Annotated in this window: 43 protein-coding genes; 10 read left to right on the forward strand and 33 right to left on the reverse strand. The window is 72.0% G+C overall.

What is annotated here, in order from left to right; all coding sequences use genetic code 11:
- Positions 1 to 8: 8 nt before the first annotated feature.
- Positions 9 to 866 (reverse strand): alpha/beta fold hydrolase, encoded by an 858-nt coding sequence (locus tag VFL99_RS16120; RefSeq protein WP_325107374.1) that lies wholly within the window; start codon positions 864 to 866, stop codon positions 9 to 11.
- Positions 867 to 911: 45 nt separating this feature from the next.
- Between VFL99_RS16120 and VFL99_RS16125 the strand changes: the two genes are divergently transcribed.
- Entirely contained in the window at positions 912 to 3,689 is a 2,778-nt protein-coding gene (locus VFL99_RS16125) for an ATP-binding protein (RefSeq protein WP_325107375.1), read from the forward strand.
- A gap of 51 nt (positions 3,690 to 3,740) precedes the next feature.
- Here the strand turns inward: VFL99_RS16125 and leuA are convergent, their stop codons facing one another.
- Positions 3,741 to 5,516, reverse strand: coding sequence for a 2-isopropylmalate synthase (gene leuA / locus VFL99_RS16130; protein ID WP_325107376.1), 1,776 nt, complete (start codon positions 5,514 to 5,516; stop codon positions 3,741 to 3,743).
- A gap of 199 nt (positions 5,517 to 5,715) precedes the next feature.
- Here leuA and VFL99_RS16135 point away from each other — a divergent pair, with 199 nt between their 5' ends.
- The 4 genes from VFL99_RS16135 (at position 5,716) to VFL99_RS16150 (ending at position 8,803) form a co-directional block, all read left to right on the forward strand.
- The gene (locus tag VFL99_RS16135; RefSeq protein ID WP_325107377.1) at positions 5,716 to 6,594 is read left to right on the forward strand and encodes a DMT family transporter; all 879 of its coding nucleotides are present in this window, start codon (positions 5,716 to 5,718) and stop codon (positions 6,592 to 6,594) included.
- Between the two features lie 18 nt (positions 6,595 to 6,612).
- Entirely contained in the window at positions 6,613 to 7,119 is a 507-nt protein-coding gene (locus VFL99_RS16140) for a flavodoxin family protein (protein ID WP_325107378.1), read from the forward strand.
- 176 nt (positions 7,120 to 7,295) lie between these two features.
- Positions 7,296 to 7,955 (forward strand): septum formation family protein, encoded by a 660-nt coding sequence (locus tag VFL99_RS16145; RefSeq protein WP_325107379.1) that lies wholly within the window; start codon positions 7,296 to 7,298, stop codon positions 7,953 to 7,955.
- Positions 7,931 to 8,803, forward strand: coding sequence for a septum formation family protein (locus VFL99_RS16150; RefSeq protein ID WP_325107380.1), 873 nt, complete (start codon positions 7,931 to 7,933; stop codon positions 8,801 to 8,803). The genes VFL99_RS16145 and VFL99_RS16150 overlap by 25 nt, the downstream gene beginning before the upstream one ends.
- Here VFL99_RS16150 and hisF read toward each other — a convergent pair whose 3' ends face one another.
- The 6 genes from hisF to hisD are packed head-to-tail and all read right to left on the reverse strand — an operon-like array spanning position 8,804 to position 13,976.
- Positions 8,804 to 9,583, reverse strand: coding sequence for an imidazole glycerol phosphate synthase subunit HisF (gene hisF / locus VFL99_RS16155; RefSeq protein WP_325107381.1), 780 nt, complete (start codon positions 9,581 to 9,583; stop codon positions 8,804 to 8,806). It lies immediately after the preceding gene.
- Positions 9,580 to 10,332 (reverse strand): bifunctional 1-(5-phosphoribosyl)-5-((5-phosphoribosylamino)methylideneamino)imidazole-4-carboxamide isomerase/phosphoribosylanthranilate isomerase PriA, encoded by a 753-nt coding sequence (gene priA, locus VFL99_RS16160; protein ID WP_325107382.1) that lies wholly within the window; start codon positions 10,330 to 10,332, stop codon positions 9,580 to 9,582. The genes hisF and priA overlap by 4 nt, the downstream gene beginning before the upstream one ends.
- 8 nt (positions 10,333 to 10,340) lie before the next feature.
- A complete protein-coding gene (gene hisH, locus VFL99_RS16165) occupies positions 10,341 to 10,985 on the reverse strand; it encodes an imidazole glycerol phosphate synthase subunit HisH (protein WP_325107383.1) in 645 nt (214 codons plus the stop codon).
- Entirely contained in the window at positions 10,982 to 11,590 is a 609-nt protein-coding gene (hisB, locus tag VFL99_RS16170) for an imidazoleglycerol-phosphate dehydratase HisB (RefSeq protein ID WP_325107384.1), read from the reverse strand. The genes hisH and hisB overlap by 4 nt, the downstream gene beginning before the upstream one ends.
- The gene (locus VFL99_RS16175; protein ID WP_325107385.1) at positions 11,587 to 12,675 is read right to left on the reverse strand and encodes a histidinol-phosphate transaminase; all 1,089 of its coding nucleotides are present in this window, start codon (positions 12,673 to 12,675) and stop codon (positions 11,587 to 11,589) included. The genes hisB and VFL99_RS16175 overlap by 4 nt, the downstream gene beginning before the upstream one ends.
- The gene (gene hisD, locus VFL99_RS16180) at positions 12,672 to 13,976 is read right to left on the reverse strand and encodes a histidinol dehydrogenase (protein WP_325107386.1); all 1,305 of its coding nucleotides are present in this window, start codon (positions 13,974 to 13,976) and stop codon (positions 12,672 to 12,674) included. The genes VFL99_RS16175 and hisD overlap by 4 nt, the downstream gene beginning before the upstream one ends.
- Before the next feature lie 82 nt (positions 13,977 to 14,058).
- Between hisD and VFL99_RS16185 the strand changes: the two genes are divergently transcribed.
- The gene (locus tag VFL99_RS16185; RefSeq protein WP_325107387.1) at positions 14,059 to 14,724 is read left to right on the forward strand and encodes an LON peptidase substrate-binding domain-containing protein; all 666 of its coding nucleotides are present in this window, start codon (positions 14,059 to 14,061) and stop codon (positions 14,722 to 14,724) included.
- A gap of 14 nt (positions 14,725 to 14,738) precedes the next feature.
- On the forward strand, positions 14,739 to 15,236 hold the full coding sequence (ybaK, locus tag VFL99_RS16190; RefSeq protein WP_325107388.1) for a Cys-tRNA(Pro) deacylase: 498 nt from the start codon (positions 14,739 to 14,741) through the stop codon (positions 15,234 to 15,236).
- Between the two features lie 22 nt (positions 15,237 to 15,258).
- Here ybaK and VFL99_RS16195 read toward each other — a convergent pair whose 3' ends face one another.
- From VFL99_RS16195 to mraZ, 23 genes are all read right to left on the reverse strand, one after another.
- On the reverse strand, positions 15,259 to 16,809 hold the full coding sequence (locus VFL99_RS16195; RefSeq protein WP_325107389.1) for a DUF3352 domain-containing protein: 1,551 nt from the start codon (positions 16,807 to 16,809) through the stop codon (positions 15,259 to 15,261).
- A gap of 36 nt (positions 16,810 to 16,845) precedes the next feature.
- Positions 16,846 to 17,358 (reverse strand): hypothetical protein, encoded by a 513-nt coding sequence (locus VFL99_RS16200; protein ID WP_325107390.1) that lies wholly within the window; start codon positions 17,356 to 17,358, stop codon positions 16,846 to 16,848.
- A complete protein-coding gene (gene dnaE, locus VFL99_RS16205; RefSeq protein WP_325107391.1) occupies positions 17,355 to 20,924 on the reverse strand; it encodes a DNA polymerase III subunit alpha in 3,570 nt (1,189 codons plus the stop codon). The genes VFL99_RS16200 and dnaE overlap by 4 nt, the downstream gene beginning before the upstream one ends.
- A 153-nt stretch (positions 20,925 to 21,077) precedes the next feature.
- Complete coding sequence (locus VFL99_RS16210) at positions 21,078 to 22,004, reverse strand: RluA family pseudouridine synthase (RefSeq protein ID WP_325107392.1); 927 nt, start codon at positions 22,002 to 22,004, stop codon at positions 21,078 to 21,080.
- On the reverse strand, positions 21,997 to 22,476 hold the full coding sequence (gene lspA / locus VFL99_RS16215; protein WP_325107393.1) for a signal peptidase II: 480 nt from the start codon (positions 22,474 to 22,476) through the stop codon (positions 21,997 to 21,999). Before lspA ends, VFL99_RS16210 begins: the two co-directional genes overlap by 8 nt.
- An 89-nt stretch (positions 22,477 to 22,565) precedes the next feature.
- Positions 22,566 to 23,735: a TraR/DksA C4-type zinc finger protein gene (locus VFL99_RS16220; protein ID WP_325107394.1), complete on the reverse strand. Its 1,170-nt coding sequence runs from the start codon at positions 23,733 to 23,735 to the stop codon at positions 22,566 to 22,568.
- 231 nt (positions 23,736 to 23,966) lie between these two features.
- Complete coding sequence (locus VFL99_RS16225) at positions 23,967 to 24,971, reverse strand: DivIVA domain-containing protein (protein WP_325107395.1); 1,005 nt, start codon at positions 24,969 to 24,971, stop codon at positions 23,967 to 23,969.
- Positions 24,972 to 25,066: 95 nt separating this feature from the next.
- Complete coding sequence (locus VFL99_RS16230; RefSeq protein ID WP_325107396.1) at positions 25,067 to 25,342, reverse strand: YggT family protein; 276 nt, start codon at positions 25,340 to 25,342, stop codon at positions 25,067 to 25,069.
- A gap of 102 nt (positions 25,343 to 25,444) precedes the next feature.
- On the reverse strand, positions 25,445 to 25,960 hold the full coding sequence (locus VFL99_RS16235; protein WP_325107397.1) for a cell division protein SepF: 516 nt from the start codon (positions 25,958 to 25,960) through the stop codon (positions 25,445 to 25,447).
- Between the two features lie 118 nt (positions 25,961 to 26,078).
- Positions 26,079 to 26,819: a YggS family pyridoxal phosphate-dependent enzyme gene (locus VFL99_RS16240; protein ID WP_325107398.1), complete on the reverse strand. Its 741-nt coding sequence runs from the start codon at positions 26,817 to 26,819 to the stop codon at positions 26,079 to 26,081.
- Positions 26,816 to 27,571, reverse strand: coding sequence for a peptidoglycan editing factor PgeF (gene pgeF / locus VFL99_RS16245; RefSeq protein WP_325107399.1), 756 nt, complete (start codon positions 27,569 to 27,571; stop codon positions 26,816 to 26,818). Before pgeF ends, VFL99_RS16240 begins: the two co-directional genes overlap by 4 nt.
- 39 nt (positions 27,572 to 27,610) lie before the next feature.
- Positions 27,611 to 28,969 carry a cell division protein FtsZ gene (ftsZ, locus tag VFL99_RS16250; protein WP_325107400.1) on the reverse strand — a complete coding sequence of 453 codons (1,359 nt, stop codon included), beginning with the start codon at positions 28,967 to 28,969 and terminating at the stop codon, positions 27,611 to 27,613.
- Between the two features lie 192 nt (positions 28,970 to 29,161).
- The gene (locus VFL99_RS16255; protein WP_325107401.1) at positions 29,162 to 29,932 is read right to left on the reverse strand and encodes a cell division protein FtsQ/DivIB; all 771 of its coding nucleotides are present in this window, start codon (positions 29,930 to 29,932) and stop codon (positions 29,162 to 29,164) included.
- A 2-nt stretch (positions 29,933 to 29,934) separates the two neighbouring features.
- Positions 29,935 to 31,467 (reverse strand): UDP-N-acetylmuramate--L-alanine ligase, encoded by a 1,533-nt coding sequence (murC, locus tag VFL99_RS16260; RefSeq protein ID WP_325107402.1) that lies wholly within the window; start codon positions 31,465 to 31,467, stop codon positions 29,935 to 29,937.
- Entirely contained in the window at positions 31,464 to 32,618 is a 1,155-nt protein-coding gene (murG, locus tag VFL99_RS16265) for an undecaprenyldiphospho-muramoylpentapeptide beta-N-acetylglucosaminyltransferase (RefSeq protein ID WP_325107403.1), read from the reverse strand. The genes murC and murG overlap by 4 nt, the downstream gene beginning before the upstream one ends.
- The gene (ftsW, locus tag VFL99_RS16270; protein ID WP_325107404.1) at positions 32,615 to 33,904 is read right to left on the reverse strand and encodes a putative lipid II flippase FtsW; all 1,290 of its coding nucleotides are present in this window, start codon (positions 33,902 to 33,904) and stop codon (positions 32,615 to 32,617) included. Before ftsW ends, murG begins: the two co-directional genes overlap by 4 nt.
- Positions 33,905 to 33,910: 6 nt before the next feature.
- The gene (gene murD, locus VFL99_RS16275) at positions 33,911 to 35,422 is read right to left on the reverse strand and encodes a UDP-N-acetylmuramoyl-L-alanine--D-glutamate ligase (protein WP_325107405.1); all 1,512 of its coding nucleotides are present in this window, start codon (positions 35,420 to 35,422) and stop codon (positions 33,911 to 33,913) included.
- Positions 35,419 to 36,498: a phospho-N-acetylmuramoyl-pentapeptide-transferase gene (mraY, locus tag VFL99_RS16280; protein WP_325107406.1), complete on the reverse strand. Its 1,080-nt coding sequence runs from the start codon at positions 36,496 to 36,498 to the stop codon at positions 35,419 to 35,421. The genes murD and mraY overlap by 4 nt, the downstream gene beginning before the upstream one ends.
- A complete protein-coding gene (locus VFL99_RS16285; protein ID WP_325107407.1) occupies positions 36,495 to 37,892 on the reverse strand; it encodes a UDP-N-acetylmuramoyl-tripeptide--D-alanyl-D-alanine ligase in 1,398 nt (465 codons plus the stop codon). Before VFL99_RS16285 ends, mraY begins: the two co-directional genes overlap by 4 nt.
- Entirely contained in the window at positions 37,889 to 39,874 is a 1,986-nt protein-coding gene (locus VFL99_RS16290) for a peptidoglycan D,D-transpeptidase FtsI family protein (protein ID WP_325107408.1), read from the reverse strand. The genes VFL99_RS16285 and VFL99_RS16290 overlap by 4 nt, the downstream gene beginning before the upstream one ends.
- A 4-nt stretch (positions 39,875 to 39,878) precedes the next feature.
- Positions 39,879 to 40,463, reverse strand: coding sequence for a cell division protein FtsL (ftsL, locus tag VFL99_RS16295; RefSeq protein ID WP_325107409.1), 585 nt, complete (start codon positions 40,461 to 40,463; stop codon positions 39,879 to 39,881).
- A gap of 7 nt (positions 40,464 to 40,470) precedes the next feature.
- Complete coding sequence (gene rsmH / locus VFL99_RS16300; RefSeq protein WP_325107410.1) at positions 40,471 to 41,454, reverse strand: 16S rRNA (cytosine(1402)-N(4))-methyltransferase RsmH; 984 nt, start codon at positions 41,452 to 41,454, stop codon at positions 40,471 to 40,473.
- A gap of 182 nt (positions 41,455 to 41,636) precedes the next feature.
- A complete protein-coding gene (gene mraZ, locus VFL99_RS16305; RefSeq protein WP_325107411.1) occupies positions 41,637 to 42,068 on the reverse strand; it encodes a division/cell wall cluster transcriptional repressor MraZ in 432 nt (143 codons plus the stop codon).
- A gap of 407 nt (positions 42,069 to 42,475) precedes the next feature.
- Here mraZ and VFL99_RS16310 point away from each other — a divergent pair, with 407 nt between their 5' ends.
- From VFL99_RS16310 to VFL99_RS16320, 3 genes are read left to right on the forward strand one after another with little or no spacing between them, the layout of a single operon-like run.
- Entirely contained in the window at positions 42,476 to 43,558 is a 1,083-nt protein-coding gene (locus VFL99_RS16310; RefSeq protein WP_414713787.1) for an AAA family ATPase, read from the forward strand.
- Between the two features lie 31 nt (positions 43,559 to 43,589).
- Entirely contained in the window at positions 43,590 to 44,861 is a 1,272-nt protein-coding gene (locus tag VFL99_RS16315; protein WP_325107412.1) for a DUF58 domain-containing protein, read from the forward strand.
- The gene (locus tag VFL99_RS16320; protein ID WP_325107413.1) at positions 44,858 to 47,278 is read left to right on the forward strand and encodes a transglutaminase TgpA family protein; all 2,421 of its coding nucleotides are present in this window, start codon (positions 44,858 to 44,860) and stop codon (positions 47,276 to 47,278) included. Before VFL99_RS16315 ends, VFL99_RS16320 begins: the two co-directional genes overlap by 4 nt.
- Before the next feature lie 267 nt (positions 47,279 to 47,545).
- Here the strand turns inward: VFL99_RS16320 and VFL99_RS16325 are convergent, their stop codons facing one another.
- Both VFL99_RS16325 and VFL99_RS16330 read right to left on the reverse strand, forming a co-directional pair.
- On the reverse strand, positions 47,546 to 53,605 hold the full coding sequence (locus VFL99_RS16325) for an OmpL47-type beta-barrel domain-containing protein (RefSeq protein WP_325107414.1): 6,060 nt from the start codon (positions 53,603 to 53,605) through the stop codon (positions 47,546 to 47,548).
- Positions 53,606 to 54,422: 817 nt separating this feature from the next.
- Positions 54,423 to 55,428: RNA polymerase sigma factor (locus tag VFL99_RS16330; protein WP_325107415.1), on the reverse strand; the 1,006-nt coding region annotated here is incomplete at its 5' end.

Raw genomic sequence — 55,428 nt, forward strand, 5'->3', positions numbered from 1 at the left:
ATTGTCCCTCAGCCGCCCGACGGCGCGTCGACCGACACGGGCGCGTCGGCGGCCCAGCACCGCTCGACGAAGTCCGCCGCGAGCTCGTCGAGCCGCTCGGGGTGCACCCGCCACTCCAGGATGCTGCGGGCCTGCACGAACTCCGCCCGCGGCAGCTCCTCGGCCACCATCGCCGCGTCGGCCGCAGGATGGATCGGGTCGCGCTGGTGGCCCACCACCAGGGCGGGGACGTCGATGGCCCGGCGCTGCCGGGAGGAGGGAGCGATCCGGCCGAAGAAGATCCCGTGGATCGCCGCCGCCACCGCCCCCGGGCGCTGGTTGAGCGTGTCGAGGGCGATGCCGGTCCAGAAGGGCACCACCCCCCGGGGAACCGAGCGCGAGGCCCAGCGCACCGCGGTCACGGCGCCGGGCAGGAAGCGGGAGACGAACAGCAGCGGCGCGAAGGCGAGGATGCCGGCCTCGAGCGCGTTGTCGAGCACGGGCATCTCGATGATCAGCCCGCGGAGGCGTTCGGGGGCGATGGTCGCGACCTCGAGCGAGACGTTGGCGCCGAGCGAGGTGCCCCCGACCACCGCCTGGCCGGCGCCGAGCTCGTCGAGGAGCGCCACGACCTGCTCCGCGAACGCGGTCATGGAGTAGAGCAGCGGGTCCTCCGGCCGGTCGGAGCGGCCGTGGCCGAGCAGGTCCACGGTGACCACGTGGGCCCCCGCGCTCGCCAGCGTGCGGGCGAGCGGCTGGTGCATGCGGCGAGGCATCAGCTGGCCGTGCACGAGGACGACCCAGCGGTCGCCGGACCCGTACTCGGTGTACTCCAGCCGATGCCCGTCGCAGAAGAACTGTCCGATTCGCTCCGAAACCAGCCTCATGACCGCCAGACTATGACGAGCGCGAGCCCTGGAGGGAGGCCTCCCGTGAGTGCCGGTGCCCGAGGACCGGGCCGACCCTGGTTGTCGGCCGTCTTCGTGCTGGGCGCTTTCGGTGCCGACCTGCTGGTCGCGCAGGCCGCCTCCTCCCCCGTTCCTGTCGCCGTCTGGTGGCCCGGAGCAGGCCTCGGGCTGCTGGCCCTGCTGGCCTCACCGACGTCGTGGTGGGGCTGGACGGCCGGTGCGCTGTACGCGTCGTACGCCGGTGTGCACCTGTCCGCCGGCGCCGACCTGGTGCCCGCCCTGGCACAGGCGCTGCCGCAGGCCGGTGGCGTGCTGGTCGCCGCGCTCTGGCTGCGCCGGGTCGGGGTGGTCTCCCGTCTCGACCGGCTGCGTGACGTCTGGCACCTCTTCGCGGCCGCCCTGGCCGGAGGGCTCACCTGCGGCCTGGGCACCGGGGCGGTCGTCGTGCAGCTCGTCGGCGGTGACCTGTGGTCCACCGCGGCGCTCGCGGCGCTCGGCTCCATCTCCGGCATGGTCGTGCTCGCGCCGCTGCTGCTGGTCCCCGGCCGCTCCTCGTGGCGCTTCGGCACCGGCACCGTGCTGCAGCTGTGCTTCCAGGCCAGCGCCCTGCTCGCCGTCACCCTGCTCGTGTTCGGCCCGCGCTCCTTCCTGCTGGTCGCCTTCGCGCCGGTCCCCTTCCTGATCTGGGCGGGCTTCCAGTTCGGCCCACGGGTGGTGGCCATCGAGCAGGCCGTCTGCGCGGCGCTGGTCACCGGCTTCACCGAGGCGGGCTGGGGGCCGTTCGTCAGCGTGACCGAGGGCGATCCCGGCTGGTACCGCTTCCTGGTCGCCGACCTCTACGTGCTCTGCGTGGTGCTGACCGGGCTGCCGCTCGCCGTGGCCGAGGCCGAGCGGCGGCGCACCCTCAGCCGGGTGGCGGCCAGCGAGGCGACCTTCCGCAACACCTTCGTCGGCTCCCTCGTCCCGATGCTGCTGCTGCGGGAGGAGCGTCGCGGCATCGTCGTCGTGGACGCCAACGAAGCCGCGCTGGCCACGCTCGGGCCGACCCGCGGGCAGCTCCTGGGCAGCCCGCTGGACCAGCTCCTGGAGTGTGACCCGCCGTTCGTGCAGACCGCCCGCCAGGTGCTCTCCGGCGACGTGGACGGCTGGACCGGTCCGGTGGGGGTGCGCCAGAACGCGCGGGCCCGGTTGCTGATGTCGCTCTCGCCCAACTCCGCCGGCGAGCAGGAGCGGCTGCTCTCGGCGCACCTCATCGACCTGACCGACGCCTACGAGGCACGCGAGCGCCTGCGCGAGGAGAAGGAGTTCAGCGAGGCGGTGGTCGACATCGCCGGAAGCCTGATCGTGGTCACCGAGCTGGACGGCACGGTGCTGCTGGCCAACCCCGCGGTGACCGCCACCACGGGCTTCACCCGCGCCCAGCTCGTCGGCCGCAAGGTCTGGGACACGTTGATCGCCCCGGAGTTCCGCGAGCAGGCGATCAAGCTCTTCGCCACCGCCGAGGACGCCGTCCTCCCCCGCGAGCTCGAGGTCGACGTGCTGACCGCCACCGGTGGCCGCCGCCGCCTGGAGCTGGCCGGCGCGATCGCCAAGGACTCCCAGGGCCTCCCGGCGCACTTCGTGATCACCGGCACCGACGTCACCGCGGAGCGGGAGTCGGCGGGACTGGTCAACCACCTGCTCCGCTCGGCCACCACGACCGGCTTCATCGGCACCGACCTCTACGGCGGCATCACGCTCTTCAACACCGGCGCCGAGAAGCTGCTGCGCATCGACGCGGCCACGGCCTCGCGCTACCGGATCACCGACTTCCTCGACCCCGTGCAGCTCGCGCAGCACGCCGCCGCCGACAGCTCCCGGCCGCCGGGCTTCGACTCCCTCGTCGAGCCGGTCCGGGCCGAGGGCATCCCGGAGACCCGTGACTGGACGCTCCGGTCGGGCACGCGGGAGCTGGGCACGGTGTCGATGACCACCAACGAGGTGACCGACACTTTCGGCCACCCGATCGGCTTCCTCTTCGTGCTCCGCGACGTCACCGAGGCCCGGCACAGCCAGGCGGTGCTCATCAAGGCCCTGGACCGAGAGCGTGAGGCGGTCCGCCAGCTGCAGCTCCTCGACGCGGCGAAGGACGAGTTCGTCTCGACGGTCAGCCACGAGCTGCGTACGCCGATGACCAGCATCATCGGCTACCTCGAGATGCTCGAGGACCGGCTCGTCGGCGACCTCACCCCCGAGCAGGAACACGTCGTGGGGGCGATCTCGCGCAACAGCGACCGGCTGCTCACCCTGGCCGACGACCTGCTGCTGCTCACCAGCTACGAGTCCGCCACCAGCCACACCGAGCGCGAGCAGGTCGACCTCGCCGAGCTGGCGCGCAACTGCGCCGCCGACCTCCGGTCCACCGCCGGCGCCCGCGGCATCGGGCTCGAGGCGGAGCTGCCGCACCGGGCGGTGGCGGTCCACGCCAACGCGGACGACCTCGAGCGGGTGCTGGGGAACCTCGTCGGCAACGCGCTGAAGTTCACCGACACCGGCGGACGGGTGCTGGTGCAGGTCGACTGCTCCGACGGCCGCGCCCGCCTCCGCGTCAGCGACACCGGCATGGGCATCCCCGAGGACGAGCTGGGCTCGGTCTTCGACAAGTTCTTCCGGTCGCGCAACGTCCAGCACCACGCCATCCAGGGCACCGGCCTGGGCCTGCCGATCGTCCAGGCGATCGTGGAGAGCCACGACGGTGAGGTCAGCGTCGCCTCCCGTGAGGGCGAGGGCACCACCGTCACCGTGCTGCTGCCCCTCGCGTGAACAACGGACCGCGCGCCGTGACCGGCCCGGATCGGGCCGGGTCAGCCGCGGTCAGGCACGGTTGACCGCGGAGATCACGGCCTTCAGCGAGGCGGTCACGATGTTGGGGTCGAGCCCCACACCCCACAGGATCTCGCCGTTGACGGCGCACTCCACGTAGGCCGCGGCGATCGCGTCGCCCCCGGAGGAGAGCGCGTGCTCGGCGTAGTCGAGGACCCGGACGTCGCCGCGGTCGTCGTACGCCGGGTTGCCGTTGGCCTGCTCGTCGGCGACGAGGTCGTTGAGCGCGTTGACGAACGCCTCGATCGGCCCGTTGCCGCTCCCGGTGAGCGTGCGCAGCTCGCCGTCGACGTAGACGTTGACGGAGAGTGCGTCCTTCTCCCCCGCCGCGGACGAGGTGTGCACCGAGTTGAGCTTCAGCGGGGCCTCACGCTCGAGGTACTCGCCACGGAACGCGTCCCAGATCGCCTCCGGCGACATCTCGCCGCCCTCGTCGTCGGTGGTGCGCTGCACCGCGCGGCTGAACTCGATCTGCAGCCGCCGCGGCAGATCGAGCTTGTGCTCGGCCTTCATGATGTAGGCCACGCCGCCCTTGCCGGACTGGCTGTTGACCCGGATGACCGCCTCGTAGGTGCGGCCGACGTCCTTGGGGTCGATCGGGAGGTACGGCGCCTCCCACGGGTGCTGGTCCACCGGGTGGCCCGCCTCGACCGCCTCCTGCTCCAGCGCCTCGAGGCCCTTCTTGATGGCGTCCTGGTGGCTGCCGGAGAACGCGGTGTACACTAGGTCGCCGGCGTAGGGGTGCCGCGGGTGCACCGGCAGCTGGGTGCAGTACTCCACGGTCCGGCGGATCTCGTCGATGTCGCTGAAGTCGATCATCGGGTCGACGCCCTGGCTGAAGAGGTTCATCCCCAGGGTCACCAGGCAGACGTTGCCGGTGCGCTCGCCGTGGCCGAAGAGGCAGCCCTCGACCCGGTCGGCGCCGGCCATCATCGCCAGCTCGGTGGCCGCGACCGCCGTACCCCTGTCGTTGTGGGGGTGCAGGCTGACGGTGGTCACCTCCCGGCGGGTGAGCTGGCGGGTGAACCACTCGATCTGGTCGGCGTAGACGTTGGGCGTGGCCATCTCGACGGTGGCCGGCAGGTTGAGGATGATCTCGCGGCCGTCGTCGGGCTGCCAGACGTCGGAGACGGCCTCGCAGACCTCGACCGAGAACGGCAGCTCGGTGCCGGTGAAGATCTCCGGGGAGTACTCGTAGCCGATCACGGTCTTGGCCAGGTTGGCCTCGGAGTACTTCATCACCAGCTCGGTGCCACGGACCGCGATGTCCTTCACCTCGTCCTTGCCGGCGTGGAAGACCACCCGGCGGAACAGCGGTGCGAGCGCGTTGTAGAGGTGGATGTTGGCGTGGTGCACGCCGACCAGCGACTGGGTCGTCCGCTCGATCAGGTCCTCGCGGGCCTGGGTGAGCACCGAGATGGTGACGTCCTCGGGCACCTTGTCCTGCTCGATCAGCTGCCGGACGAAGCCGAAGTCGGTCTCGGAGGCGCTGGGGAAGCCGACCTCGATCTCCTTGTAGCCCATCCGGACCAGCAGGTCGAACATCGTCATCTTGCGCGCCGGGCTCATCGGGTCGATCAGCGCCTGGTTGCCGTCGCGCAGGTCGGTGGAGAGCCACCGCGGAGCCTGGGTGATGGTGCGATCGGGCCAGGTGCGGTCGGGCAGCTCGACGGGCGGGAACGCCCGGTAGCGGCCGACGGGCATCCCACTGGGTCGCTGGGTGTTGCGGCTGTATCGATCGCGAGGGGCTTCGAACTGGAGCGTCATGGGGTCCTTCTTCGCATCGGGGCGGTGGTGCCGGGCGCGTCGGCTTCCCGCAGCGAGGAGGTCCGGCGGGTCAGGCCTCGCTGCGGCAGCGAAGGAGGAGGCTGCGCATCATGACCGGGTCAGCATAGCGGGTCTCGCTCACCGGCCGAGCCCCGGACCCTCCGCCGGTCCAGCGGGCCGCGGCTGCGACCATGACCGGGTGACACAGCGTTCGGGGCTCGACCGCATCATCACCACGGTCGTCCTCGTGCTGGCGTGGGGGTCGACCTTCGCCTCGGTGAAGATCGGCCTCGAGGCCGCTCCCCCGCTGGTGTTCGCGGGGATCCGGGCGTTGATGGGAGCGGTCATCCTCGTGCCCGTGGCGCTGGTGCGCGACGGGGTCCCCCGGATCCGGGAGACCTGGCAGTGGCACGGGCTGCTGGGCATCACCAACATCGCCGGCTTCTTCGCCCTGCAGACCCTCGCGCTGCTGGCCCTCCCCTCCGGCCTCACCGCGGTGCTCATCTACCTGCAGCCGGTGCTGGTCGGGCTGCTGGCCTGGCGCTTCCTGGGCGAGTCGATGCGCACGACCAAGGCGATCGGCCTGCTCCTGGGCTTCGGCGGCATCGTGGTGGTGTCGGCGGGAGCGATCAGCGGGAACCTGTCCGGCCACGGGATCCTCGAGGCCGTCGGCGCAGCCGTCGCCTGGGCCGTGGGCACGATCGCGTTCAAGCCGGCGGTGCCCCGCGTCGGCGCCTGGTGGGCGGTGGCCGGTGCCTTCACCGTCGGGGCGGTGCTCCTGCTCGCGATCGGTCTCCCGCTGGAGGGCTGGCAGATCACCTGGTCGTGGCGCTTCGTCGGCGCACTCCTCTACACCGGCCTGATCGGCACCACGCTCGCGTGGGTGCTGTGGCTGCGGCTGCTCGTCTCCGGTGAGGCGAGCAAGGTGGCGACGTACATCTTCTTCGTCCCGCTGGTCTCGGTCCTGATCGGCGCGCTCTTCCTCGGTGAGTCTGTGGGGGTGCCGCTGGCCGTGGGCGCCGCCCTGGTGGCGGCCGGGGTCTACCTGGTCAACCGCCCCTCCCGAGTCCCGCGATGAGGCGGGTGTAATGGCGCCATGGCCCGACTGCTGGTGATCCACCACTCCCCCACGGCCGCCGTCGCGAGGCTCACCGACGCGGCGCTGGCCGGCACCCGCGACGACGCGCTCGAGGCGGTGGAGGTCGTCGAGCGCCGTGCCCTCGACTTCGCCACCGGTGCGGCCTCCCACGAGGACCTGCTCGAGGCCGACGGCTACCTGCTCGGCACCCCCGCGAACTTCGGCTACATGTCCGGCGCCCTCAAGCACGTCTTCGACTCGACCTTCCTGCAGGTCGGCGGTGCCCTCGACGCCTCCGGAGGCGGCACCGAGTCCGACGGCGCCACCCGGGGCAGGCCGTTCGGGCTCTACGTCCACGGTCGCTACGACACCACCGGCGCGGTGCGCTCGGTGCTCTCCATCGTCGGCGCCCTCGGGTGGAAGCAGGGCTACGAGGTGCTCGAGGTGATGGGCGAGGTGGAGGACCGGCACCGCGAGCAGGCCTACGAGCTCGGCGCCACGGTCGCCGCGCTGGTCGCGGAGTGAGGCGCCGGCGGTAGAGTTCCGGCGATGTCGGCTGATCGATCGGGGGCCACGTGCGAGGTTCGTCCGCGGCGGGCGCCCTGGCGGTCCTGGTCGCTCTGCTGCTCTCCGGCTGCGCCGCCCCGGGCGGGCAGGCGCAGGCCGACCGGCTCTCGCCCCCCAGGCTCGGAAGCTGTCGGGTGCTGACCCCGCAGGACGTCCGCCAGCCGAGCAACTCCTCGCCGGTGGTGCCCTGCTCCGCGCGACACACCGCCGAGACGTTCGCGATCGGCACGCTGCCGGCGAGCACCGGCTCGTCGTACGACGACCGCCGGCACGGGCGGTGGATCTACCACACCTGCCAGCAGCGCTTCGACCGCTTCCTCGGGGCCGACGAGAGCCTGGCCCTCCGGATCCGGCTCAGCTGGGCCTGGTTCCGCCCGTCGCAGGACGCCTGGGGGCAGGGCGCCCGCTGGTACCGCTGCGACGTCGTCGGCGGCCCGGACGGCGCCCGGAGCTACCGGCCGCTGCCCACCACCGCGCGCGGGCTCTTCAGCAAGCAGCAGCCCAACACGTGGCTGACGTGCGCGCGGGGCGCCACCGTGACCGGATCGGTGAAGGTGCCCTGCTCGGCCCGCCACGACTGGCGCGCGGTGACTGCGGTCAAGGTCGGCCAGCCCGGCGACCCCTATCCCGGTGACCGCATCGTCCAGGTGCGCTCACGGGACTACTGCTCGGACTGGGTGGGGGCGTGGATGCACTACCCGACCGACTACGAGTTCGGCTACACCTGGTTCCACCGGGCGGAGTGGCAGGCCGGCAACCGACGCTCGGTGTGCTGGGCGAGGACGGATCGGTGATCCGCCGGGCCCGTGCCGCCCTCGGGGCTGCCGCGGTCACCCTCGTGGCGGTCGCGGTGGGCTGCAGCGTCGGGACCCCGCAGGCCGGACCCACGCACCACCCGACCGCGTCCACGGCCGCGCCGTCCCCGACCCCCTCGCAGCCGCCCTCCCCGCCGCCGGCACCGCGCACCGGGTCCTGTCACCGGCTGGGCTTCTCCCAGGCCACGTCTCCCACCGACAGCTCCGCCGCCGTGTCCTGCACGTCACGCCACACCAGCGTCACCGTGGCCGTGGGCCACTTCGACCCGGTGCGTGACGGCCACCTGCTGACGGTGGACTCCCGGAGCGTGCAGCAGCAGATCGCGAACCGCTGCCCGGGCACCCTGGCGGGCTACGTCGGGGGAAGCCGGGACGTGCGGCGGCTGTCCCGCTTCACCGTCGTCTGGTTCGGCCCCACGCTGGCCCAGGGCGAGCAGGGGGCCACGTGGTACCGCTGTGACGTGGTGGCGCTCGCCGGCCGCGACCAGCTCGCCCCGCTGCCGCCCCGCCTGCGCGGCGTCCTCGACCGTCCGCACGCGCTGGCCCGGTTCGGCACCTGCGGCACCGCGGCCCCCGACTCCCCGCACTTCGACCGGGTGATCTGCTCCCACCGGCACAGCTGGCGCGCGGTCAGCGTGGTCGGGCTCCCGCAGCACACCCGGCTGTACGCGCGGGGCGTCGGCGCCGCGGCGGACGCCCGCTGCAGGCAGGTCGCGGCCAACCTCGCCCACGGGGCGCTGAAGTACTCCTGGGCGTTCGAGTGGCCCACGCGCGAGCAGTGGCGCGCAGGCCAGCGCTACGGGTTCTGCTGGCTGCCGAGCCGGTAGTCACCGCCGGACCGGCAGGCCGGCGACCTCCAGCGCGTCCTTGACCTCGCCGATCCGCAGCGTGCCGAAGTGGAACACGGTGGCGGCCAGCACGGCGTCCGCCCCGGCCCGGACCGCCGGCGGGAAGTGGTCGACGCGGCCCGCTCCCCCGCTCGCGACCACCGGCACCGACACCTCCGCGCGCACCAGACGGATCAGCTCGAGGTCGAAGCCGTCGGTGGTGCCGTCGGCGTCCATCGAGTTCAGCAGGATCTCCCCCGCGCCCAGCTCCGCGCCGCGCGCGGCCCACGCCACCGCGTCGAGGCCGGCGGACCTCCTCCCGCCGTGGGTGGTCACCTCGAAGCCCGAGTCGTACGACGCCCCGTCGGCCCGCTCGGCACGGCGCGCGTCCACCGACAGCACCAGCACCTGGCTGCCGAAGCGGTCGGCGATCTCGGCGACCAGCTCGGGCCGGTGGATCGCCGCGGTGTTCACCGCCACCTTGTCGGCGCCTGCGCGCAGCAGCCGGTCCACGTCCTCGACCGAGGACACCCCGCCCCCGACGGTCAGCGGGATGAACACCTGCTCGGCCGTCGCGGAGACGATGTCCAGGGTGGTGGCCCGGCCCTCGTGGGAGGCGGAGATGTCGAGGAAGGTCAGCTCGTCGGCCCCCTCGGCGTCGTAGAGCCGGGCCAGCTCCACCGGGTCGCCGGCGTCGCGCAGGTCGGCGAAGTTGACGCCCTTGACCACCCGCCCGGCGTCGACGTCGAGGCAGGGGATCACCCGGACGGCGAGGCTCACCGGCCGTCCGCCGGCCAGGTCAGCGCCAGCGCCTCCTGGAGGGTGAACCGGCCCTCGTAGAGCGCGGTGCCGATGATCGCCCCCTCCACGCCGTCCGGCTGCAGGGCCATCAGCGCCTCGAGGTCGGCCAGCTCGGTGATCCCGCCCGAGGCCACCACCGGGCGGTCGGTCGCGGCGCACACGTCGCGCAGCAGCTCCAGGTTGGGCCCCTGCAGCATGCCGTCCTTGTTGACGTCGGTGACGACGTAGCGGGCACAGCCCTCGGCGTCGAGCCGGGCGAGGACGTCGTAGAGGTCGCCACCCTCACGGGTCCATCCTCGTGCGGCGAGCGTGCGGCCACGGACGTCGAGCCCGATCGCGACGCGGTCGCCGTACTCCGCGATCGCCCGGGCGCACCACGCGGGCTGCTCCAGCGCGGCGGTGCCGATGTTGACCCGCCGGCACCCGGTCGCCATCGCGGCGGCCAGCGAGTCGTCGTCGCGGATGCCACCGCTCATCTCGACGGCGATGTCGAGCTCACCGACGATCCGCGCCTGCAGCTCGCGGTTGCTGCCGCGACCGAACGCGGCGTCGAGGTCGACGAGGTGCAGCCACTCCGCCCCGGCCTCCTGCCAGCGCAGCGCGGCCTCCACCGGGTCTCCGAAGCGCTTCTCCGACCCGGCCTCGCCCTGCACGAGCTGGACGGCCCGGCCGCCGGCGATGTCGACGGCCGGCAGCAGCTCCAGGTGGTCCGGACGGGACTGCGACATCGTTCTCCTCAGATGCTCTCGACCCAGTTGCGCAGCAACCGGGCCCCGGCGTCGCCGGACTTCTCGGGGTGGAACTGGGTGGCCCAGAGAGGCCCGTTCTCGACGGCGGCGACGAACCGGTCGCCTGCGTGCTCGGCGACGGTGACCAGCGGGGGGCGGGTGCGCCCTTCGGCCCCGAGCGCGGACAGCTCCGCCCAGTCGCGCACGGCGTAGGAGTGCACGAAGTAGAACCGCTCCTCCTCGATGCCGGCGAACATCCGCGAACCGGCCGGGGCCGTCACGGTGTTCCAGCCCATGTGGGGTACGACGGCCGCCCGGATCCGCTCCACCACCCCGGGCCACTCGTCGCACCCGTCGGTCTCCACGCCGTGCTCGATCCCCTGGGCGAAGAGGACCTGCATGCCCACGCAGATGCCGAGCACCGGCCTGCCCCCGGCGAGCCGGCGGCCGATCACCTCCGGGCCGCGCACCGCGGTGAGACCGGCCATGCACGCGGCGAAGGCGCCGACCCCGGGCACCACCAGCCCGTCGGCCTCGACGGCCGCCGTCCGGTCGCCGGTGAGCTCGACGTCGACCCCGGCACGCTCCACCGCGCGCACGGCCGAGCGGAGGTTCCCGGACCCGTAGTCCAGGACCACGACGCGCTTGGTCACAAAGTGCCCTTCGTGGAGGGCACTCCGGTCTCGCGCGGGTCGAGGGCGACGGCGTCGCGGAAGGCCCGCGCGAACGCCTTGAACTGGGCCTCGACGAGGTGGTGCGGGTCGCGACCCGAGAGCACCCGCACGTGCAGGGCCAGGTGCGCCCGGAAGGCGAGGGTCTCGAAGACGTGCCGGGTCATCGAGCCGGCGTAGAGCGGCGGGGTGCCGCCGATGAGGGCGTAGGCCTGTCCCTCGGGCTCCCCGGTGTGCACGCAGAACGGTCGGCCGGAGACGTCCACCACCGCCTGCACGAGGGCCTCGTCCAGCGGCACGGTCGCGTCGCCGAACCGACGCACGCCCGCCTTCTCGCCCAGGGCCTCGCGGATCGCCTCACCGAGCACGATCGCGGTGTCCTCCACGGTGTGGTGGCCGTCGACGTGCAGGTCGCCCTCGGCCTCGACGACGAGGTCCACCAGGGCGTGGCGGGCGAACGAGGCGAGCATGTGGTCGTAGAAGCCGACGCCGGTGGAGACCTGCGCCCGGCCGCTCCCGTCGAGGTCGAGCTCGACGTGCACCTTGGACTCCCGGGTCACCCGGTCGATCGTGCTGGTCCGGCTCATCGCGTGTCCTCCACTAGCGCCTCGGTGAATGCTGCCATCTCCGCAGGCGTGCCGACCGAGACCCGCAGCCAGCCGTCGGGGCCGGTCTCGCGGACGAGCACACCACGGTCGAGCAGGCCCTGCCACACGGCGTGGCGGTCGGCGAACCGGCCGAACAGCACGAAGTTCGCGTCGCTGTCGGCCACCTCGAAGCCGCGCTCCCGCAGCCAGCCGACCAGCCGGTCGCGCTCGTGGCGGAGCTCGTCGACGCGCCCGAGCAGCTCCTCGGCGTGGCGCAGCGCGGCCGAGGCGACGGCCTGGGTCACGGCGGACAGGTGGTAGGGCAGTCGCACCACCCGCATCGCGTCGCAGATCTCCGGCGCGGCGGCCAGGTAGCCCAGGCGCGCTCCGGCGAGTGCGAAGGCCTTGCTCATGGTCCGGGTCACGACCAGGTTGCGGTGCGACGCGAGGAGCTCCAGCGCCGAAGGAGTGCCGGCGCGCCGGAACTCGGCGTACGCCTCGTCGATGACGACCACGCCGTCGGGCACGAGCTCGCAGAGCGTGCCGATGACGTCGTGCGGAAGGGCGGTGCCGGTCGGGTTGTTCGGCGAGGGCAGCAGCACCACGCTCGGCCGCACCTCGGCGACGAGCTCCCGGGCATGCTCGAGGTCGAAGCCGAAGTCGTCACGTCGACGGCCGGCCACCCAGCCGGTCATGCTGTCGCGGGCGTACTCCGGGTACATCGAGTAGGTGGGCGCGAACGAGACCGCGGTGCGCCCCGGGCCGCCGAAGGCCTGCAGCAGCTGCAGCATCACCTCGTTGGAGCCGTTGGCCGCCCACACCTGCTCGGGAGCGACCACGACACCGGTCTCGCGGGCGAGGTAGTCGGCCAGGCCCTTGCGCAGCTCGGTGAACTCCCGGTCGGGGTAGCGGTTCAGGCTGCCGGCGACCTCGGCCACCGCTGCCGCGATGTCGGCGACCACCCGCGGCGAGGGCCCGTAGGGGTTCTCGTTGACGTTGAGCGCGACCGGCACGTCGAGCTGGGGAGCGCCGTACGGCGCGAGTCCACGCAGCTCCTCGCGCAGCGGCGGCCAGGGACTGCTCATCCGAGGCGCACCCGGACCGCGGCGCCGTGCCCGGGCAGGTCCTCGGCCTCGGCCAGGTTCACCACGTGTCCGGCCACCTCCTGCAGGCCGTCGCGGGAGTACTCCACCACGTGCACCGCGCGCAGGAACGCGCGCACCGACAGCCCCGAGGAGTGGCAGGCACAGCCCGCGGTGGGCAGCACGTGGTTGGAGCCGGCGCAGTAGTCGCCCAGCGAGACCGGCGCCCAGGCCCCGACGAAGACCGCTCCCGCGTTGCGGACCCGCGCGGCCACCGCGGCGGCGTCGGCGGTGTGGATCTCCAGGTGCTCGGCGGCGTAGGCGTTCACCACGTCGAGCCCCTGCTCGACGTCGTCCACCAGCACGATGCCGGACTGCTCGCCGGTCAGGGCCGTGCGGATCCGCTCGACGTGCTTGGTCGCCGCGACCTGCGGCTCGAGCGCGGCCTCCACCAGCTCGGCCAGCTCGGCGGAGTCGGTGACCAGGACCGAGGCGGCCAGCGGGTCGTGCTCGGCCTGGCTGATCAGGTCCGCGGCGACGTACGCCGGGTCGGCGCTGCTGTCGGCGAGGATCGCGATCTCGGTGGGGCCGGCCTCGGAGTCGATGCCGACGACGCCCTTGAGCAGCCGCTTGGCCGAGACCGTGTAGATGTTGCCCGGTCCGGTGACCAGGTCGACCCGTCGGCACGGGCCCGCACCGTAGGCGAACATCGCGATCGCCTGCGCCCCACCGACGGCATAGACCTCGTCGATGCCCAGCAGCGCGCAGGCGGCCAGGATCGTCGGGTGCGGGAGACCGCCGGCGTCGCGCTGCGGCGAGCTGGTCAGCGCGATCGAGGAGACCCCGGCCACCTGGGCCGGCACCACGTTCATCACGACACTGGAGACCAGCGGCGCCACGCCACCGGGCACGTAGAGGCCGACGCGGTCGACCGGCACCATCCGCTGGGTGACCCGAGCGCCGGGGCCGAGGTCGGTCACGGTGTCGGACTCGAGCTCGGCCTCGCAGGTCTCGCGCAGCCGGCGGATCGACTCCTCCAGCCCGGCGCGGACGTCGGGGTCGAGCGCCTCGAGGGCCGCCGTCAGCACCTCGACCGGCACGGCGATGTCGGCCTGCTCCACCCCGTCGAACTCGCTGGAGAACTCGCGGATCGCCTCGACCCCGCGGTCGCGGACCGCCTCGCAGATCGGCCGCACCACGTGCACCGCCGCGTCGACGTCGAAGTCGGCGCGGGGGACGAGGCTGCGGTAGTCGGGCGCAGCGCCGTCGCTGGTCACACCCCTGAGGTCGATCCGGCGCATCATGCGCCCCAGTCTAGGGTGGCCCGGCATGCCGCTCCGCGCCGGTTTCAGGCCGCGGACCCGTGCGGGGGCTAGGTTGAGGGCCGTGACGACGGTGCCGGTCTTCCCGCTGAACACGGTGTTGTTCCCGGGTGTCAGCACGCCGCTGCACGTCTTCGAGGAGCGCTACCGCCAGCTCGTGCTCGATCTGCTGGAGCTGACCGACCCGGTGCAGCGGGTCTTCGGGATCGTCGCGATCCGCGAGGGCTACGAGGTCGGCGACCACGGCGTGCAGTCGGTGCACCGCGTCGGCACGCTGGCCCAGCTCACCTCGGTCGAGCCCTACGACGACGGTCGCTTCGACATCGAGGTGACCGGCCGGGAGCGCTTCCGGATCACCGACCTCGACCCCACCGGCGACTACCTGCATGCCGAGGTGGAGCTGCTCGGCGATCGCGACGAGCCCGCTGCCCGCGACGAGGCGACCCGGGCCCTGGCCGCCTTCCACTCCTACCGGGCCCGGCTCAGCGACATCCGCGGGGGCCCGGTGCTGACCGGTGACCTGCCCGCCGATCCCGCCTACCTCTCCTACGCCCTGTCGGCCACCTGCCTGCTCACCCTCCGTGAGCGCCAGGCGCTGCTCGAGGCCGAGAGCGCCCACGAACGGCTCACCATGCTGCGGCACGGGCTCGGCGAGGAGATGCGTGCCATGCAGGCGTTGCCCTCCCTCCCGGCGACCGAGGTGGCCCGCACCCGCTGGTCCCCGAACTGACGGGCCCGGCTGCGGTGGCGAAGAAGCGCAAGGACCACGTCGGCACCCCCGCGACGGTCGCCCTGGACCGCGCCGGCGTGTCCTACACGGTGCACTCCTACGAGCACGACCCGGCGGCCTCGTCGTACGGCCTGGAAGCGGCGGCGGCGCTGGGCCTCGACCCGGCCTGCGTGCTCAAGACCCTGCTGGCGGACGTCGACGGCGCCCTGGTCGTGGCCGTGGTACCCGTGGCCGGGCAGCTGGACCTCAAGGGGCTCGCGGCGGCGGCCGGGGGCAAGCGAGCCACCCTGGCCGACCCGGCGCTCGCGGAGCGGGCCACGGGGTACGTCGTGGGTGGCATCTCGCCGTTCGGCCAGAAGCGCCGCCATCCCGCGGTGGTCGACCGGAGCGCCCTGGACTTCCCGGTCGTCTACGTCTCCGCGGGGCGGCGCGGGGTCGACCTCGGTGTCGCGCCGGAGGACCTGGTGCGGCTGCTCGAGGCCACCACGGCGGGGATCGGCCGCCCGCGCTGAGGCGCGTCGGGGCCGGGGGGCGTCAGTCGGTGGTCAGTTTGACGAGGAAGTGCCCGGTGTCGCCGTCGGTCCAGGAGCTCACGCCCAGGGCCCGCAGCGGAGCCAGGTTGGCTCGCACCTTCTGCACCTCCGCCGGCGGCGCGCCCTGCTTGCTGGCCAGGTCCAGCAGGGACGGCACCCACTTCGAGTCGAAGTCGAGGTAGAACACGCCGGCCGCGTTGCCGGCCTCGGGCACCACCTGCCGGAAGGTCTCGGACGCGCCGAGCCCTCCGGCGGAGAGCAGCGTGGTGGCGTAGGACTTCGACGAGGCGAGCGCGACGCGCCCGGCCCGGGCGCTCTCGGCCACCCCCAGCTGGTCCAGGGAGACACCCTGGCGCTCCTCGACCTTGTGGATCACGCCCTCGATCTTGCCGGTGTCACCGGTGATGGTGGCGCCGAGCGGGATGTCCGCGGGGCTCCGCACCGTGTGCAGGTCGGGCACCGCGCCACCGAGGGAGAACGTGAACGCCTCGCCGAGCAGGGTCTGGACGTCCTGCGGGAGCTGCAGCCCGGTCATCGTCTCCATCTGCGCGGCGAACTGGTCGGGGCCCTCCCCCGACGCGCCGGAGGCCTGGTCGACCAGGCGGGTGGCGAGGTCCCGCGGTGCGGACAGGCCGAAGGCCACGGCCGTGTCGGCGGGCAGCGCGGCGACCGCGGTGCCTGCCCGGGTGGACGTCGGAGTCGGCTTGTCGCTGCGGGCCACCGCCGCCAGCTCCATCCCGCCGTCGGCGAAGCGGACGGTGCCGCTGAGCCCGCGGAAGTGTGAGACCTGCTTGCGCGCGGTGAGCAGGTCGTGGGAGGAGAGCTGGCTGCCGGTGAGCTGGGAGAGGTGTCCGGCCAGGTAGTCGGCGGCCTTCGTGGCCACGTAGAAGTTCACCACTCCCCGGTCACCCACCTGCCCCTCGGCGCTGGTGAAGGCGGCGTCCGCGGAGAGCGGGGACTGCTGTCCGGCGGTGGCGATGGTGCGCGCGTGCTCGGCGCTGTCGGAGACGATGACGTAGCCGTCGGCGAACGCGTAGCCGAAGTCCGGGCCGGGGTGGCCGCAGCGCACGAGCCGCTGGATGCCGCTCCTCGCCTGCTGCTCGTCGGAGACCTGCACGGCCAGTGCCGGCGCCGGGCTGTTGCCCTGGAGGTCCACGGCCGCCAGTGCGGCCCGGTCGCCCAGCCAGGGCTCGACGTCCTTGGCGAAGTCGACGCTGCTGCAGCCGGAGCCCTTGACGAGCTCGTCGTAGAGCGCCTTGCGCGGGTCGTCGTTGCTGAGCTTCTGGTCCAGCGCCGGGAACTTGCGCAGGGTCCGGTACGCCGCCACCTTCTGCGAGGCGGAGGGGTCCATGTCGATGCTGATCTCGGCCAGGGTCGAGGCCGGCAGCACCTCCTCGGGCTGCGGCCCGTGACCGCCGAGCACGTACGCGGCGGCCCACGCACCGCCGCCGAGCACCGCGACCACCGCCACCGACGCCGCGGCCAGGACAGCGGTGCGCCGGCCCCGGGGCTGGCCTCCCGTGGGTTGGGCGGTGTCGGGCTGGTCAGACATGGTTTCCCCCGTTTTGTGGTGGTTGTCCGCCGGAGCCTAGCGGTTGTCGGCCGCCGTGCCCCACAGAACGCCGACAGCACCGAGCAGCGCCGCCATCGGCCAGACCAGCTGGGCGCCCTGGGCGCTCAGGGCCAGCTGCACGGGGGCGTGCTGGCCGGCCGCGAGCCGGCCCAGCACCTCCTTGGGCGAGGCCGGCCCCAGCCACAGCCCCAGCCGGGCGGCCAGCCAGCCGGCCAGGCCGGCACCGCAGGCGACCAGCAGGACGGTGAAGATGGGGTCGCGCCGCCGCCAGGCGGTCAGCACGACACCGCTGACCACTCCGAAGCCGACCGCCAGCACGAAGTACCAGCCGTCCACCGCCACGCGCTTCCCCAGCTGCACGGGGTTCATCTCCGCGCCGGTGTGGGTGCGGGTGAAGACCGGCAACGGGGTGACCTGCCACCAGACCACCGCTGCCACCACGGCCGAGACCACGAACCAGGCCAGCACGACGCCCGCGTCGCGCAGCACCGGCGCGGCGACCGAACGGACCGAGGACTCCTCGCTCATGACAGGCACCCCGGACCGAGCAGCTGCTTGAGGTCGGCGAAGAGCGCCGGCGTGGGCGTGACCCGCAGCCGGTCGTCGAGGCGCAGCAGCTTGGTCGACCCACGGGCGAGCAGCCGCAGGCGCACCTCGGTGACCCCCGGGTGGGTGCGCAGGATCTCCTTGAGCTGTTCGACCACCGGCGCCGTGCACCGGGTGACCGGGAGCGACAGCTCGACCGGGCCCACGCCACCCTTCGCGAGGTCGGGGGCGGTGACCTCCTGGCCGTGCAGCTCGGGCTGCTCCTTGCTGCGCGAGAGCCGGCCCTTGACCGTCACCACGGTGTCCTCGACGAGCAGGGTGCTCGCGAGCTGGTAGGCGCTCGGGAACAGCAGCACGTCGATGGCGCCCTCGAGGTCCTCCAGGGTGACCATCGCCCAGGCGTCGCCCCGTTTGGTCACCTTGCGCAGGACGGTGGTGACCAGGCCGCAGACGGTGACCGTGGCCCCGTCGGGACGCTCCTCGTCGGCGAGCAGGTGGCCGATGGTGCAGTCGGCGGCGTTGGCCAGCACGTGCTCGAGCCCCTGCAGGGGGTGGTCGGACACGTAGAGCCCGAGCATCTCCCGCTCGTGCGCCAGCAGCGTCTGCTTGTCCCACTCCTCGATGTCGGGGATCACGATCGCGACGCCCCAGTCGCCGGAGCCGGCGTCCTCGTCGAGGCCCGCGAAGAGTGAGTCCTGGCCGATCGCCTCGTTGCGCTTGATGTCGACGTACTGGTCGACCGCGGACTCGTGGATGGTGACCAGCGCCCGGCGGCGGTGGGACAACGAGTCGAACGCCCCGGACTTGATCAGCGACTCGACCACCCGCTTGTTGCACACCTGCGGCGGCACCTTGCCCATGAAGTCGGCGAAGTCGGTGTAGCGACCCTTCTCGCGTCGCGCCGCGACGATCTGTTCCACCACGTTGCCGCCGACGTTGCGCACCGCAGTCAGGCCGAAGCGGATGTCCTCGCCCACCGGGGTGAAGTTGGCCTCGGACTCGTTGACATCGGGCGGCAGCACCTTGATCTTCATCCGGCGGCACTCGTTGAGGTAGACCGCCATCTTGTCCTTGTCGTCCTTGACCGACGTCAGGAGCGCGGCCATGTACTCCGGGGCGTAGTGCTGCTTGAGGTAGGCCGTCCAGTAGGACACCAGCCCGTAGGCCGCCGTGTGGGCCTTGTTGAAGGCGTAGTCGGAGAACGGGACGAGCACGTCCCACAGCGCCTTGACCGCCTGGTCGGAGTAGCCGTTGGCGCGCATGCCCTCGGAGAACGGGACGTACTCGGCGTCGAGCACCTCCTTCTTCTTCTTGCCCATGGCGCGCCGCAGCAGGTCCGCGTTGCCGAGCGTGTAGCCGGCAAGCTTCTGCGCGATCTCCATCACCTGCTCCTGGTAGATGCATAAGCCGTGCGTGTCCCCCAGGATCGGCTTGAGTGCCTCTTCCATCTCCGGTTGCAGCTTGCCCTTGAGCTGCGGGTCGAGCGGGATGGCCTCCTGCTTGCCGTTCTTGCGCAGGGCGAAGTTGGTGTGGGCGTTGACGCCCATCGGGCCGGGTCGGTAGAGCGCGAGGGCCGCCGAGATGTCCTCGAAGTTGTCCGGCTGCATCTGCCGCAGCAGGGTGCGCATGCCGCCGCCGTCGAGCTGGAACACGCCGAGGGTGTCGCCCCGACCGAGCAGCTCATAGGTCTTGGCGTCGGTCATGTCCTTCGAGAGCGCCTCGAGGTCGAGGTCGAAGTTGCGGTTCATCTTCACGTTCTCGACCGCGTCGTCGAGGATCGTGAGGTTGCGCAGGCCGAGGAAGTCCATCTTGACCAGGCCGAGCGTCTCGCAGGTCGGGTAGTCGAACTGCGTGATGATCTGCCCGTCCTGCTCGCGGCGCATGATCGGGATGAGGTCGAGCAGCGGCTCGCTCGACATGATCACGCCGGCAGCGTGCACGCCCCACTGCCGCTTCAGGCCCTCCAGTCCCTTGGCGGTCTCGACGACCTCCTGGGCCTGCTGGTCCTCCTCGACGAGGGCGCGGAACTCGTTGCCCTCGGCGTAGCGCGGGTGCTCTGGGTCGTAGATGCCGGACAGCGGCACGCCCTTGCCCATGACATCGGCGGGCATCGCCTTGGTGAGCCGCTCGCCCATCGAGAACGGGTGGCCCAGCACCCGCGAGGCGTCCTTGACGGCCTGCTTGGCCTTGATCGTGCCGTAGGTGACGATCTGGGCGACGCGCTCCTCGCCGTACTTCTCGGTGACGTACTTGATGACCTCACCACGCCGGCGCTCGTCGAAGTCGACGTCGAAGTCGGGCATGGACTTGCGCTCGGGGTTGAGGAAGCGCTCGAAGATCAGCCCGTGCGGGATGGGGTCGAGGTCGGTGATCCGCATCGCGTAGGCGCACATCGAACCGGCGCCCGAGCCACGGCCCGGACCCACCCGGATGCCGTTGCGCTTGGCCCAGTTGATGAAGTCGGCAACGACAAGGAAGTATCCTGGATACCCCTTACCGACGATCACCTCTTCCTCGTACTTGGCCTGTTCGCGGGCGTAGTCGGGCACCCCTTCCGGGAACCGCTCGCGCAGGCCCTTCTCGACCTCCTTGATGAACCAGCTGGTCTCGTCCTCCCCTTCCGGCACCGGGAACCGGGGCATGTAGCGCCCCTCGCCCTCGGTGAACGAGACGTTGCAGCGCTCGGCGATCGCCAGGGTGTTGTCGCAGGCCTCCGGCAGCTCACGCCACACGTGGCGCATCTCAGCCGCGGACTTGAGGTAGAACTCGTCGGCGTCGAACTTGAACCGGCCCGGGTCCATCATCGTCGAACCGGACTGCACACACAGCAGTGCCGCGTGCGCCTTGGCGTCCTCGGCGTTGGTGTAGTGCAGGTCGTTGGTGGCGACGAGCGGGAGGTTCAGGTCGCGCGCCAGCCGCAGCAGCTCCTTCTGGACGTCGCGCTCGATGCCGAGGCCGTGGTCCATCAGCTCGCAGTAGAAGTTCTCCGCACCGAAGAGGTCCCGGAACTCCGCCGCGGCCTCGCGCGCCTCGGCATACTGCCCCAGCCGCAGGCGGGTCTGGATCTCGCCGGACGGGCACCCAGTGGTGGCGATGAGCCCGTCACCGTAGGTCTGCAGCAGCTCACGGTCCATGCGCGGCTTGAAGTAGTAGCCCTCCAGCGACGCGAGCGAGGCCATGCGGAACAGGTTGTGCATGCCGTTGTTGTTGCGCGCCAGCAACGTCATGTGGGTGTAGGCACCCGAGCCCGAGACGTCGTTGCGTCCCCCGTCGGCGAACTTCACCCGGGTCTTGTCGCTGCGGTGCGTGCCCGGCGTGAGGTAGGCCTCGACACCGATGATCGGCTTGATGCCGTGCTTGGTCGCCTTCTTCCAGAACTCGTAGGCCCCGAAGACGTAGCCGTGGTCGGTCGTGGCGACGGCCGGCATACCCATCCGTGCGGCCGACTCGCACAGCTCGTCGATGCGCGCCGCGCCGTCGAGCATGGAGTACTCCGTGTGCACGTGCAGGTGCGCGAAGTTCTGGTCGGGAGCGGGCTGGGAGGACATCGAGGATGATCCTAAACGTCGCCACCGACGCCGGTATGACGGCACGCGGGTGGCCGTCGAACCCCTCCTCCGCGCCCCGGCCGCTTGCGAGTCTTTGGGACGTTTCGGCTGCTGGGGCGTCCGAGATGTCCCTAAGACTCGCGGGGTGGCCGGTCAGTGGCGGGCCCGGTCGAGGGCGGCCTGCAGGTCCTCGGGGTAGGGGCTGGTGAAGGTGACGTACTCGCCGCTGCCGGGGTGCTCGAAGCCGAGCCCGACGGCGTGCAGCCACTGTCGCTGCAGGCCCAGGCGGGCGGCCAGGACCGGGTCGGCGCCGTAGGTCAGGTCGCCGGCAAGCGGGTGGTGGACCGCGGCGAAGTGCACGCGGATCTGGTGGGTGCGCCCCGTCTCGAGGTGGATGTCGAGCAGCGAGAGGGAGCGGAACGCCTCGAGCAGCTGGTAGTGGGTGGTGCTCGGCTTGCCGCTGCTCATCACGGCGAACTTGTAGTCGTGCCCGGGGTGACGACCGATGGGCGCCTCGATGGTGCCCTCGAGCGGGTCGGGGAGGCCTTGGACGAGGGCGTGGTAGGTCTTGTCGACCCGGCGCTGCTTGAAGGCGCGCTTGAGCACGGAGTAGGCCCGCTCGCTCTTGGCCACGACCATGAGGCCGCTGGTGCCGACGTCCAGCCGGCTGACGATGCCCTGCCGCTCCGACGCACCGGAGGTCGAGATGCGGTAGCCGGCCGCCGCGAGGCCGCCGACCACGGTGGGCCCGCTCCAGCCGACGCTGGGATGCGCCGCGACCCCCACCGGCTTGTCCACCACCACGATCTCGGTGTCGTCGTGGATGACGGTCATGCCGGGCACCGGCTCCGCGTCGACGGGGACCTCCTGGCTGCCGGGCTCGGGCAGGGTCACCTCGAGCCAGTCACCGGCGCGCACCCGGTGGGACTTGCCCACCGGCCGCTGGTCCAGCAGGACCGACCCGGTGGCCGCGAGGTCGGCTGCTCGCGTGCGGGACAGCCCGAACAGCCGCGCCAGGGCGGCGTCCACCCGCTCCCCCTCCAGGCCGGACGGCACGGGGAGGGTGCGGACTTCAGCCATCCGAGGCCTCGTGCTTCCCGTCGGCGGATCGCCGCCCGTCGACCCCGATGCCGCGCAGCGCGAGCAACACGATGAGCACGGCCGCGCACACGATCGAGGAGTCAGCGACGTTGAAGATCGGCCAGTGCGGGAGCTGCAGGAAGTCCACGACGTGGCCTCGTCCGGGGCCCGGCGGCCGGATCATCCGGTCCGTGAGGTTGCCGCACGCGCCTCCGAGCAGCAGGCCGAGCGCCCACGCCCAGCCCCAGCTGTGCAGCCGACGCACCGTGTAGAGGATCGCGACCACAACCCCCACGGCGATGAGGGTGAGCAGCCACGTGGCGCTCGTGGCCATCGAGAAGGCCGCACCCGGGTTGTTGATGAGGTTCAGCCGCAGGACCGACCCCACGAGGTCTTGCGGCTGACCGGGAGTGAGGTGGCCGACCGCCCAGGCCTTGGTGGCGCGATCGAGGGCATAGACCACCACGGCCACCAGCACGAGGGTGATGACGAGCGGCCGACGACGCCCGACCGGGCGATCTGTGCTCTGGGTCGAACCGGGGTCGGGCGTCGGCGCCGAGCTCAGCGGCGCTCCTGTTTCTGTTTGCATGACACACACAGGGTCGCACGAGGGAAGGCCTGGAGGCGAAGCTTGCCGATGGGGTTGCCGCACGACTCGCACGTTCCGTAGGTCTTGCCGGCGATCCGCTCCAGGGCGTGCAGGCTCTGTTCGAGCATGACCCGGGAGTTGTTCGCCACGGACATCTCGTGCTCGCGCTCGAAGGTCTTGGTGCCGGCATCGGCCTGGTCCTCACCGGCGCCGTCCCCGGCGTCCCGCATCAGGCCGACCAGCTCGACCTCCGCCTCGTCGATCTCCAGCTCGAGCCGGGCGACGTCGGCCTCGAGCTCAGCCTTCACGGCACCGAGCTCGGCTGCGGTCCACGGGGCCTCGTCCTCCCGGACCGGCAGTGCCCTGGCCGTGCCGTTGATCGGGGTCGCGGCGTCCGCTCCCCGGCCTGGGGCAGCCGCCGTCTTCCGCGGGGTCTTGGCGACCGCCTTCTTCGTGGTCGACGTCGTGGCTGCGGCCTTCTTCGTGGGGGCCTTCGTCGCCGCCTGCCCCGTGTTCTTCTTCGTGGTCGCCTTCTTCGGGGGGTTGGCGCTTGCCTTCGTGGAGCTCTTCGCCGCCGTCTTGCTCGTGGCCTTCTTGGTGGCCGCCTTCTTGGTGGTCGTCTTCTTCGTGGTCGGCTCCTTCGCGGAGGCCTTCTTCGCGGCGGCCTTCTTCGCGGCGGACTTCTGTGTAGCAGGACTCGTCGTGCTGGACTGTGGGGCGGCGCCCGGGGCAGCGGACTTCTTCCGCGTGGACGGTGCGACGGTCTGCCGGCCCGCTGACTTCTTGCCGGTCGACCCGGCACTGTTGGCCGCGGGCTTGGCCGTGCCCTTCGCTGCGCGCGTGGCTGTCCCCTTCGTCGCACTCGCGGCGGCCGCTGCCTTTGTCGGTGCTGCCTTTGCCGGCGCTGCCTTCGCCGACGCGGCCTTCCGGGCAGGGGTCTTGCTCGCCGCCGTCTTGCTCGCGGCGGTCTTCGTGGCGGCCGACTTCTTCGCCGTGGTCCTCGTGCTCATGGTCGTGCTCGCCGACGTCTTCTTCGCCGGGGTGACCTTCGCCCCAGCCCGCTTCCCGCCGCCCCCCGAGCCGGCCGACCGCGGCCGGCCGCTCCCGGCACCGTCGGCAGCCGTCCCCTTCTTCACAGCCATGTCGCCCTTCCGGTCATGCCACGGTGCCCGCACGGCCAACGCGGCTCCTCGGTCGTCGCCGCTGGCGCAGACACAGCGGTCAGGTGGCGCTGACAATAGGACGTCCCCCTCGCTTGCTCAACGGCGCGACACGCAATCGTTACGCGTGTCGCGCCGCGGAGCGCGCGAGGAACGGACAGCAACCGCGCCGGGGCGAGCGGCACACCGGCGGGGAGCAGGTGGACGGACGGCTCAGCCGTGCTGCCGCTCGGCCGATCCGCCGGGGCCGGGCTGCGCGGCCGCGTCACCCTGCGGGGCGGAGGGCGCAACGGCGATCTTCTCCAGCTCGCCGAGCTGCTCCTGCAGGTAGCTCTTCAGCCGGGCTCGGTAGTCGCGCTCAAAGCCTCGCAGCCGGTCGATCTGCTTCTGCAGCTCGCTGCGCTCGCGGGCGAGCTCCTCGAGCACGGCCTGCTTCTTCTGTTGCGCCTCGGCGATCATGCCGGTGGAGCGGTCCCGGGCCTCGGTGATCATCGACTCGTGCCGGCTGGTGGCCTCGGCGATCAGTTCGTCGTGCCGGGACTTGCCAGTGCTCATCAGCTCGTCGTGCTTGCGCTGGGCGGTGGAGACGAGCTCGTCGTGGCGGGCCTGGGCCTTCGCCAGCAGGTCGTCGTGCTGCTTCTTGCCGGTGGAGAGCAGCTCGTCGTGCTTGCTCTGCCCGTCCGCGAGGAGCTTGTCGTGCTTCTCCTGACCCTCCCGAGCGAGCCGCTCACCGGTGGACTTGCCAGCCGAGACGTGCTCGTCGTGGAGCCGCTGGGCCAGCGCAATGACGCCGGCGGCGTCACCGGTGGCTGCGGCGGGAGCAAGCTTCGCGGTGTCGGTGCCGGCGGTCTGTGCTCCCGAGCCCTCGCCGCTGGTGTCAGCGGTGCCAGCGCCCTGGGTGCGCGCGGCCTCCAGCTCGCGCTGCAGCTCGGCCACCTGCTCCTCGGCCCGGGCGCGCGCCTCCTCGGCCTTCTTCAGCTCCCCGTCAGCGGTGGCGGCACCAGCCGCACCAGCCGCGGCGGGCGGGGCCACAGCGGAGCCCTTGCTCTTGCGGCACTCCTCGAGCTGTTGGGTGAGCTGCTCGTTCTCGCCGGTCAGCCGACGCAGCTCGGTCACCACCTCGTCGAGGAAGTCATCGACCTGGCTCTCGTCATAGCCACGGCGGAACTGCGTGGCCGCAAAACTCTTGTTGACCACGTCCTCGGGAGTCAACGCCATCAAGACACCTCAGGGAGACAGGCCGCACAGCACCGCCCACGAGCTGGGGAGGGTGGGGGCGGACGCCGCGCGGCGGCGGATGTTTCCGCCTCAGACTAGACGATGGCCAGCAGCACCCACACCACGAGCAGCAGCACCATGAACGCGAGGTCGAGCTGCACGTTGCCCAGCCGCAGTGGCGGGATGACCTTGCGGACCACCTTCAGCGGGGGGTCGGTGATGGTGTAGACCCCCTCGGCCACCACCAGCATGGGTCCCCGCGGGCGCCACTCCCGCGCCAGGACCTGGACCCAGTCCAGCACGAGCCGCCCGATGAGCACGAGGAGGAACAGGTAGAGCAGGATCCGGATGATCTCGAGGAGGACGGCCATGGAGTCAGTGTGCGGTGGCGGCTGCAGCCGGTGTCCGCCGGGTCACCGGCACGCGTGACGCGGCGGGGCGCGCCTGTGCGGTGCCGGTGACCCGGCGCCCGGTCAGCTCTGGTTGAACAGGCCTCGGGTCGACTTGGGGTTCGCCGGCTCGGAGCCCTCGACCTCGATGTGCGACGGCGAGAGCAGGAAGACCTTGCTGGTCACCCGCTCGATCGACCCGTGCAGGCCGAAGACCAACCCGGCCGCGAAGTCGACGAGCCGCTTGGCATCGGAGTCGTCCATGTCGGTGAGGTTCATGATCACCGGCACGCCTTCGCGGAAGCTCTCGCCGATGTTCTTGGCCTCGTTGTAGGTGCGGGGGTGAATCGTCGTGATCCGGGTCAACGTGCCCACCTCGTGGTCGCGGACGACGCGAGCCACCGGCGTGCGCTGCGGCAGGTGGGTCACCGGCGCCGGGCGCTCGCTGCGGGAGGGCTCCTCCCGCACGTCGCGGGCCGCCTCTCGACGGTCGTCCTCGTCCTGCCACTCGCCTGCGTAGGCGTCGTCGTAGTCGTCGTACTGCTCGTCCGCCTCGGCCAGACCGAGGTACTCCATGGTCTTGCGCAGTGCCCCCGCCATAGGACCGGCTCCTGTTCTCTCGTGCCTGCTCGCGTGATCGCCCCAAGAGCCGCTCACGACTCCTGCACCGTCGCCGTCGACCCGTCCTCACGGCTCCTCCGACGTCGCCGGCTCGACGCTACCGAAGCGGGGGCCGCGAGCCGAGGATTGCCGAGCCGACACGCAGGTGTGTCGCGCCGTGGGCCACCGCAGCCTCGAGGTCACCGCTCATCCCTGCGGAGATCCAGTTCGCCTGCGGATGCCGGGCCCGTATGCCGTCCGCCACCTCCCGCAGGCGCGCGAACCCGGGTGCCGGGTCGGCTCCCAGCGGCGCGACGGCCATGACGCCGCGCAGCACGAGGTGCTCGGAGTCGGCGACGGCGTCCGCGAGCGCCGCGGCCTGCTCCGGGCTCGCGCCACCGCGCCCCCCACCGGACTCCTGATCGCGCAGGTCGACCTGGACGAGCGCCGCGAGCCGACGTCCGGCGCGCGCCGCGCCCTTGTCGAGCGCGCGGACCAGCTTCGGGCGGTCCACCGAGTGCACGACGTCGGCGTAGCCGGCGACCGAGCTGGCCTTGTTGGTCTGCAGCTGACCGATGAAGTGGACGGTCAGCCGCCCCCGCAGGTCCGCCAGCTCAGCGATCTTCTCCGCCGCCTCCTGGTCGCGGTTCTCGCCGATGTCCGCCACGCCCAGGCTCGCCAGGGCACGGACGTCGGAGGACGGGAAGTACTTGGTGACCACGACGAGGTGCACCTCGGCCGGGTCCCGGCGGGACGTCATACAGGCGCGGTCGATGCGGTCGCAGACCTCGGTGAGGCGCGAGCGCAGCTCGGCGGTGCGCGCCGCGTCGGGCACGCCGGCAGACGGAGGGGCGCTCACCGGGTGTCCCCCGGCGTCGCGTCGAGCAGGTGCACGACGCCGCAGAAGCGGCCGGTCCGGTGGTCGCGCCGGTAGGAGTACAGGGCGTCGGACTCGCGGGTGCAGCCGGGGACCCAGCGCAGCCGTACCCCTGCCTCGCGCAGCTGCTCGACGACCGCGCCGGCGACGTCGATGGCCGGGGTCCCCTCGCGGCTGACGGACGCGGCGACCGGGGTCACCCGTGCTGCGGCGTCGCGCAGCTCGGCCGGCACCTCGTAGCAGCGGGGGCACACCGACGGGCCGACGACCGCCTCGAGGTCGCGGGCGCCCAGGTCGCGCATCGCCTCCACGGCCGCCGTCGCGACGCGGGCCATCATCCCCGGACGTCCTGCGTGCACCGCACCGACGACGCCCCGGCGGCGGTCGGCGAGCAGCACCGGGGTGCAGTCGGCGACCAGGACGACGAGGGCGAGACCGGGGTGGCGTGTGACCAGGGCGTCGGCGCGCGGGGCCTCGCCGGTCCCCGGGCCGTCGACCACGGAGACGTCGGCGCCGTGGACCTGGTGCATGAACACCAACCGGTCCGGCGTGAGCCCGAGCTCCTGCGCCAGCAGCGCCCGGTTGGCGGTGACCGTCTCGGGATCGTCACCGACGTGGCGACCGAGGTTCAGCCCCTGGCAGGGACCGGTGCTCAGGCCGCCGTCACGGTCGGTGAAGCCCCACTCCAGCCGGCTCCCGGGCGGCTCGACCAGCCGCTCTCGCCACCAGAACACGGACTACCGAGAAATGCGCGTGCCGCTGCGGTCGCGGGACTACTTGAGGAAGTCCGGGACGTCGAGGTCGTCGCCCTCGTCGAAGCTCACCGAGCGCGGCGGGCGCTGGACGTCCTGCTGGGGACGCTGCGGCTCCTGACGGGGCGCCTGCTGGCCCTGCTGGGCCGGGGCACCCTGCTGCGGCGCGGCCGGCTGCTGGGGCTGCTGGCCCCCGGGGGCCGGCTGCCCCTGACCCGCCGGCTGACCCTGCTGGGGCGCCTGCTGTGGCACGCCCTGCACGGGGCGCTGCTGCGGAGCGTGACCACCCTGGGTCGGCTGGGCCTGGCCCTGCTGCCCCTGCCCGGTGGCCGGGGCGCCGGACTGCCCCACGCCGGGCACCTGGTGGCCCTGCTGGGACCGGTTGCTGCCCTGGATCTGGCCGAGCGCCCGCTCGTCGCCGCGTCGCTGCGGGGACCCACCGTCGAAGCCGGCGGCGATCACGGTGACCCGCACCTCGTCGCCCAGCGCGTCGTCGATCACCGCACCGAAGATGATGTTGGCCTCGGGGTGGGCCGCCTCCTGCACCAGTCGGGCGGCCTCGTTGATCTCGAACAGGCCGAGGTCGGAGCCGCCCTGCACCGAGAGCAGGACGCCGTGCGCGCCGTCGATGCTCGCCTCGAGCAGCGGGGAGGAGATGGCCAGCTCGGCGGCCTGCACGGCGCGGTCCTCACCCCGGGCCGAGCCGATGCCCATGAGCGCCGAACCGGCGCCCTGCATGACCGACTTGACGTCGGCGAAGTCGAGGTTGATCAGGCCGGGGGTGGTGATCAGGTCCGTGATGCCCTGCACACCGGAGAGCAGCACCTGGTCAGCGCTGCGGAACGCGTCCAGCATGCTCACCGCCCGGTCGCTGATCGACAGCAGCCGGTCGTTGGGGATGACGATGAGGGTGTCGACCTCTTCGCGCAGCGTCGTGATGCCGGACTCGGCCTGGTTGGCGCGGCGCCGGCCCTCGAAGGTGAACGGCCGGGTCACGACGCCGATGGTCAGCGCGCCGAGCGACTTGGCGATCTTGGCGACGACCGGGGCGCCACCGGTGCCGGTGCCGCCGCCCTCGCCGGCGGTGACGAAGACCATGTCGGCCCCCTTGAGGACCTCCTCGATCTCCTCCGCGTGGTCCTCGGCGGCCTTGCGCCCGACCTCCGGGTCGGCGCCGGCACCGAGGCCGCGGGTCAGCTCCCGGCCCACGTCGAGCTTGACGTCGGCGTCGCTCATCAGCAGCGCCTGTGCGTCGGTGTTGATCGCGATGAACTCCACACCCTTGAGTCCGACCTCGATCATCCGGTTGATCGCGTTCACCCCGCCGCCGCCGATGCCGACGACCTTGATGACCGCGAGGTAGTTCTGTGGTGCTGCCACGGGTGAGGCCTCTTTCATGCGCTGGGAAGCGGGTGTGCTGCTCGGATGGTGCTCACGTGCACTGCCCGGACCACGCTGGCGTTGCCACCCCGTCCGGCGAGGAACCGGCCAGGTCCAGTGCACGTGCGAGTGGCATCGTACGCGACCGCCCCGGGGCTCGCGCTACTGTCCACCTCAACTTCAGGATGAGCCCTACTTCACGACGGGCTGGTCGGGCGCGCTCACGTCGACCGAGGTCGGCCTCGCGCCGTGCCCCGGACGCAGCTGCAGCAACGTGCCCAGCACGCGCGCCTTGAGCGGACCGTCGCCGCCCACGCCCCAGTGCACGTGGACCGTGCCCACCTCGAAGCTCACGTCCTCCCGGCCGCGCACGGACACCCGCTCGACCTTGTCCTGCAAAGCGGCGGGCAGGTCCCGCAGGGCGTCTGCGGCGGCGCGCAGGGCGGTCTGCGTGTCCGCTCCGGTGACCCCTTCGAGGGTGACGGTGGGCAGGTGCCGCACCCCCTTCCCGGCAGGTCCCGCCGCGGTGTAGGCGACGCCGAAGCGATCCACAACCTCAGGTTGACCTTGAGGGTTCTGCAGCACCATCACGGGGTGGCGCGGGGTGACGTGGATGACCACGGTGGAGGGCCACGCCCGGCTGACCGTGGTCGTCTCGATGGTGCCCGACGCCAGGACGCGCCCGACGATGGACGGCAGGTCCACCGCCACCAGCTGTTGCCCCATCGGGACCTTGGCTGCGGCGCGCACCGCGCTCGCCTGCCCCTGTCGGGCACCCTCGACCTCGACGTGACGGACCGTGAACAGCGGGCTGAACCACACCAGCCAGCCGACCAGGGCGGCGACCACCACGGCGGCCACGGCCGCCCACACCCACCGGCGGGGGCGGCGTCGGACGGTCACCGTCCGTGCCGCGAGCCGGTCGCCGGCGGTGCGTTCGCGGAGGGCTCCCTTGAGCGCCATCGTCAGCGGATCCCCTCGGCCAGGTGGCGAGCGACGGCCTGCTCGGCGTGCCGGGTGCGCTGCTCCTGCTGGGCCGGCTGCTCGCGCTGCTCTTCTGCGGCGTGCTGCTCGGCGAGCAGACCGAGCACCTCGGGGCCCACGAGGGTCACGTCGCCCGCGCCGACCGTGAGCACGAGGTCACCCGGACGCACCAGGGCCGCGACACACGGCGCGACTGCCTGCCAGGACGGCTCGTAGACGACCCTGCCGGGCCCGTGCACCCGGTCGGCCACCAGGGCCGCCGTGACGCCGGGCAACGGGTCCTCGCGGGCGGCGAAGATCTCCATGACGACGACGACGTCGGCGAGGCTCAGGGCCTGCGCGAGCTCGGCGGCGAAGTCGCGGGTCCGGGTGTACAGGTGGGGCTGGAAGACCACCACGAGCCGGCCGTCGTCGCCGACGAGACGCTTGCCCGTGCGCACGACCGCGGTGACCTTGCCGGGGTTGTGCGCGTAGTCGTCGATGACGCGGACTCCCTGGACCTCGCCCTTGGGCTCGAACCGGCGCCGGGTGCCCGTGAAGCCGGCGAGCCCCTCGAGCACGACCGTGGGCTCCTGCCCGAGGCCGACGGTCGCCGCGACGTAGGCGGCAGTGGCATTGAGCAGGTTGTGCTCGCCCGGCACGCCGATGCGCAGCGCGCGGTCGGGGGCGCCGGCCTGGTGCAGCGTCGCCCACGCCTGCAGGTCACGTCCACCGAGCCCGGTGATCCGCACGTCGGCGTCGGCCGCCTCGCCGTAGGACACCACCCGGGTGCCGCCTGCGCGCACCCGCTCAGCGAGCTGCCGTGCGCCGGGGTCGTCGGCGCAGGTCACGAGGACCCCGCCCGGCCGGATGGTGCCGGCAAACCTCTCGTAGGCCTGCTGCACGTGGGCATAGTCGCCGTAGAAGTCGAGGTGGTCGGGCATGACGTTGGTGACGATCGCCACCTCCGGGTGGTAGACCACGAATGACCCGTCGCTCTCGTCGGCCTCGGCCACGAAGACGTCCCCGGTGCCGTAGTGCGCGTTGGTGCCGAGCCGGGCCAGCTCGCCGCCGACCGCGAACGACGGGTCGACGCCGCAGTGCTGGAGCGCCACGGTGAGCATGGACGTGGTCGTGGTCTTGCCGTTGGCGCCGGCCACCGCGACCCGCCGCTGCCCGCGCATCACCGAGGCGAGCCCTTGGGAGCGGTGCAGCACCCGCAGCCCGCGTTGCCGGGCCGCCGCCAGTTCGGGGTTGTCGTCGCGGATGGCTGACGACAGCACCACCGTGTCGACGCCTTCGAGGTGGGAGGCGTCGTGGCCGATGTGCACGAGGGCTCCCTCCGTGCCGAGCGCGCGGGTCACCAACGACTCCCGGGCGTCCGAGCCGGTGACCTGCAGGCCCTGGGCCAGCATGATGCGGGCGACGCCGGACATGCCCGCACCGCCGATCGCGATGAAGTGCACGTGCCCCAGCTCGGCCGCGGGCGGAACCGGCTCCTCGAACCGGAAGCGGTCGTTGGTGCCGTTGCTCATGCGCTCGCCGACCCCACGCGCGCGGCGGTTGCCGCCTGCTCGACCAGGTCGGCGAGCCGCTCGTCGGCGTCCCGGCTGCCGATGCCGGCGGCCGCCGCGGCGAGCGAGCGCAGCCGCTCGGCGTCCCCGAGCAGCGGCACCAGCTCCTGCCGCACCCAGTCAGGGGTGACGTCGTCGTTGGCCACGAGCAGGCCTCCCCCGGCGCCGACGACGTCGGCGGCGTTGAGGCGCTGCTCGCCGTTGCCCACGGGCAGGGGCACGTAGACGGCGGGCAACCCCACCGCGGTCAGCTCGCAGACCGTGTTGGCCCCCGCCCGGGCGACCACGAGGTCGGCCGCGGCATAGGCGAACTCCATCTGGTCGGCATACGGGCGCACGACGTAGGGCGGGCCCTCCCCCGCGTCGGGCGCGGGCTCGGGGACGAACTCCTTGCCCTCGCCGGTGAGGTGCAGCACCTGCACCCCGGCGGCCCGCAGCGAGGGCACCGCCGCTGCGAACGCGTCGTTGAGGCGCTGCGCCCCCAGGGAACCGCCGGTGACCAACAGGGTGGGGTGGCGGTCCTGCAGGCCGAAGTGCGCGAGCGCCTTGGTGCGCACGGAGCCCCGGTCGAGGGTCGTGATCTCGCGGCGGAGCGGCATACCGATGACGTGGGCGTGCGGCAGCCGGGTGGAGGCGAAGGTGGTGGCGACGTGCGGGGTGAACCGGGCGCCCAGCCGGTTGGCCAGCCCCGGTCGGGCGTTCTGCTCGTGGATCACGAGGGGCAGCCCCCGGCGCCGCGCGGCCAGGTAGGCCGGCGTGGAGACGTAGCCGCCGAAGCCGACGACGACGTCCGCCGCCACCTGCTCGATGATCCGGCCGGTGCTGAGCACGGCACCGCGCAGCGCGTGTGGCAGCCGCGCCAGGGCGGCGCCGGGGCGACGGGGGAAGGCGACCTTGGGGATGGTGCGCAGCTCGTAGCCGCGGGCCGGCACGAGGCGGGCCTCCAGCCCCTCCTCCGTGCCGAGCACGGTGATGCGCACGTCGGGGTGGCGCCGGCGCAGGCAGTCGGCCAGCGCGAGCAGCGGGGAGACGTGCCCCGCCGACCCGCCTCCGGCGAGGACGACGGACCGCAGGGAGCCCTCGCCGCGCGGTTCCCTCGACGTCGGTGTCATTCGTCCTCCTGCCGCTGCCGCGAGACCACCGCGAGCGTCCGTCGCACCATGCTCGGACGTGCCTGCAGCGCCTCCTTGCAGCCCGGTTCGTTCCTGGCAAACGAGAACAGTATGCCGATCCCCACCAGTGTGGTCACCAACGCGGACCCCCCGCTCGACACCAGGGGCAGGGGGACACCGATGATCGGGAGCAGGCCGATGACCGCCCCGATGTTGATGATGGCCTGCACGAGGATCCAGACCATGATCCCGGCGGAGGCGATCCGCACGAAGAAGTCGTCGGTGCGCAGGACCAGCCGGTAGCACGCGAACGCGAGCACCGCGAACAGGCCGATGACCACGAGGGTGCCGGGCAGGCCGAGCTCCTCGCCGATGATGGCGAAGATGAAGTCGTTGTGCGCCTCCGGCAGCCACGACCACTTCTCGCGGCTGGCGCCCAGGCCGACGCCCCACCAGCCGCCGTCGGCGAGGGCGTACTCGCCGTGCACCTTCTGGAAGCAGCCCTGGGCGAGGGCGTTCTGACAGCTGCCGAGCCACGTGGTGATGCGGCCCATGCGGTTGGGGCTGGTGATCACCAGCGCGCCGGCGAGCGCCGCGAAGGAGCCCCCGGCCACGAGGAACCCCCGCAGCGGCACGCCGGCGGCGAAGAGCACGCCCGCGATGATCGCGAGCAGGACCAGGGCGGTGCCGAGGTCGTGGCCCAGCAGCACGAGCCCCACCAACAGCCCACCGCACGGCACGAGCAGCGGGATGAGGGCGTGCCGGAACTTGCCGAGCTGGCGCCGCTTGCGCGTGAGGATGGCCGCACCGAGCAGGACCAGGGCGACCTTGGCGAACTCCGAGGGCTGCAGCCGCTGACCGGCGATCTCGATCCAGTTGCGGTTGCCGAGCACGCTCACGCCGAGCGGGCTGAAGACCAGCCCCTGCAGCAGCACCGCTCCCCCGAACGCCCAGGGGGCGACCTTGCGCAGGAACCCGACCGAGAGCCGGCTGGCGATGATGGCGCCGATGATGCCGAGCACGGCGAACTCGAGCTGGTTGAGGAAGACGGTGTAGGAGGAGCCGTTGGCGGCGTAGGACTCCACGCTGGAGGCCGACAGCACCATGACCAGCCCGATGATGACGAGCATGGTGGTGGAGCCCAGCAGGAGGTAGTAGGTGGCCACCGGGGACTCGAGCCGGCGCAACCACGCCAGCCAGCCGGTGGGCGACCAGTCGCGGGACTCCTCCCTCCCCGTGGCCGCGGTGGTGCTGGCCAGTGGCCGGCGACGGGTGGAGGTGGTCACGACTCGTCAGTCCCTCTCGACGCGGCTCCGGTGACGCTCCACGGCCGCGGCGAACGCCTCGCCCCGCGCGTGGTAGCTGGTGAACATGTCCCAGGACGCCGCCGCCGGGGCGAGCAGCACCACGTCACCCGGCCGGGCGAGCGCGGCCGCCTGCTCCACGACCACGTCCATCACCTCAGTGTCGGTCGTGGACAGGTCGACGACGGGGATCTCGGGGGCGTGTCGGGCGAGCGCGTCGGCGATCCGGGCGCGCTCGGCCCCGATGAGCACGACGCCGCGCAACCGGTCAGCGGCCTGCCGCACCAGGTCGTCGACGTCCGCGCCCTTGAGCAGTCCCCCGGCCACCCACACGACGTGCTCGAACGCGGCGAGGGAGGCGGCCGCGGCGTGCGGGTTGGTGGCCTTGGAGTCGTCCACGTAGCGGACGCCGGCGACGGTGCCGACCTCGGCGATCCGGTGGGGGTCCGGCCGGAAGCCGCGCAGCCCGTCGCGGACCGCGGCGGTGGGCACCCCGTGCGCCCGGGCCACCGCGGCGGCGGCCAGCGCGTTGGCCACGTAGTGGGGCGCCAGGGACGGGGACCCGGCGCGCAGGTCCTCGAACGTGCACAGCTCGGCCGCGCTCGTCGCGCGCTCCGCCACGAAGGCGCGGTCGGCGAGCACGTCGTCGACGACGCCGAGCATGGAGGGGGCCGGCACGCCGAGGGTGAAGCCGATCGCCCGGCACCCCTCGGCCACGTCGGCGTCCTCGACCAGCCGCTCGGTCACGGGGTCCTGCACGTTGTAGACGCAGGCCACTTGGGCGGCGTGGTAGACGCTGCCCTTGGCGAGCCGGTAGGCCTCCAGCGAGCCGTGCCAGTCCACGTGGTCCGGCGCGACGTTGAGGCAGGCCGCGACGCGGGGCACGACCGAGTGCTGCCAGTGCAACTGGAAGCTGGACAGCTCCACGGCCAGCACGTCATACGGCTGCGGGTCGAGCACGGCCTCGAGCAGCGGGGTGCCCACGTTGCCGGCGGCGATCGTCCGCAGCCCGGCCGCGCGCAGGATGGCGGCGAGCATGTTGACCGTCGTGGTCTTGCCGTTGGTGCCGGTCACCGTCAGCCAGGGCGCCGCGCCCTCCCGGGCACGCATCCGCCAAGCGAGCTCCACCTCCCCCCAGACCGGTATGCCGTCCGCGGCCGCCGCGGCCAGCAGCGGCTGGTCGGGCCGCCAGCCGGGCGAGGTGACGACGAGCTCGGCGCCCGCCGGCACCTGGGTCGTGTGCTCCGCGCCCAGGCGCACGTCCACGCCGAGCACCTCCAGCACCTGCGCGTGCTCGCGCACCGAGTCGCTGTCGCCGCCGTCCACGGCGGTGACGTGCGCCCCGCGCTGGGCCAGGGCGTCGGCGGCGGCGAACCCGCTCACGCCGAGTCCGCAGACGACCACGTGCAGCCCGCTCCAGTCGCCGTCCCGGTGCGTCAGGTCGCGGTGGCCGAGCCGGTCGTCGTGGTCGGTGCTGCCCGGCCGGGCCGGACCGGTCACGACCCGACCACCCACTCGCCGTAGAACAGGCCCAGGCCCACGGCGGCGAACAGCCCGGCGATGATCCAGAAGCGGATGACGATCGTCACCTCGTCCCAGCCCACCAGCTCGAAGTGGTGTTGCAGCGGGGCCATGCGGAACACCCGTCTGCCGGTGGTCTTGAAGGAGGCGACCTGGATGATCACCGACAGGGTGATGACGACGAACAGGCCACCGAGGATCACCACGAGCAGCTCGGTGCGGGTGGTGATGGCCAGGCCGGCGAGCGCCCCGCCCAGAGCGAGGGAGCCGGTGTCCCCCATGAAGATCTTGGCGGGTGAGGCGTTCCACCACAGGAAGCCGAAGCAGGCGCCGGCGACGGCGGCGGCCACCATCGCGAGGTCGTGCGGGTCGCGGACCTCGTAGCACTTCAGGCTCGGGTTGGTCTGGCAGTTCTGGTTGAACTGCCAGATGCCGATGAGCACGTAGGAGCCGAACACCATGGCACTGGCGCCGGTCGCGAGGCCGTCCAGGCCGTCGGTGAGGTTCACCCCGTTGCTCGTGCCCGCGATCATGAGGTTGGCCCAGAGCACGAAGAGGATGATCCCGATGACCGGCCCGGCGAAGGCCAGGTTGACGTTGGTGTCCCGCACGAACGAGATGTAGGTGCTCGCCGGTGTGCGGTAGCCACGGCTCGGGAACTGCAGCGCGAGCACCGCGAACAGCACCGCCACGACGGTCTGCCCGATGAGCTTCTCGTGGCTGCGCAGCCCCAGGCTGCGCTGCTTGGAGATCTTGATGAAGTCGTCGAGGAAGCCGACCAGGCCCAGCCCGGTCATCAGCAGCAGCACCAGCAGGCCGCTGGCGGTGGCGGGCGTCAGGGTGATCAGGTGCGCCAGGGCGTAGGCCAGCAGCACGGCGCCGATGATCACGACACCGCCCATGGTCGGCGTGCCGCGCTTGGTGTGGTGCGAGGTCGGCCCGTCGTCGCGGATGAACTGCCCGTAGCCCTTGCGCACGAGCAGCTTGATGAACATCGGCGTGCCGAACAGCGACGCGATGAGGGCGATCGCCGCCCCGAGGAGGACGGCCTTCATCGGCCGCTGCCCGCGTCGGCGTCACCGGTGACGAGCCGGTCGCCGAGGTGGCGCAGGCCGGAGTCGCGGCTGGACTTGAGCAGCACGACGTCGCCGGCGGTCAGCTCCCGCCCGAGCAGGTCGTAGGCCGCGTCGACGTCGGTGACCCACGTCGACTCCTGGCCCCAGGAGCCCTCCTGCTTGGCGCCCTGGTCGATGGCGCGGGCACCGTCGCCGACGGCCACGAGGCGCTCGATGTTGAGCCGCACGGCGAGCCGGCCGATCGCGTCGTGCTCGGCCGTGGAGCCCTCGCCGAGCTCGCGCATCTCGCCGAGCACCGCCCAGGTGCGCCGGCCGCGGCCCATGGCGGCGAGCGCCTTCAGCGCGGCCCGCATCGACTCCGGGTTGGCGTTGTAGGCGTCGTTGACGACGGTGACCCCGTCGGCGCGCTCGTGCACCTCCATCCGCCACCGGCTGGCGGCCCGGGCGTTGGCGAACACCTCCACGACGTGGTCGAGGTCGACCCCCAGCTCGAGGGCGACCGCCGCCACCGCCAGGGCGTTGCCGACCTGATGCTCGCCGAACAGGCCCAGGCGCACCTGCCGCTCGCCCGTCGCCGTGTGCAGCCGGAAGGAAGGCCGGCCGGTCGGGTCCAGGCTGACCTCGCTGGCCCGGACGTCGGCGTCCGCTGCGGTGCCGACGCGGACCACGCGGGCGCGGGTGCGCTCGGCCATCGCCGACACGACCGGGTCGTCGGCGTTCAGCACGGCCAGGCCGCCGGGGGGCAGGGCCTCCACGAGCTCGCCCTTGGTCTGCGCGATCGCCTCGCGGGAGCCGAACAGGCCGAGGTGGGCCGAGCCCACGTTGAGCACGACACCGATGCGCGGCGGTGCGATCCGGCACAGGTAGGCGATGTGGCCGACCCCGTCGGCGCCCATCTCGGCGACGAGGTAGCGGGTGTCCTCGGTCACCCGGCACACCGTCAGCGGCACGCCGACCTCGGAGTTGTAGGACCCCACCGGGGCCACGGTCTGCCCGACATCGGCCAGGACGGCGGCCAGGAGGTCCTTGGTGCTGGTCTTGCCGGAGGAGCCGGTGATCCCCACCACCGAAAGCTGCGGAGCACGGTCCACGACGGCGCGAGCGAGCCGGGCGAACCCCTCCTGCACGTCGGGCACGACGACGCAGGGCAGCTCGGCGACCGGGTGGCTGACCAGTGCGGCCACGGCGCCCGCCTCGGCAGCGGAACCGACGAACTGGTGACCGTCGGCGTGCTCGCCCAGGCGGGCGACATACAGGCTGCCGGGGGAGGCCTCGCGCGAGTCGGTGACCACCGCGCTGGTGACTCGGACGTCCGCCCCCTGCAGGGTGCCGCCGGTGACGGCGGCGATCTCACTGAGTTGGAGGGGGATCACGGACGCGGCTCCTGCTGGTGGTGCGACTTCTTGCGGGCGAGCTGGTTGCGCTCCTGCACGGTCAGCGGGAGCGGGGCGGGCTTGGTGCCGGTGGGCGGGATGCCGTACTCCTGCAGGGCGTAGCGCATGACGTCGGAGAACACCGGCGCGGCGACCACACCTCCGTAGATCGAGCTCTTCGGGTCCTGGAGCACGACGCCCACGATGAGCTGCGGGTTGTCCGCCGGCGCGAAGCCGACGAACGACGCGGTGTAGCCGTTGTACCCACCAGTTGCCGGATCGTAGCGGTCCGCGGTTCCGGTCTTGCCGGCGACCCGGTAGCCGCTGACCTCCGCGGCGGGGGCCGTGCCGTGCTTGCCGACGACGGTTTCCATCATCTGGCGCATCTGCTCGGCCACGGAGGAGGACACCACGCGCACCGGCTTCTTGTGCGGCGTGGGGTGGAAGCTGCCGTCCGGGCCCTTGGTGCCGGCGATCAGGGTCGGCGGCACGCGGACCCCGCCGTTGGCGATGGTCTGGAACACGCCCATGTCCTGGATGGCGTTGACCGAGAAGCCCTGCCCGAACAGGACGGTGTAGCGCCGCGAGGACTTCCAGTCGCTCGCCGGCGGCAGCAGCCCACCGGTCTCCCCCGGGAAGCCGATGCCGGTCTTCTGGCCCAGCCCGAACTTCTGGAAGTAGTTGTGCATGACCTTCGGCTTGACCTGCTCACCGACGAGGATGGTGCCCATGTTGCTGGAGTGGGCCAGCACGCCCGCGACCGTCAGCCGCTCGGTGCCGTGGTTCTCCGCGTCCTTGAAGCTCGTCCCCGCGCGCTGCAACCGCGGCGGGACGGTCACCTCCGTGGTCGGGGTGGCGACCCCCTCCTCGAGGCTGGCCGCGATGGTCATCACCTTGGCGGTCGAGCCCGGCTCGAAGGTCTCGTCGAAGGCCCGGCTGGTCAGGTCACCGCTCGCCTGGCCGATGTTGGTCGGGTCGAACGTGGGGTAGGACCCGACCGCGCGAAGGTGACCGGTCCGGTCCATCACCACGATCGTCCCCGAGACGGCGCCGGACTTCTTGACCTGCTCGGCGAGTGCGTTCTCGGCGTAGAACTGCAGGTCGCTGTTGAGCGTCGTGCGCACGTTGCGCCCGGGCACCGCGGGCACGACGTGGTGCTCACCGGTCGGGATCACCCGGCCGTCGGCGGACCGCTCGTAGGTGTCCGTGCCCGGCTTGCCGGTGAGGACCTTGTTCATCATCAGCTCGAGCCCGCCGCCGGGCGACCCGTCGGCGCCCACCCAGCCGGTGAGCGCGGCGGCCGTGCTGCCGAGGGGGTAGAGCCGCTTGGTCGTCGGCTGGCTGTAGATGCCCGGTATGCCGAGCGCCGCCACCTTGCGCCACGTCAGCGGGGAGACGTCCTTGACCAGGTAGGTGAACCTGCCGGTCGCCGACGTCAACCGGGTGGCCAGCGCCTCGGGCGTCTTGCCGACCAGCGGCGCCATCGCCTGCGCAGCGGCCTCGATGCCCTTCGGGCCGGAGGTCGCGTTCTTGCGGTACTCCGGGACCGCGGTGGGATCCGCGGTGATGTCCCGCCGTTCCACGCTGGTGGCCAGTACCGTGCCGTCGCTGTCGGTGATGTTGCCGCGCATCGCCGGCACGGCGACGGTGCGGAGCCGGTTGCCGAGGGCGGCGTTGGCCATCGAGGAAGCGTCCAGCGCCTGCAGCCGCAACAGCTGCGCGCCGAACAGACTGAAGACGAACAGCACGGCGATGAGGATGAAGCGGACCCGGCGGTGCGGGTGGCCCAGGCCGAGCCGCACGGGCCGGCGTCGGCGACGCTTCGGGGGCGCGGCCCGCCGCTTGCGCGGCGCGTCGCCGCGCGGACGAGGCGACGCCTGACGACCTCCGCGCGGGGAGCCGGAGCCGCCGCGGGCTCGCGACGGGCGGACGGTGGTGCCACGGGAACCCGAGCTGCCTCCCCCGCCTCGGGTCTGGCTCACGGAGCTACCTCTTCGTCGTCGTGTCCTGCTGCTTCGTGCTCGTGCGCTGGGTCGGCCCCGTGACGGTGGTCGCCTGCTGCCGGGCGGTCTGGACGGCTGCCGCCATCCCCGCCGCGGCCGAGCTGTCAGCGGCCTTCGTCGCGGTCGCCGTCGACCCGGAGGCCGCCGGCGTCACCACGGTAAAGCGCTGAGCTCCGGAGGCCGCCTTCGCCACGCCGAGCACCTTGCCGTCGGAGAGCCGGATGAACGCGCTGGAGGCCGACGGGACCATCCCCTGCGCGGCGGCGCGGCGGGCCAGGTTGGCCGGCGCCTCCTGGTCGCGCAGCTGCGTCCGCAGGCTGGTCGTCTGGTCGGTGAGCTCCCCCGACGTGGACTGCAGGTCATACAGGGTGAACGACCCTTGCGACATCGACGTGTTGAGCAGCAGCAACGCCACCAGTCCGGAGACGAGCAGGCCGACGCAGAACAGTGCGAATCCCACGCCGCCAGAACGGGATTCGGCGCCACTGACGACGTGGAGTCGCGGGACGCTCGGCCGCTGGGCAATGCTGCGGACACCAGCCCTGGCGGTGGCGGTCATCTGGCTCATGGCCTGGTCATCCCTTCCTGTTGTGCGGATCGTGCAGTCGGATGCGCTCGGCGGCGCGGAGGCGCGCCGAGGCAGCGCGCGGGTTGCGCGAAATTTCGTCTGCGGCAGGCTCTTCCGCGCCGCGGGTGAGCAGCCGCAGGTAGGGCCGGTGCTCGGGTAGCTCGACCGGCAGTCCCTCCGGGGCAGTGCTCTTGGCGCCGGCGACGAGCGCCCGCTTGGCGATCCGGTCCTCGAGCGAGTGGTAGGAGAGGACGGCGATCCGGCCCTCGACGGCGAGGGCGTCGAGGGCTTGCGGCAGCGCCGAGCGCCAGGCCTCGAGCTCGCCGTTGACCTCGATGCGCAGGGCCTGGAAGGTGCGCTTGCCGGGGTGGCCACCGCTGCGCTGCGAGGCCGCCGGGACCGTCGCGCGCAGCAGTTCCACCAGTCGGGCCGAGGTGTGGAACGGCTCACGTTCCCGCTCCCGGACGATGGCGCGGGCGATGCGGCGGGCGAAGCGCTCCTCGCCGTAGTCCCGCAGGATCTGCTCGAGCCGGTCGGCGTCATAGGTGTTGAGCACCTCGGCCGCGGTCGGCCCGGTGGACTGGTCCATCCGCATGTCGAGCGGTGCGTCGTGGCGGTAGGCGAAGCCCCGGTCGGCCTCGTCGAGCTGCAAGGAGGAGACCCCGAGGTCGAACAGCACCGCCTGGACGCCGTCGGGAGCCTGCTCCGCCACGACCCGGCCAAGCTGGTCGTAGACCGCGTGCACGGCGACGAACCGGTCCCCGAAGGGGGCCAGCCGTTCGCTGGCCAGCCGCAAGGCCTGGGGGTCACGGTCGATGCCGACCACCCGAGCCTCGGGGCACCGCTCGAGCAGGGCCTCGCTGTGGCCACCGAGCCCGAGGGTGGCGTCCACCGCAACGGCTCCGGGCCGCTCCAACGCCGGCGCCAGCAGCTGCACGATGCGGGCACTGAGCACCGGGACGTGGCGTGCGCCCTCGGGACTGCTGCTCACGGGAAGCTCCTGGTGCGGGGGATGGTCGGGCGGTGGGTGGTGGGTGGTGGTGCTCCTGGGGTCAGGTCTCCATCCGCTCCCGTTTCGCCTCGTCCCGGCGCCGGGGAAGGTGCGTCGGGACGGTGTGAAGCGGGTGGAGACCTGGCTCCAGGAACGGCTGCGGGTCGTCGCCGAGGGGCCGGTCAGAGCAGGCCCGGGATCACCTCCTCCGACTGCTCGGCGAAGGCGGGCTCGGTGCTCTCGAGGTAGCTGTTCCACGACGCGGTGTCCCACACCTCGACGCGGTTGCCGGCACCGATGACCGTGCAGTCCCGGCTCAACCCGGCGTACTCCCGCAGCGTGGCGGGGATGGTCACGCGGCCCTGCTTGTCGGGGATCTCGTCCGAGGCGCCTGAGAGGAAGACGCGCTGGTAGTCCCGGACGGCCTTGCTCGTGACGGGGGTCGTCTGCATCGCTTCGGTGATCCTGAGGAACTCGTTCATGGCAAAGACGTAGAGGCAGCGTTCCTGCCCCCGGGTGATGACCAACCCGCCGGCGAGGCGCTCCCGGAACTTCGCCGGCAGGAAGAGGCGGCCCTTGTCGTCGAGACGAGGGGTGTGCGTGCCCAGGAACACGCGCTCCACCTCCTCCCCACTCGGCCGGCTCCCCGGCCGATCTCGGACCACCCGTCACCGCTGCGCCCCACAATACTCCACTACCCCCCACCGTCAACGCCTGACGGGGGTGTCGTGGCCCTCAATCCATCACGTTTTCGCAGGTCATAGACCGTGGGGCGAGGTGGAGCAAGGTGACGCGGAGCAGGCGGTGAACCGGCCCTCAGCGGGGTGCGTGCCCTGCTCAGGCGTGCGAGGCTGAGCACGAAGGCATAACGCCTGCCCGCGGAAGCCCGCGGAGTTGGTGACGAGTGGAGGCGTGTGGGGAGATGATGGGGCCCCGTCACGTGCCGGGTGCGGATGACCCGGCGACCGGGTGTGCTCCCGGTCGGGGACGGTCGTTCGCCTCCGACAGACAGGAGCTCTGAGTGAGCGCCCCGTCCAGCGCCTCCGGCGCTGCCTCCCGTGTCCCCTCCCGCGAGTTCGGGGACCGCAGGGACGTTCCCCCGGTCGCACCGGCCCGTGGCACCGGCAACGGCCGGGTGGAGCCGGCCGCCGCCCCGGACCTGGACCGGCTCGCCGAGGTGGCCGGGCGTATCCACGGCGCGATCTCCACGGTGGTCGAAGGCAAGCCCGACGTGGTCACCACCGCGGTGACGGTGCTGCTCGCCGAGGGGCACCTGCTCATCGAGGACGTTCCCGGGGTCGGCAAGACCATGCTGGCCAAGGCCCTCGCCCGCTCCATCGACTGCACGGTGCGGCGCATCCAGTTCACCCCCGACCTGTTGCCCAGCGATATCACCGGGGTGAGCGTCTACAACCAGGACCTGCGCAACTTCGAGTTCCGCCCGGGGGCGATCTTCGCCAACGTGGTGGTGGGCGATGAGATCAACCGGGCCTCCCCCAAGACCCAGTCGGCGCTGCTGGAGTGCATGGAGGAGGAGCAGGTCACCGTCGACGGCACGACCTACCAGCTGCACCGACCGTTCATCGTGATGGCGACCCAGAACCCGATCGAGATGGAGGGGACCTATCCCCTCCCCGAGGCCCAACGGGACCGGTTCATGGCTCGGATCTCGATGGGCTACCCCTCGGCGGCCGCCGAGCTGCTGATGCTCGACACCCACGGCGGGGAGTCGCCGCTGGAGGACCTGCAACCGGTCACCGACGCCGCGACCGTCGCGGCGCTGATTCGCGACGTGCGTCGCGTCTACGCCAGCGACGCGGTGCGGCAGTACGTCGTCGACCTCGCGGCTGCCACCCGTAGCACCTCCGCGCTGCGCCTGGGCGCCTCACCGCGGGCCAGCCTGCACCTGCTGCGGGCGGCGCGCGCCCACGCCGCGCTCGCCGGTCGCGGCCACGTCCTGCCCGACGACGTGCAGGCGCTCGTGGCGCCGGTGCTCGCCCACCGCATCATCCTCACCGGTGAGAGCCAGCTGGCGCACCGCTCGGCCACCGATGTGCTCCGCGAGCTGGTGCACCGGGTGCCGGTCCCGTCCGGCGCGAGGTGAGGGGCGCGCCGTGAGCCGGCGACGAGAACGAGTGATCACCACACGGGGACAGGCCTTCCTCGCGGCAGGGGCGACGCTCGTGGCCGGCGGCCTGTTGCTCGGCTTCTCCGACCTGACCCGGGTGGGCGTCCTGCTGGTCCTGCTCCCGCTCATCACGCTGCTGCTCGCGCACCGCCGGCCGCCCACGCTGTCCGTCCGCCGCACCACCACCCCGACCCGGCTGCGGCTCGACGAGCGCGCCGAGGTGCAGATCGAGGTGCGCAACCTCGACAGCCGGCGGACCCCGTTGCTGCTGGCCGAGGAACGCCTCGACTACGTCCTCGGTGACCGGCCCCGCTTCGTGCTGCCCCGGATGCAGCCCGGGGAGTCCCGACTGGTCCGCTACCACGTGCGCAGCCACGTCCGCGGCCGCCACCTGCTCGGGCCGATCACCCTGCGCCAGCGCGACCCGTTCGGCCTGACCCGGGCCGCCCTGCTGTTGCGGGCCACCACCGAGGTGCTGGTCCTGCCCCGCATCGAACACCTCGGCGCCGACCGGCCACGGGGTGAGGGCGTGGGCAGCGAGGGCGAGATCCCGCACATGGTGGCGCTGCACGGCGAGGACGATGTGTCCATCCGCGGTTACCGCGACGGCGACGACCTGCGCCGCATCCACTGGCCGGCCACGGCGCATCGTGGCGAGCTGATGGTCCGCCAGGAGGACCGCCCGGCCCGGCGCCGCGCGATCATCCTGCTCGACTCGCGCTCCTCGGCCTTCCACCCCGCCGGCCACGGCACCGGTCAGGCGCCCGGGTTCGAGTGGGCGGTCAGCGCCGCCGCCTCGGTCACCGTGCAGCTCGCGGGCCTCGGGTATGCCGTCCACCTCGTGTGCGCCGAGACGGTCGCCGAGGGGTCGGCGGCCCAGCTCGTCGACGTCGACGCCACCCTCGACGTGCTGGCGGTCGCCGAGCTGGCCTCACCGTCGGCGCTGGAGGAGGGCATCCGCGCCGCCCACGGGCTCACCGCGAGCGGCGGCGTGGTGATCGCCGTCGTCGCCGACCACGACGACGACGCCCTGCGCCGGCTCGCCGCGGTGCGCCAACCGGGAAGCGTCGGGCTCGCCTTCGTGCTCGACACCGCCAGCTTCCGGGGGATCGCGGGCGAGGAGACCTCTCCCTCGGCGGCCGCCGCCTCGGAGCTGCTCGGCGGCGCCGGCTGGTCCACGGAGGTGGTCCGCACCGGCCAGACCGTGCGCTCCGCCTGGTCCTCGCTCACCGCCCGCACCGCCGCCGGCACGGCCACCGTGACGGGGGCCGGCCGATGAAGCCCCGGGTGGTCGACGGCCTGCTGGCCGCGCTCGCCACGATCGTGTCGGCGTGGCCGATCACGACGCTGCTCGCCCAGCAGACGTGGTTCGCCCCCGGTCTGCTGCTCGTCATCGTCGCCATGCTGTCGGGTATGGCCCTGCGCGGGCTGCGCGTGCACTCGGCACTGGTCCTGCTCGTGCAGCTGGCGCTCGTGGTCCTCGTCACCGGGTGGCTGTTCACGGCCGCCCAGCTCTGGTACGGCCTCCCCGGACCCGCCTCCGTCGAGCACGCGGTCGCCCTGGTGCAGGAGGCGATCCGGTCGATGAACCGGTATGCCGCCCCCGCGCCGGCCACGCCCGGGCTCGTCTTCCTCACCGCCTCCCTCTTCGGCGTCGTCGCCGCGGTGGTCGACTTCCTCGCCGTGACCCGGCGCACCCCGGCCGTCGCCGGGTTGCCGCTGCTCATCGCCTTCCTCGTCTCGGCGTCCAACAGCGGCGCCTCGCTCAACCCGGTGTTCTTCCTCGCCATCGCCGCGATGTGGCTGGTGCTGCTGGCCCGCCAGGGGACGGCGCACGTGCGCCGCTGGGGCACGGGGGCCGCCACCCCGGCGACCCCGGTGGCGAACGTGGCAGACAACACCGGCGTGTCGGCATACGCCTCCTTGGCGCGGTCGCTGGGAGTGGTCGTGCTCGTGGCCGCCGTGGCGCTGCCCGCGGTGCTGCCGCACCTGCCCCCGACCTACCTGGCCTCGGGGCTGGGGCGGAACCCGGCCGCCAAGGGGCACGGCCCCGGCACCGTGGGGTTCAACGAGACCCTCGACCTGCGGGCCGACCTGACCAACCGCGACCACACCCCGGTGATCCGCTACCGGACCAAGGACCCGGCTCCCCCACCGCTGCGGGTGTCGGTCACCTCCACCTACGACGCGTCCTCCGGCCGCTGGCTGCCCCGCGCGGCCGACGACCGCGGCACCGACTCGGCCGCCCCGACCGACCACGCCGCGCCGGAGCCGCTCGGCCTGAGCTCGCGGGTCCCGCGCCAGCGCTGGAGCATGACGGTGGTGACCAACGGCCTGCGCGCGCCGCAGGTGGCGACCCCGTTCCCCTTGGTGCGCGGCGAGTTCGACGAGGGTTGGTGGGTCACCTCGGACACCCAGGTCACCCGCGCGGTCAAGCAGCCCGACCGGTATGCCGTGACCTACCTCGAGCTCTCCCCGAGCGGCAACCTGCCACGGGACATCCGCGACAACCAGGGACTGACCCAGCTGCCGCAGGACGTGGACGCCTCCGACCTGAAGCTTCCGTCGCGCTCGGCCGCCACCGTGCGTGACCTGGCGGCCCGCGTGACCCATGGCCGCACGACCGTGCTGGCGAAGGCGATCGCGATCCAGGACTACCTGCGCGACCCGGGCCGGTTCACCTACTCCCTCACGCTCGCCCCACCGGTCCGCGGCAAGGACGGCCAGCTGCTCGACCCGATCACGCACTTCCTGCGCACCAAGCGCGGCTACTGCGTGCAGTTCGCGACGGCGATGATCATGATGGCCCGTGCCGAGGGGATCCCCGCGCGCATGGCGGTCGGGTTCCTGCCGGGGACCTTCAACACCAACCGCAACGAGTGGATCGTCACGGCCGCCGACGCGCACGCGTGGCCCGAGCTCTACCTGGAGGGGCTCGGCTGGACCCGCTTCGAGCCGACGCCGTCGGTCCGCAGCGGGCTGCCGCCGCTCTACGCCGTCAACCTCGGCGGGACCTCCGGCGGCGGGGGCGACCAGTCCACCCTGCCGCGTCAGGGCGGTGGGCACCCGGTGCCGCTCCCCCAGCGCCGGCCGGACATCCCCGGGTCCGTGGCCGCCGCCGCGCCGTCCGCCCAGTCGCCGTTGCCGTGGCCGTGGATCGGTGCCGGCGGCGCGCTGGTCCTGCTGCTGGCGGGCGCGTCGACGGTGCCGCTGGCCGCACGCCGCCGACGGGGCGTGGCCGCCCGGCACGCCGCCGGGCCACGGCAGCGCGTGGAGGCGCAGTGGGAGGGGTTCCTCACCCGCCTCGACGACCTGGGCATCGCCCGCCCGGTGGGGCGGACTCCACGCCAGCTGCACGGGCACTACGTGCGCCAGTTCCGCCTGGAGCCCCCGGCCGCGGAGGCGCTCGGCCGGGCACTGACGGTGCTCGAGGAGTGCCGCTACGCGCCGCCGGACGCCGACGTCGCCCACGACCTGCGACCGGAGCTGCGGGTCGTGTCCCACGCCATCTCCGAGCAGCTGAACCGGCGGACCCGTTGGGCCGCCGAGATCTGGCCGCGCAGCGGGCGGCACGCGTTGCGCGAGGAGGCCCGCGGGACGGGGCAACGGATCCGGGCCGCCGCGACCTCGCTGACCGAGCGGTTTGGTGGCGGGTCCGTGCGGGGTCGGAAGGCGTCCGGCTCGGCCTCGTCCTGACGGGTCCAGACGCTGACCTCGCAGCCGGGTGGCTCCTTGCGTCGACCCCAACACCTCTCACGCCGGCGTGAACGGTGCCGCCCGACCCGCCTCACACCCCAACACCTCTCACGCCGGCGTGAAGAGTGCCGCCCGACCCGCCTCACACCCCGGCACCTCTCACGCCGGCGTGACCGGGGACAGGACAGCAGAGGTCCCCGGGACCGGACGGCTGCCCGGTCCCGGGGACCTCTGCCTGATCGTGCCTGACCTCGGACTCCCGAGGCGCTACCTCAGGCCGATGGTGACGTAGTACGTCTGGCCGTCATCCAGGGCCACGCCGACGCGCCAGGTGGCGCCCGCCTGGGCCTTGTCCGTCTTCCAGTTGTACTGGTACTGCGAGCCGTTCCAGCTGTAGCTCTCGGTGCTGGACCCGGCGTCGGTCACCCCGTCGGTGTTGACCGCCGCGGCCGTGTCCGCGACCCGCTGCGGCGTCAGCCATCGTGGCGCGCTCCCCGCCTGCACGAGCTTGCCGGTGGCGTCACGTAGCTGGAACTTCATCGGGATGGTCTGACCGGCCTTGAAGATGCTGGTCGTGGCCGTCCCCGCGTGGCCCGGAGCGATGACCGGGTCGAGGAAGATCCCGTCCGCCACGGCGTACTTCACCGTGTAGGTCACGCTCGCCGTGCCGGTGTTGCCCGCCTTGTCGGTGGCCGTCGCGGTGTAGGTGAACTCACCCACCCCGTTGCTGGTCCCGCCGCTGACGGCACCGGTGCACGGGCCGGCCAGGCCGCTCGTGGCATCCGTCGCCGAGCAGGTCGGCTTCGGCGCCGCCCCCAGGACGTAGGACCCACCGTTGGCGACACCGCCGATCGTCACGGCCGGCGCCGTGGTGTCGATCTTCAGGGGACCCACCGTGGTGGTCGCGACGTTGCCGGCGTTGTCCACCGCGGAGCCGTTGACGACGTTGCTGTCGCCGTCGGACGCGACCTGGGTGTCCTGCTGGCAGCTGGCGATTCCCGACAGTCCCGGCTGGTCGGTGCAGTCGAAGTGGACCGTGACCGGGCCGTTGAACCAGCCCTCGCTGTTCGGCTTGGTCGTCGCCGCACCGGTGATGACCGGCACGGTCTTGTCGACGAGCACCGTTGCCGTGTGGTGGGCCTCGCTGTTGCCGGCCGTGTCCACGCTCCAGTAGGTCAGCTGGTGCGTGCCCTCGTCGGTCACCGTGACGGAGGTACCGGCCTGCCGGGGCGCACCGTCGAGGCTGTAGTAGGTCGTCGCGACCCCGGAGAGCGCGTCGCTCGCCGACAGCTTGACCGTCACGTCGTGGTTCTGCCACCCGTCGGGTGCAGTCGCCGTCGTGCTCGGAGCCGTGCGGTCGATCGGTATGCCGCCCACGGTCACCGTGGTGCTGTTGCCGGCCTTGTCGGTGACCGTCGCGGTCGCCGAGTTCTGGGCTCCTTCACCGGTGAGCGTCACGTCGGCCGGGGCAGCCCCGTCCAGGCCGGACAGCGGGTCGCTGGCAGTCCAGTGGACGACGACGTCCTGGTGGTACCACCCGGCGTCATTCGGTGCCGTCGTGGCTGCGCCGCTGAGCACCGGAGCGGTCTTGTCGACGTTGATGCCCTTGACGGTGACCGGTGCGCTGGTGTTGTCAGCCGCGTCGGTCGCGGTGCCGGACACCGACTGGTCCGTGCCCTCGCCGAGGGTCCGCTTGTCGGGGCAGGACAGCACCCCGGACAGGCCGGCCTGGTCCGCGCAGGTGAAGCTCACCGTGACGTCGTCCTTGAACCAGCCGTTGCCATTCGGCATGGCCGACAGCTGCCCGGTCAGCGTGGGTGCCGTCTTGTCGATGCTCACGCTTGCAACGTCGGTGTTGGTGTTGCCGGCCTTGTCCACCGCGGTGCCGGGCACGGGCTGGTTCCCGCCCTCGGTGGTGACCGTCTGCGCCTTGGTGCAGGTGTCCACCCCGGAACCTCCGTCGGTGCAGATGAAGGTCACCGTCACGTCGGAGTTGTTCCAACCGTGCTTGTTGGCCTCCGGGTCCTGCGTGTGGCTGATCCCGGGAGCGGTCTTGTCGATCCTCACCGTCAGGTTCTGGACCGCCTCGGTGTTGCCCGCCCTGTCGACGCTCCACACCTTGAGGGTGTGGACGCCCTCGGTCGAGATCGTCACCTGCTCACCGGTCGTGGCGTCCTGCTCGTCGAGCTGGTAGCGCGTGCTCGCGACACCGGACAGGTTGTCGGTGGCCGTGAGGGTCACCGTGACGTCGTCCTTGCTCCAGTCGGAGATGCCTGAAACCTTCGTCGTCGGCGCGGTCCGGTCGATGTTCACCGCCGGGCTGGTCGCCGTCGTCTCGTTGCCGGCCAGGTCCCGCACGCTGGCGGAGGTGGTCAGGTTCGCACCCTCGCCCGTGATCGTGCCGTCACCGGGCACCGTCGACCGGTCGACACCGGAGAGCTCGTCGCCCGGCGTCCAGTGGATCGCGACATCGCCGTTGTACCAGCCGTTTCCGTTCGGCTTCGTCGTCGGAGCGCCCTCCAGCGTCGGAGCGGTCTTGTCCACGTTGATCGGTCCGACCGTCGTCGTGGCAGCGTTGTCCGCCACGTCGGTGGCCGTGCCGGTAACCGTCTGGTTACCCCCCTCACCGAGTTTCTGGGGACCGGTGCAGCCGGCCATGCCGGAGAGCCCGTCGTGGCAGTCGAAGCTCACGGTGACGTCACCGGCATACCAGCCGTTGTCGTTGGCCGCCCGGTCCGGGGTCCCGGTGATCTCGGGCTTGACCGTGTCGATGCTCACTGTCGCGGTGTCGGTGCCGACGTTGCCGGCCTTGTCCACCGCCGTGCCCAGGACCTGCTGGCCCGTGCCGTCGTCCGTGAGCGTGACCGGATCGGTGCAGCTCTCGAGGCCCGACAGGAGGTCCTGGTCGGCGCACTGGAAGTCCACCGTGACGGGCGAGTTGTTCCAGCCCACCGCGTTGGCGGCAGGGGTGAGCGTGTGGCCGATCGTCGGCGCCGTGAGGTCGATCTTGACCGTGGCCGTCCTGTCCTCTTCAACGTTCCCCGCGGCGTCCACGCTGTGGAAGGTCACCGTGTGGGCACCTTCCGTCCCGAGCGTGAGCTCGGTGCCCTCCACAACGTCCCCGCCGTCGACGCTGTAGAAGGTCGCGGCGACACCGGAGAGGTTGTCCGTCGCACCCAGCGTCAGCGTCGTCGGGCCGTTGGTCCACCCCTTCGGCGCGTCCGCCGTGGTCACCGGCGCGTGCCGGTCGATCTTGACGACGGTGGTAGTTGCCTGCCTGCTGTTGCCTGCGCGGTCCGACACCGACGTGGTCGCGGTCAGGGTGTCGCCCTCACCGGTGATGACGGAGTCCTTCGGAGCCTCCGGGATCCCGGACAGATTGTCCCCCGCCGTCCAGTGGATGGTGACGTCGTCGCGGTACCACCCGTTGCTGTTCGGGGCCGTCGTCGGTGCTCCCGACAGGGTCGGTGCGGTCTTGTCGATGTTGATGCCGTCGACCTGCGCGCTGCTGATGTTCCCGGCCACGTCGTAGGCGGTCCCTGCGACGCTCTGGCCCTTGCCGTCCCTGGAGAGGGTCTCGGGGGCCGTGCAGTACTCCAGGCCGGACAGCTTGTCCGCGCAGGCGAACGACACGGTGACGTCTTGGTTGTTCCAGCCGTAGGCGTTCGCCTCGGGGCTGCGAGTCGCCTCGATGGTCGGCGGGGTCTTGTCGATGTTGACGATCGCCTCGTAGGTGCTCGAGTTGCCGGCGTTGTCCGTGGCCTCGGCGTGGACCGACTGGTTCCGGCCCTCGTCGGTGACCTTGACCGGCGCGGTGCAGCTCGCGACACCGGACAGGTCCGCCTGGTCCTCGCAGGTGAACGTCACCGTCACCTCGCTGTTGTTCCAGCCGGCGTCGTTGGCCCGGGGGTCCAGCTCGTGCGAGATCGTCGGCGCGGTCTTGTCGATCTGGATCGTGACCGCCTTGGCGTCCTCGACGTTGCCGGCGTTGTCCACCGACCAGTACGACACGTGGTGCGTCCCCTCGTCGGCCAGGGTCAGGCTGGTGCCGGTCTGCTCGTCGCCGCCGTCGACCGTGTAGTGGGTCGACTCGACGCTGGAGAGGTTGTCGGCAGCGTGGAGGGCCAGCTTGACGTCGCCGTTCTGCCACCCGTCGGGGGCGGACACGCTGGTGGTGGGAGCGGTCGTGTCGATGCGGACCGGCTCACTGGTGACCGTGGTCTCGTTGCCCGCCTTGTCGCGGGCCGTGGCAGTTGCGGTCACCGCCTCGCCCTGGGTGTCGAGGACCGAGTTTGCCGGGGTGGCACCGTCGAGACCAGACAGGTCGTCAGCGGCGGACCACACGAGCGTGACATCGCGGTTGTACCAGCCGCGGTCGTTGGGCGCCTCGGTCGGCGCCGCGCTCAGCGACGGCTTCGTCTTGTCGACGTTGATCCCGTCGACGGTCGTCGTGGCGGTGTTGCCGGCCACGTCGGTGGCGGTGCCCTCGACGGACTGGCCCTCGCCCTGGCCGAGGGTCTGCGGCGCGGTCACGTCCTGGATGCCGGACAGCTTGTCGGTACCGGTGAAGGTCACCGTGACGTCGTCCTTGTACCAGCCGTTGCCGTTGGGCTCCCGGTCCGCCGCCCCCGTGATGGTCGGGGCCGTCTTGTCCAAGCTCACCGTGCGGGATGCTGTGGTGCTGTTCCCCGCGTGGTCCGTGGCCGTGCCCGTGACGGTGTGCGTGCCTTCCTCGGTCACGGTCTGCCCGCTCGGGCAGTGCGCGATGCCGGACAGCCCGGCCTGGTCGGTGCAGCTGAACCCGACCTCGACGTCGGAGTTGTTCCAGCCCTTGCCGTTGGCGTCAGGCGACTGGTGTGTCGTGACGGTCGGCGCACTCAGGTCGACGTCCACGTCGAAGCTCTGCCGCTTCTCGGTGTTGCCAGCCTGGTCGACCGACCAGTACGAAACCGTGTGGTGCCCCTCCGCACCCACGGTCACGCTGCTGCCCTGGACCGGGTCGGCGTCGTCGACGGTGTAGTACGTCGTGACCTCCGGCGACAGGTTGTCGCTGCCGTTCAGGGCCACCGTGACCGGCTTGTTGACCCATCCCTGCGGCACACCGTCCGCCGTCGTCGTCGGCGCACTCCGGTCGATCTTGATGCCGGTGACAGTCGCGGTCGACACGTTGCCGGCCCTGTCCCGCGCCTCTGCGCTGACTGCGAGGTTGCCGCCCTCACCCGTGACGACGGAGCCGTCCGGGCACGTCGCCACCTCCGAGAGCGTGTCGTCGCACGCCCAGTGGACGGTCACGTCGCCGTCGAACCAGCCGTTCGCGTTCGGCTTCGTGACGACTGTGCCGGTGATCGTCGGGGCGGTGGTGTCGACGTTGACCTTGCCCGTCGTCAGCGAGCTCGTGTTGTCGGCGGTGTCGGTGGCGTGGAAGGTCGCGGTTTGGCCCTCGCCCTCGCCGAAGGTGTGGGCGCCGTCGACGGACTTGATCCCCGACAGCGCGTCGGTGGCGCTGGGCGTCACCGTGACCGGGTGGTTGTACCAACCGTTGGCGTTGGCCGCGGGCAGGTCGGACAGGGACAGGACAGGACCCGTCAGGTCGAGGTTGACCGTGGCCGGGTCGTCCGCGGTGTTGCCGGCACGGTCGGTGGCCGAGCCCAGCACGGTGAGTCCAGCGCCCTCCTTGTCCACGGTCTGTGGGCCCGTGCAGCTCGCGATCCCCGAAACTGAGTCCTGGCAGTCGAAGGTGACGGTGACCGGCGAGTTGTTCCAGAAGTCAGCGTTGGGCGCGGGGTTGAGCGTGTGTCCGATGGTGGGTGAGGTCTTGTCGATGCCGAACGACACGGTGTGGTGCTGCTCGGTGTTGCCCGCCGTGTCGGTGCTCCAGTACTCGAGGGTGTGGCTGCCCTCATCCTTGACCGAGATGTTCGTCCCGGACTCGGTGACGCCGTCGTCCAGACGGTAGAAGGTCTGGTCCACGCCCGACAGTCCGTCGCTGGCGCCGAGCGTCAGCGTGACGTCGTTCTTGTTCCACGCCGGGGGTGCGGTGACGTGCGTGGTCGGGGCGGTGCGGTCGATGTTGACCGGCGGGGACTGTGCGGTGGTTTCGTTGCCCACGTTGTCGCGGACGGTGGCGGAGGTGGTCAGGCCGCGGCCCTCGCCGAGGATCACACCCTTGCCCGGCTGGCTGGCGACGCCGGAGCCGCGGTCGTCGGTGGCGGTCCACGTGACGGTGACGTCGCTCGTGTTCCACCCGGCAGCGTTCGGCGCCGGCGAGATCGCGCCAGTCACGACGGGCCCGGTGTTGTCGAGCGTGTAGAGCTGGCCAGGACTCACTTTCGGTTTCCCTGAACACTGTCCGGTGTAAAGATCGACGTCGACCTGCTGGGAACCATCGACTCCCTGTGGCGCGGTCGCGGTGAAGGTGCTCGTCGTGCTGACGGTCACGTTCCTCGTCTCGTTGAAGCCGCCGCCGGAGACGGAGATGCACTTGGTCTGGTCGGTCCCCGCCACATCGAGCGTCAGGAGGGCGCCCGACTTCGCGTACAAGGTGGCGCTTGAGGTTGCTGTGCCGGACCCCCCAGTCAGCCGGGAGGTGCCCGGCGTCAGGTCGGCCGCAAACGTGGCAGGCGCCAGCGTGGTTGATCCGGTCATGGCCAACCCCACGGCTGCCAGCAGGATCGGGACGCGCCGGCGCCCGCGGCGCCGACCGTCGACAGGTGTAGTGCTTCGCAACACAGGGTCCCCCGAGGGTGAGTAGTTGAAGGAAATACAACGCACTCGGGAACCCGGGCGGGAGGGTCATCACCGTGCTTCAGCCGGATGTCGTGAACTTCTGCCCGGACGGGCGAATCGCCCGTCGACCGTTCGGTCGATGGACGCCGCAGCACCGTTGTGCACAGACCGCCCCGCCTCGAACACGACGAAGGGCGGCGCCACCGTCTCGGTGGCACCGCCCTTTCGCGATGGTTGTCAGACGGTCAGCGCACGCCGACCGTCGCACCCTCAGTCCAGACCTGATCGGACTGACTCCTTGGCCCTCCGGGCCTCGCTTCGCTCGTTTCCTCGGCCCGTCGTCGTCAGTCCAGACTTGATCGGACTGACTCCTTGGCCCTCCGGGCCTCGCTTCGCTCGTTTCCTCGGCCCGTCGTCGTCAGTCCAGGTAGTCGCGCAGCACCTGCGACCGCGACGGGTGGCGCAGCTTGCTCATCGTCTTGGACTCGATCTGGCGGATCCGCTCGCGGGTCACGCCGTAGACCTTGCCGATCTCGTCGAGCGTCTTCGGCTGGCCGTCGGTCAGGCCGAACCGCATCGAGACCACACCGGCCTCGCGCTCCGACAACGTGTCGAGCACCGAGTGCAGCTGCTCCTGCAGCAGCGTGAAGCTCACCGCGTCGGCGGGCACCACGGCCTCGGAGTCCTCGATGAGGTCACCGAACTCGCTGTCGCCGTCCTCGCCGAGCGGGGTGTGCAGCGAGATCGGCTCGCGCCCGTACTTCTGGACCTCGACGACCTTCTCCGGGGTCATGTCGAGCTCCTTGGCGAGCTCCTCCGGCGTGGGCTCGCGACCGAGGTCCTGCAGCATCTGCCGCTGGACGCGGGCGAGCTTGTTGATGACCTCGACCATGTGCACCGGGATGCGGATGGTGCGGGCCTGGTCGGCCATCGCCCGGGTGATCGCCTGGCGGATCCACCACGTCGCGTAGGTGGAGAACTTGTAGCCCTTGGTGTAGTCGAACTTCTCGACCGCGCGGATCAGACCGAGGTTGCCCTCCTGGATCAAGTCGAGGAAGAGCATCCCGCGGCCGGTGTAACGCTTGGCCAGCGAGACCACGAGCCGCAGGTTGGCCTCGAGCAGGTGGTTCTTGGCCTTCTTGCCGTCCTGCGCGATCCACCACAGCTCGCGCTTGATCTTCATGTCCATGGTGCCGTCGTCCGCCGCGAGCTTCTCCTCGGCGAACAGGCCGGCCTCGATCCGCTTGGCCAGCTCCACCTCCTGCTCGGCGTTGAGCAGGGCGACCTTGCCGATCTGCTTGAGGTAGTCCTTGACCGGGTCCGCGGTCGCACCGGCGGTGACGACCTGCTGGGCGGGCGCGTCGTCCTCGTCGTCCTGGCGCAGCACGAAGCCACCGGCCTCCGCGACCGCCTCGACCTCCGCC

The organism is Segeticoccus sp. (genome assembly GCF_035708005.1).

Excerpts from the sequence above, each read along its gene's own strand:
- VFL99_RS16140 (WP_325107378.1), top strand. The coding sequence starts at position 6,613 with ATGGCCCGACTGCTGGTGATCCACCACTCCCCCACGGCCGCCGTCGCG.
- VFL99_RS16175 (WP_325107385.1), bottom strand. The coding sequence starts at position 12,675 with ATGAGCAGTCCCTGGCCGCCGCTGCGCGAGGAGCTGCGTGGACTCGCG.
- hisD (WP_325107386.1), bottom strand. The coding sequence starts at position 13,976 with ATGATGCGCCGGATCGACCTCAGGGGTGTGACCAGCGACGGCGCTGCG.
- leuA (WP_325107376.1), bottom strand. The coding sequence starts at position 5,516 with ATGACGCTCCAGTTCGAAGCCCCTCGCGATCGATACAGCCGCAACACC.
- dnaE (WP_325107391.1), bottom strand. The coding sequence starts at position 20,924 with ATGTCCTCCCAGCCCGCTCCCGACCAGAACTTCGCGCACCTGCACGTG.
- VFL99_RS16320 (WP_325107413.1), top strand. The coding sequence starts at position 44,858 with ATGAAGCCCCGGGTGGTCGACGGCCTGCTGGCCGCGCTCGCCACGATC.
- hisB (WP_325107384.1), bottom strand. The coding sequence starts at position 11,590 with ATGAGCCGGACCAGCACGATCGACCGGGTGACCCGGGAGTCCAAGGTG.
- priA (WP_325107382.1), bottom strand. The coding sequence starts at position 10,332 with ATGTCGCAGTCCCGTCCGGACCACCTGGAGCTGCTGCCGGCCGTCGAC.
- VFL99_RS16220 (WP_325107394.1), bottom strand. The coding sequence starts at position 23,735 with ATGGCTGTGAAGAAGGGGACGGCTGCCGACGGTGCCGGGAGCGGCCGG.
- murC (WP_325107402.1), bottom strand. The coding sequence starts at position 31,467 with ATGAGCAACGGCACCAACGACCGCTTCCGGTTCGAGGAGCCGGTTCCG.
- VFL99_RS16235 (WP_325107397.1), bottom strand. The coding sequence starts at position 25,960 with ATGGCGGGGGCACTGCGCAAGACCATGGAGTACCTCGGTCTGGCCGAG.
- VFL99_RS16230 (WP_325107396.1), bottom strand. The coding sequence starts at position 25,342 with ATGGCCGTCCTCCTCGAGATCATCCGGATCCTGCTCTACCTGTTCCTC.
- VFL99_RS16195 (WP_325107389.1), bottom strand. The coding sequence starts at position 16,809 with ATGTCTGACCAGCCCGACACCGCCCAACCCACGGGAGGCCAGCCCCGG.
- ftsL (WP_325107409.1), bottom strand. The coding sequence starts at position 40,463 with ATGAGCCAGATGACCGCCACCGCCAGGGCTGGTGTCCGCAGCATTGCC.
- VFL99_RS16120 (WP_325107374.1), bottom strand. The coding sequence starts at position 866 with ATGAGGCTGGTTTCGGAGCGAATCGGACAGTTCTTCTGCGACGGGCAT.
- murG (WP_325107403.1), bottom strand. The coding sequence starts at position 32,618 with ATGACACCGACGTCGAGGGAACCGCGCGGCGAGGGCTCCCTGCGGTCC.
- mraY (WP_325107406.1), bottom strand. The coding sequence starts at position 36,498 with ATGAAGGCCGTCCTCCTCGGGGCGGCGATCGCCCTCATCGCGTCGCTG.
- VFL99_RS16255 (WP_325107401.1), bottom strand. The coding sequence starts at position 29,932 with ATGGCGCTCAAGGGAGCCCTCCGCGAACGCACCGCCGGCGACCGGCTC.
- VFL99_RS16225 (WP_325107395.1), bottom strand. The coding sequence starts at position 24,971 with ATGGCGTTGACTCCCGAGGACGTGGTCAACAAGAGTTTTGCGGCCACG.
- VFL99_RS16200 (WP_325107390.1), bottom strand. The coding sequence starts at position 17,358 with ATGAGCGAGGAGTCCTCGGTCCGTTCGGTCGCCGCGCCGGTGCTGCGC.
- VFL99_RS16210 (WP_325107392.1), bottom strand. The coding sequence starts at position 22,004 with ATGGCTGAAGTCCGCACCCTCCCCGTGCCGTCCGGCCTGGAGGGGGAG.